The organism is Nocardiopsis sp. iso_186 (assembly GCF_056173365.1).
Map to the genome: position 1 here is coordinate 863,976 of NZ_CM149670.1, position 57,671 is coordinate 921,646.

Annotated in this window: 49 protein-coding genes and 1 tRNA gene (1 of these 50 only partly in view); 27 read left to right on the top strand and 23 right to left on the bottom strand. The window is 68.3% G+C overall.

The window, feature by feature from the left end; genetic code table 11:
- The 5 genes in view from AC0VYP_RS03890 to AC0VYP_RS03910 are tightly spaced (at most 52 nt apart) and all read right to left on the bottom strand, a layout consistent with a single transcriptional unit that may run on beyond the window.
- Positions 1 to 316 carry the start of an oxygenase MpaB family protein gene (locus AC0VYP_RS03890; RefSeq protein WP_285761260.1) on the bottom strand. Its footprint begins 644 nt before the window's first position, so the window shows 316 of its 960 coding nt (coding positions 1-316); the start codon lies at positions 314 to 316; the stop codon falls past the left edge of the window.
- 52 nt (positions 317 to 368) lie between these two features.
- Positions 369 to 956, bottom strand: coding sequence for a GTP-binding protein (locus AC0VYP_RS03895; RefSeq protein WP_285761261.1), 588 nt, complete (start codon positions 954 to 956; stop codon positions 369 to 371).
- On the bottom strand, positions 937 to 1,311 hold the full coding sequence (locus AC0VYP_RS03900; RefSeq protein WP_475472530.1) for a DUF742 domain-containing protein: 375 nt from the start codon (positions 1,309 to 1,311) through the stop codon (positions 937 to 939). The genes AC0VYP_RS03895 and AC0VYP_RS03900 overlap by 20 nt, the downstream gene beginning before the upstream one ends.
- An 11-nt stretch (positions 1,312 to 1,322) precedes the next feature.
- Positions 1,323 to 1,769, bottom strand: a complete 447-nt coding sequence (locus AC0VYP_RS03905; RefSeq protein WP_475472532.1) for a roadblock/LC7 domain-containing protein — start codon at positions 1,767 to 1,769, stop codon at positions 1,323 to 1,325.
- On the bottom strand, positions 1,766 to 4,288 hold the full coding sequence (locus AC0VYP_RS03910; protein WP_475472533.1) for a sensor histidine kinase: 2,523 nt from the start codon (positions 4,286 to 4,288) through the stop codon (positions 1,766 to 1,768). Before AC0VYP_RS03910 ends, AC0VYP_RS03905 begins: the two co-directional genes overlap by 4 nt.
- Positions 4,289 to 4,916: 628 nt before the next feature.
- Between AC0VYP_RS03910 and AC0VYP_RS03915 the strand changes: the two genes are divergently transcribed.
- Entirely contained in the window at positions 4,917 to 5,882 is a 966-nt protein-coding gene (locus AC0VYP_RS03915; protein ID WP_475472535.1) for a VanZ family protein, read from the top strand.
- 24 nt (positions 5,883 to 5,906) lie between these two features.
- Here AC0VYP_RS03915 and AC0VYP_RS03920 read toward each other — a convergent pair whose 3' ends face one another.
- The 4 genes from AC0VYP_RS03920 to AC0VYP_RS03935 all read right to left on the bottom strand — a co-directional run bounded on the left by AC0VYP_RS03920 (position 5,907) and on the right by AC0VYP_RS03935 (position 11,023).
- Positions 5,907 to 6,302, bottom strand: coding sequence for a DUF3592 domain-containing protein (locus tag AC0VYP_RS03920; protein WP_285761892.1), 396 nt, complete (start codon positions 6,300 to 6,302; stop codon positions 5,907 to 5,909).
- A 72-nt stretch (positions 6,303 to 6,374) separates the two neighbouring features.
- Entirely contained in the window at positions 6,375 to 7,049 is a 675-nt protein-coding gene (locus tag AC0VYP_RS03925; protein ID WP_285761893.1) for a hypothetical protein, read from the bottom strand.
- A 31-nt stretch (positions 7,050 to 7,080) separates the two neighbouring features.
- A complete protein-coding gene (locus tag AC0VYP_RS03930) occupies positions 7,081 to 8,907 on the bottom strand; it encodes a substrate-binding and VWA domain-containing protein (RefSeq protein ID WP_475472537.1) in 1,827 nt (608 codons plus the stop codon).
- Positions 8,908 to 9,583: 676 nt separating this feature from the next.
- Entirely contained in the window at positions 9,584 to 11,023 is a 1,440-nt protein-coding gene (locus AC0VYP_RS03935; RefSeq protein ID WP_285761896.1) for a GuaB1 family IMP dehydrogenase-related protein, read from the bottom strand.
- A gap of 211 nt (positions 11,024 to 11,234) precedes the next feature.
- On the opposite strand from AC0VYP_RS03935, the gene AC0VYP_RS03940 reads away from it, so the two are divergent.
- The gene (locus AC0VYP_RS03940; protein ID WP_475472538.1) at positions 11,235 to 12,143 is read left to right on the top strand and encodes a CDP-alcohol phosphatidyltransferase family protein; all 909 of its coding nucleotides are present in this window, start codon (positions 11,235 to 11,237) and stop codon (positions 12,141 to 12,143) included.
- Positions 12,144 to 12,189: 46 nt separating this feature from the next.
- Here the strand turns inward: AC0VYP_RS03940 and AC0VYP_RS03945 are convergent, their stop codons facing one another.
- Entirely contained in the window at positions 12,190 to 13,302 is a 1,113-nt protein-coding gene (locus AC0VYP_RS03945) for an acyltransferase family protein (RefSeq protein ID WP_285761898.1), read from the bottom strand.
- 313 nt (positions 13,303 to 13,615) lie between these two features.
- On the opposite strand from AC0VYP_RS03945, the gene AC0VYP_RS03950 reads away from it, so the two are divergent.
- Entirely contained in the window at positions 13,616 to 15,310 is a 1,695-nt protein-coding gene (locus AC0VYP_RS03950) for an amidohydrolase (RefSeq protein ID WP_475472540.1), read from the top strand.
- Positions 15,311 to 15,384: 74 nt separating this feature from the next.
- Positions 15,385 to 16,182, top strand: a complete 798-nt coding sequence (locus AC0VYP_RS03955) for a M48 family metallopeptidase (protein ID WP_285761900.1) — start codon at positions 15,385 to 15,387, stop codon at positions 16,180 to 16,182.
- 45 nt (positions 16,183 to 16,227) lie between these two features.
- On the opposite strand, the gene AC0VYP_RS03960 is transcribed toward AC0VYP_RS03955, so the two are convergent.
- Positions 16,228 to 17,166, bottom strand: a complete 939-nt coding sequence (locus AC0VYP_RS03960) for a threonine ammonia-lyase (protein ID WP_475472542.1) — start codon at positions 17,164 to 17,166, stop codon at positions 16,228 to 16,230.
- A gap of 50 nt (positions 17,167 to 17,216) precedes the next feature.
- Positions 17,217 to 19,394: an elongation factor G-like protein EF-G2 gene (locus AC0VYP_RS03965; protein ID WP_475472544.1), complete on the bottom strand. Its 2,178-nt coding sequence runs from the start codon at positions 19,392 to 19,394 to the stop codon at positions 17,217 to 17,219.
- A 225-nt stretch (positions 19,395 to 19,619) separates the two neighbouring features.
- On the opposite strand from AC0VYP_RS03965, the gene AC0VYP_RS03970 reads away from it, so the two are divergent.
- Positions 19,620 to 20,444 carry an alpha/beta hydrolase gene (locus AC0VYP_RS03970; protein WP_285761903.1) on the top strand — a complete coding sequence of 275 codons (825 nt, stop codon included), beginning with the start codon at positions 19,620 to 19,622 and terminating at the stop codon, positions 20,442 to 20,444.
- Between the two features lie 62 nt (positions 20,445 to 20,506).
- Here the strand turns inward: AC0VYP_RS03970 and AC0VYP_RS03975 are convergent, their stop codons facing one another.
- The 5 genes from AC0VYP_RS03975 to AC0VYP_RS03995 form a co-directional block, all read right to left on the bottom strand.
- Positions 20,507 to 21,514 (bottom strand): coiled-coil domain-containing protein, encoded by a 1,008-nt coding sequence (locus AC0VYP_RS03975; protein WP_475472546.1) that lies wholly within the window; start codon positions 21,512 to 21,514, stop codon positions 20,507 to 20,509.
- Between the two features lie 148 nt (positions 21,515 to 21,662).
- Positions 21,663 to 22,211 carry a peptide deformylase gene (def, locus tag AC0VYP_RS03980; protein WP_475472547.1) on the bottom strand — a complete coding sequence of 183 codons (549 nt, stop codon included), beginning with the start codon at positions 22,209 to 22,211 and terminating at the stop codon, positions 21,663 to 21,665.
- Positions 22,212 to 22,280: 69 nt separating this feature from the next.
- Positions 22,281 to 23,090, bottom strand: a complete 810-nt coding sequence (locus AC0VYP_RS03985; protein WP_285761989.1) for a nucleotidyltransferase domain-containing protein — start codon at positions 23,088 to 23,090, stop codon at positions 22,281 to 22,283.
- Positions 23,091 to 23,303: 213 nt separating this feature from the next.
- Positions 23,304 to 24,155 carry an MHYT domain-containing protein gene (locus tag AC0VYP_RS03990; RefSeq protein ID WP_475472549.1) on the bottom strand — a complete coding sequence of 284 codons (852 nt, stop codon included), beginning with the start codon at positions 24,153 to 24,155 and terminating at the stop codon, positions 23,304 to 23,306.
- Between the two features lie 190 nt (positions 24,156 to 24,345).
- Complete coding sequence (locus AC0VYP_RS03995) at positions 24,346 to 25,629, bottom strand: phosphotransferase (protein ID WP_475472551.1); 1,284 nt, start codon at positions 25,627 to 25,629, stop codon at positions 24,346 to 24,348.
- A 969-nt stretch (positions 25,630 to 26,598) separates the two neighbouring features.
- On the opposite strand from AC0VYP_RS03995, the gene AC0VYP_RS04000 reads away from it, so the two are divergent.
- Both AC0VYP_RS04000 and AC0VYP_RS04005 read left to right on the top strand, forming a co-directional pair.
- Entirely contained in the window at positions 26,599 to 27,279 is a 681-nt protein-coding gene (locus tag AC0VYP_RS04000; RefSeq protein WP_475472553.1) for a sirohydrochlorin chelatase, read from the top strand.
- A gap of 459 nt (positions 27,280 to 27,738) precedes the next feature.
- Positions 27,739 to 28,659: an aminoglycoside phosphotransferase family protein gene (locus AC0VYP_RS04005; RefSeq protein ID WP_475472555.1), complete on the top strand. Its 921-nt coding sequence runs from the start codon at positions 27,739 to 27,741 to the stop codon at positions 28,657 to 28,659.
- Positions 28,660 to 28,803: 144 nt separating this feature from the next.
- Here the strand turns inward: AC0VYP_RS04005 and AC0VYP_RS04010 are convergent, their stop codons facing one another.
- From AC0VYP_RS04010 to AC0VYP_RS04025, 4 genes are all read right to left on the bottom strand, one after another.
- Complete coding sequence (locus tag AC0VYP_RS04010) at positions 28,804 to 29,490, bottom strand: response regulator (RefSeq protein WP_285761909.1); 687 nt, start codon at positions 29,488 to 29,490, stop codon at positions 28,804 to 28,806.
- Complete coding sequence (locus AC0VYP_RS04015) at positions 29,490 to 32,030, bottom strand: ATP-binding protein (protein WP_285761910.1); 2,541 nt, start codon at positions 32,028 to 32,030, stop codon at positions 29,490 to 29,492. Before AC0VYP_RS04015 ends, AC0VYP_RS04010 begins: the two co-directional genes overlap by 1 nt.
- Positions 32,031 to 32,092: 62 nt before the next feature.
- Positions 32,093 to 32,866 (bottom strand): protein phosphatase 2C domain-containing protein, encoded by a 774-nt coding sequence (locus tag AC0VYP_RS04020; RefSeq protein WP_285761911.1) that lies wholly within the window; start codon positions 32,864 to 32,866, stop codon positions 32,093 to 32,095.
- Between the two features lie 699 nt (positions 32,867 to 33,565).
- Entirely contained in the window at positions 33,566 to 34,444 is an 879-nt protein-coding gene (locus AC0VYP_RS04025; protein ID WP_285761912.1) for an SCO6745 family protein, read from the bottom strand.
- 213 nt (positions 34,445 to 34,657) lie between these two features.
- Between AC0VYP_RS04025 and AC0VYP_RS04030 the strand changes: the two genes are divergently transcribed.
- On the top strand, positions 34,658 to 36,139 hold the full coding sequence (locus tag AC0VYP_RS04030) for a carboxylesterase/lipase family protein (protein WP_475472558.1): 1,482 nt from the start codon (positions 34,658 to 34,660) through the stop codon (positions 36,137 to 36,139).
- Here AC0VYP_RS04030 and AC0VYP_RS04035 read toward each other — a convergent pair.
- Both AC0VYP_RS04035 and AC0VYP_RS04040 read right to left on the bottom strand, forming a co-directional pair.
- The gene (locus tag AC0VYP_RS04035; RefSeq protein WP_285761913.1) at positions 36,136 to 37,272 is read right to left on the bottom strand and encodes a fatty acid desaturase family protein; all 1,137 of its coding nucleotides are present in this window, start codon (positions 37,270 to 37,272) and stop codon (positions 36,136 to 36,138) included. The genes AC0VYP_RS04030 and AC0VYP_RS04035 overlap by 4 nt on opposite strands.
- Positions 37,273 to 38,031: 759 nt before the next feature.
- Positions 38,032 to 38,103, bottom strand: a tRNA-Arg gene (locus tag AC0VYP_RS04040).
- A gap of 132 nt (positions 38,104 to 38,235) precedes the next feature.
- Between AC0VYP_RS04040 and AC0VYP_RS04045 the strand changes: the two genes are divergently transcribed.
- The 19 genes from AC0VYP_RS04045 to AC0VYP_RS04135 all read left to right on the top strand — a co-directional run bounded on the left by AC0VYP_RS04045 (position 38,236) and on the right by AC0VYP_RS04135 (position 57,623).
- Positions 38,236 to 38,604: a response regulator gene (locus AC0VYP_RS04045; RefSeq protein WP_475474155.1), complete on the top strand. Its 369-nt coding sequence runs from the start codon at positions 38,236 to 38,238 to the stop codon at positions 38,602 to 38,604.
- Positions 38,601 to 39,755 (top strand): DALR anticodon-binding domain-containing protein, encoded by a 1,155-nt coding sequence (locus tag AC0VYP_RS04050; protein WP_475472560.1) that lies wholly within the window; start codon positions 38,601 to 38,603, stop codon positions 39,753 to 39,755. Before AC0VYP_RS04045 ends, AC0VYP_RS04050 begins: the two co-directional genes overlap by 4 nt.
- Positions 39,756 to 39,858: 103 nt before the next feature.
- Positions 39,859 to 41,250 (top strand): diaminopimelate decarboxylase, encoded by a 1,392-nt coding sequence (gene lysA / locus AC0VYP_RS04055; RefSeq protein ID WP_475472561.1) that lies wholly within the window; start codon positions 39,859 to 39,861, stop codon positions 41,248 to 41,250.
- Between the two features lie 93 nt (positions 41,251 to 41,343).
- Positions 41,344 to 42,636 carry a homoserine dehydrogenase gene (locus AC0VYP_RS04060; RefSeq protein ID WP_285761916.1) on the top strand — a complete coding sequence of 431 codons (1,293 nt, stop codon included), beginning with the start codon at positions 41,344 to 41,346 and terminating at the stop codon, positions 42,634 to 42,636.
- Between the two features lie 234 nt (positions 42,637 to 42,870).
- Positions 42,871 to 43,929: a threonine synthase gene (gene thrC / locus AC0VYP_RS04065; protein ID WP_475474157.1), complete on the top strand. Its 1,059-nt coding sequence runs from the start codon at positions 42,871 to 42,873 to the stop codon at positions 43,927 to 43,929.
- 133 nt (positions 43,930 to 44,062) lie between these two features.
- Positions 44,063 to 45,052 (top strand): homoserine kinase, encoded by a 990-nt coding sequence (thrB, locus tag AC0VYP_RS04070; protein WP_285761917.1) that lies wholly within the window; start codon positions 44,063 to 44,065, stop codon positions 45,050 to 45,052.
- Between the two features lie 441 nt (positions 45,053 to 45,493).
- Positions 45,494 to 47,560: a transcription termination factor Rho gene (gene rho / locus AC0VYP_RS04075; RefSeq protein WP_475472562.1), complete on the top strand. Its 2,067-nt coding sequence runs from the start codon at positions 45,494 to 45,496 to the stop codon at positions 47,558 to 47,560.
- Between the two features lie 156 nt (positions 47,561 to 47,716).
- Positions 47,717 to 49,000, top strand: coding sequence for a serine hydrolase domain-containing protein (locus tag AC0VYP_RS04080; protein ID WP_475472563.1), 1,284 nt, complete (start codon positions 47,717 to 47,719; stop codon positions 48,998 to 49,000).
- A gap of 161 nt (positions 49,001 to 49,161) precedes the next feature.
- The gene (rpmE, locus tag AC0VYP_RS04085) at positions 49,162 to 49,371 is read left to right on the top strand and encodes a 50S ribosomal protein L31 (RefSeq protein WP_285761920.1); all 210 of its coding nucleotides are present in this window, start codon (positions 49,162 to 49,164) and stop codon (positions 49,369 to 49,371) included.
- Between the two features lie 113 nt (positions 49,372 to 49,484).
- A complete protein-coding gene (gene prfA / locus AC0VYP_RS04090; RefSeq protein ID WP_475472564.1) occupies positions 49,485 to 50,552 on the top strand; it encodes a peptide chain release factor 1 in 1,068 nt (355 codons plus the stop codon).
- Complete coding sequence (gene prmC / locus AC0VYP_RS04095) at positions 50,549 to 51,406, top strand: peptide chain release factor N(5)-glutamine methyltransferase (protein WP_285761922.1); 858 nt, start codon at positions 50,549 to 50,551, stop codon at positions 51,404 to 51,406. The genes prfA and prmC overlap by 4 nt, the downstream gene beginning before the upstream one ends.
- 23 nt (positions 51,407 to 51,429) lie before the next feature.
- Complete coding sequence (locus AC0VYP_RS04100) at positions 51,430 to 52,176, top strand: L-threonylcarbamoyladenylate synthase (RefSeq protein ID WP_475472565.1); 747 nt, start codon at positions 51,430 to 51,432, stop codon at positions 52,174 to 52,176.
- A 617-nt stretch (positions 52,177 to 52,793) separates the two neighbouring features.
- Positions 52,794 to 53,957 carry an MraY family glycosyltransferase gene (locus AC0VYP_RS04105; RefSeq protein ID WP_475472567.1) on the top strand — a complete coding sequence of 388 codons (1,164 nt, stop codon included), beginning with the start codon at positions 52,794 to 52,796 and terminating at the stop codon, positions 53,955 to 53,957.
- 220 nt (positions 53,958 to 54,177) lie between these two features.
- A complete protein-coding gene (locus AC0VYP_RS04110) occupies positions 54,178 to 54,627 on the top strand; it encodes a hypothetical protein (RefSeq protein ID WP_475472569.1) in 450 nt (149 codons plus the stop codon).
- Positions 54,628 to 54,705: 78 nt separating this feature from the next.
- The gene (locus AC0VYP_RS04115; protein WP_475472570.1) at positions 54,706 to 54,915 is read left to right on the top strand and encodes a hypothetical protein; all 210 of its coding nucleotides are present in this window, start codon (positions 54,706 to 54,708) and stop codon (positions 54,913 to 54,915) included.
- Between the two features lie 138 nt (positions 54,916 to 55,053).
- Complete coding sequence (gene atpB / locus AC0VYP_RS04120; RefSeq protein WP_475472572.1) at positions 55,054 to 55,902, top strand: F0F1 ATP synthase subunit A; 849 nt, start codon at positions 55,054 to 55,056, stop codon at positions 55,900 to 55,902.
- Positions 55,903 to 56,018: 116 nt separating this feature from the next.
- Positions 56,019 to 56,222 carry an ATP synthase F0 subunit C gene (gene atpE / locus AC0VYP_RS04125; RefSeq protein WP_133742835.1) on the top strand — a complete coding sequence of 68 codons (204 nt, stop codon included), beginning with the start codon at positions 56,019 to 56,021 and terminating at the stop codon, positions 56,220 to 56,222.
- A gap of 49 nt (positions 56,223 to 56,271) precedes the next feature.
- Positions 56,272 to 56,814 (top strand): F0F1 ATP synthase subunit B, encoded by a 543-nt coding sequence (locus AC0VYP_RS04130; protein ID WP_285761928.1) that lies wholly within the window; start codon positions 56,272 to 56,274, stop codon positions 56,812 to 56,814.
- Complete coding sequence (locus tag AC0VYP_RS04135; protein WP_475472575.1) at positions 56,814 to 57,623, top strand: F0F1 ATP synthase subunit delta; 810 nt, start codon at positions 56,814 to 56,816, stop codon at positions 57,621 to 57,623. The genes AC0VYP_RS04130 and AC0VYP_RS04135 overlap by 1 nt, the downstream gene beginning before the upstream one ends.
- Positions 57,624 to 57,671: the final 48 nt, after the last annotated feature.

Below are 57,671 nucleotides of genomic sequence, written 5' to 3' on the forward strand. Positions count from 1 at the left end.
TGTCGTAGGAGCGGTGCATCTGGTTCATCCGACGCAGCGCGTCACGGCCCCGGCCCGGGCCGAAGCCGTGCCGGATCATCTCGCCCATGATCAGTGCGGTGTCGTCGTAGCGGTGCTGGGTGCGGCCGGTGAACTCCCGGGTCGCGCCCAGGAGTCCGCCGATGCCGGGCACCGCGTACGTCCGAAACAGCGCCATCCCCAACGACTTGGACATGTCCCAGGGGAACTCGTGGGCGACCAGGATGCGTACGATCTCCTGGCAGTCGGTGTCGGCGTCCAAGCGGTGGATCTCGTCATACCAGTCGAAGCGCTTCACACTGATTCCCTTCCGACCTGACCGGTTCCGTCTGCTGGCGCGTACCGCGCCGTCATACTCCTGCGGGTACCGAATCCACCACGTGCTGGATCAGCGTCACCAGTACTTCTTTGCCCGATTCCCGCTCCCTGGCGTCGCACAACAGCACCGGTACCCCCGCACCGATGCCCAGGGCGTCGCGGACCTCCTCCGTCGAATAGGAGTAGGCGTCGTCGAAGCAGTTGACGGCGACGACGAAGGGGATGCCGCGGCGCTCGAAGAAGTCCACCGAGGGGAAGCAGGTGTCCAGGCGGCGGGTGTCGGCCAGGACCACGGCGCCCAGGGAGCCGGTGGCGAGTTCGTCCCACATGAACCAGAAGCGTTGCTGGCCGGGGGTGCCGAAGAGGTAGAGGACGAGTTCGGGGTTGATGGTGATCCGGCCGAAGTCCAGGGCCACCGTCGTGGTCGTCTTGGCCTCCACCCCCTTGAGGTCGTCCACACCGAGGCTGGCCTCGGTCATGATCTCCTCGGTGCTGAGCGGGGTGATCTCGCTGACCGAGCCGACCAGCGTCGTCTTGCCCGCGCCGAAGCCCCCGGCGATCAGGATCTTGAGGGCCTGGGGGATGGGAGCGGTGTCGGGTTCAGAGTCGTTGGATGCCATCGAGTACCGCCTGAAGTATGTCCCGGCCGACCGGGCTCTGGCTGGTGTAGGGGGCGCGGGCGAGGACGTGGCCCCGGCCGATCAGATCACTGATCAGTACCTTGACCACGGCCACGGGAATGTCCATGTGTGCCGAGACCTCTGCGACCGACAAGGGACGCCGGCACAGCGTGAGGATCGCCAACTGCTCGGGTTCCAACGCCATTTCGTTGACATCGGAGCGGGCCGCGATGACCACGCTGATCATGTCCAGCCGGACCACGTCACAGTTCTGTCGTCCCCAAGTCAGGATGTAGGGCCTGACCGGTGAATTGGTCGCGTCGATATCAGGTTCGGGGGCGTGCCCGTCCGGCATGGTCCCTCCTGCTATCGCGTGGTTTTCTCGGTCGCCTGCCCGATCGTGCCTTCTGGGGCGCTCGGAAGATGGCGGGGGGCGGAGTCGAGTGAGCGGCCGACTTGGTTGACGAGGACGTTCATTTCGTAGGCGATGAGGCCGACGTCGGATTGTTCTTCGGCGATGAGGGCGAGGCAGGCGCCTTCGCCTGCTGCGGTGACGAAGAGGTAGGCGTGGTCCATTTCGACGACGGTTTGGCGTACGGCGCCGCCGTTGAATTGGCGGCCGGTGCCGCGGGCGAGGCTTTGGAAGGCGGAGGCGACGGCGGAGAGGTGTTCGGCGTCTTCGGTGGTGAGTTCGGTGGATTTGCCGATGAGGAGGCCGTCCGCGGAGAGTACGATCGCGCATTTGGCACCGACGGCGCGTTCGACGAGTTCGTCGAGGAGCCAGTCCAGGTCCCGGGGGGCGTTGTTCGTCACGGTGTGTTGGAGTCCTTGTCGGTGTGGTGCTCGGTGTCGTTGGTGCGTTGTTGTTGTCCGGCGAGGCGACCGCGTCGGGTGCCCTGCTGGAACGCCGACATCGTGCGACGCAGTCTGGTGGAGCGCTCCGCGTCCTCGTCTGCCGGTGGCTCGGGGGTGCTGGGGGCATTGTCGTCGAGCAGCTGTGGGGCCAGGTTGGCCTGGGGAGTACGCCGAGGAAGCTCCGGCCGGATGTCGTAGCCCACCGGTTCCTGCTCCGGTTCAAGGTCCTGCTCCGGTTCGGCCGCGGGGGCCGGTTTCACCATTGTGATCTCGGGCTGGTGGCCGGGGAAGGCGTTGGCTCCCGGATCGCGGCGGGGCAGCAGGCCCAGGGGGCTCGTGGACCCCGCGGTCGGCCCGGTGGAGAGGGCGTCTTTGTCCTCGTCGGAAACACCCTCGGTCGCCTGGTCCTCGGTGTTTCGCGCACCGGCGGGCACGCGCGCTGCGACCCGCAGCGGTCGTGTGGTGGAGCCGCGGGTGATGGAACGCGACGGAAGAACCGGGTTCTTTGCCGCGGGGGCGGCCTCCAGGGCCGGGGCTTCGTCGGTGATGAGTGTGGTGGGGAGGAGGACGATTGCTTGGACGCCGCCGTAGGGGGAGGCGCGGAGGCGGACTTTGATGTTGTGGCGTTGGGCGAGGTGGGAGACGACGAAGAGGCCGAGGCGCATTTTGTCGTTGAGGCGCATGACGTCGAATTCGGGGGGTGTGGTGAGGAGGTGGTTGGCGGTGGTGAATTCGTCGGGTTTCATGCCCAGGCCGCGGTCTTCGATTTCGATGGTGACGCCGTTGGGGACCTGTTCGCTTTTGAGGTGGACGTGGGTGTGGGGTGGGGAGAAGGTGGTGGCGTTGTCAACGAGTTCGGCGACGAGGTGGATGACGTCGGCGACGGCGGTGCTGGTGAGGTTGACGCGGGCGATTTGTTGGCGTTTGACGCGGGTGTAGTCGCCGGATTCGGAGATGGCGCCGCGCAGGACGTCCATGAGGGGCATGGGGTGGTGCCAGGTGCGTCCGGGGCTTTGGCCGCCGAGGATGAGGAGGTTTTCGGCGTTGCGGCGGGAGCGGGTGGCGAGGTGGTCGAGTTTGAAGAGGTCGGTGAGTTGGTCGGGGTCTTCTTGTTCGCGTTCGAGTTTGTCGAGGAGGCGGAGTTGGCGGTGGACGAGGGTTTGGCTGCGGTGGGCGATGTTGAGGAAGACGCGGTTGACGCCTTCGCGGAGTTGGGCTTGTTGGATGGCGGCTTGGACGGCGGTGCGTTGGGCGGCGTTGAAGGATTGGGCGACTTCGCCGATTTCGTCGTTGGCGACGTCGAGGTCGGGGACTTCGGTGTGGAGGTTGACGGGTTCGTTGCGGCCGAGGCGGTCGATGAGGGCGGGCAGGCGCCGGTCGGCCAACTCCTGCGTGCCGTCGCGCAACCGGTTGAGCCGGTTGACGACCTCGCGTGAGGAGCGCATCGCGAACACCGGGACCAGCACCGACACCAGGGCCACGCCCAGACTGCCCAGCACTGCGGTGAGAATCGCCTCGTCGGCGACCTCGTGCTGGATGATGTTGGACTGCTTGGCCTGGACCGAACCGATCTCGGTGTAGGTCGCCTTGATCGGCGCGTAGAGTTCGCGCCACTCCTGTTCGTCCACCGGCATGGACAGGTCCCGTTCGATCTCCCCGGTGAAGACGTTGTACTCGGCCGCGACCTCGCGCTGGACGATCGTGTCCATCAGTTTCGACAGTTCGATGTACTCGGGCTGTTCCCACAGCTCGGTCATCATCCTCTGCGGTTCGGGCGTGAGGTGCTTGTGGACCGTGGTCATCTGTTCGCGGTAGGACCCCACGAGCCGGATGAACTCCTGCTGGTCGGCGACGCTCAGCTCATCGGTGGCAAAGGCCCGGGACAACTGCGTGTCGGCCTGGGCGAACAGGTCCAGCGCCCGGAAACCGTAGGTCGCGCTCAGCCCCGGACCGATCGAGGCGGACGAGGGGATCCGACGGGCCTGGGTGTCGAAGAGGTCGGCGCCGGCCATGGTCAGACCGTTGTAGTACTCCTGGACCTCGCGCCGCGACGCCTGGCCCGCATCCACCCGGGCGCGGACCTCGGGGATGGTGTCGAAGCGTTCCTGGAGGTCGGTGATCCGCGCCTGCACGGGCTCGGAGGCCAGCGGCATCACCTCGCGCAGCGAGCCCAGGACCTCGCTCATGAGTCCGTCGGCCTCTTCGCGGATCTCCCGGAGGGTTTCCCGGTGCTCGTCAGGGCGTTCCAGGTAGGCGATGGTCTCGGAGCGCTCGTCCATCACCGCCACGAGTGCGATGGCCGAGGGAAGCATCCGCTCCTCGCTGCTGTTGGCGACCACGTACTGCACGAAGGCGTTGTAGGCGAGGTAGCCGCTGACGATCAGCCACAGGACGACGAGGGCTGCCGTGGGCGCGAGGACGATTCTGCGGAGGCGGGACCTGATCGAGGTGTGCCGCCTCTTCTTGGTTTCCTGCACTGCTCTCCTATTGTCCGTTGACCTCTGCGCACGTCGGGACGCGGCGAAGAAGTGATCGACGCCGTGGGGGGATTGCGGCATCGGTGGATCCCATAGGGGTGGCGCGGATCCGTGTTCGCGCCGCGGCACGGGGGGTGAGTGTGCCGGGGCGCGTGCCGGTCGAAAGCCCTACTGATCCATCAGGGGGGCGGGCCCAGGAATCCGGCCATCGGATCGTACCTTGCCCGGAAGAGACGCATTCACCACTTGATGGGGGTATCTGGGTAGTGGGTCCGGTCTGTACACCATGCCAACTGGATTTTTGTCGATGGTCTGCTTGACCGAATCTGCGTTGTTCCGGTGAATCGTGATTGCGAAGAACTACCGAATGGTTACCACCCGTCCGATGATTGGAGAATAAAGAAGGAGAGGGTGCGCCAGTCAGGGCCTATGCCGCCAATCTCCTGCGCTGGGACGGTTTTCCCGTTAGCCTTTTGGACTTATGGGAGGGTTTTTCGGCGGGTCGCCGGAGGTTGCGGGGATCGCGGTGCCCGGTGTCGTGTTCGTGACGCTGGTGGGATCCGCGCTTTTTCTGGCGCGTCAACATGATCGTTACGGTCGGCTCAGAGGATGGCCGGGACAGGTCACCATGGCCGTGCTCGCGGTGGGAGCCGGTTTGGTGGCCTATGCGGTCTGGCCGCTTCCCACGAGCATCGACGGTCTGTGTGCCCTCGACGGCGGCGCTGCCGTCGAGCTGATGCCCGGCGCCACCCTGTCGTTCTCGGACCCCGTGCGCGTCGTCGCCGGGATCGGCCTGTTCGCGTCGGTGGGCCTGCTCGCCCGTTACCGTTTCCGACGCGGTGCGCCGGCTGCCGCCGGCCTGGGGACAGGAATCGCCACAGTTGTGGAACTGGTCCAGTTCAGTGCGGTCGTCGGCCTCTACCCCTGCCCCTACCGGGTGGCCGCCGTCAACGACGTTCTGCTGGGAACGGTCGGAGCGCTGCTGGGGTGGGCGCTGGGACTGCCGGCGGTGCGATTGCTGCCGCGTGGCTGGCCGGCCGCGATCCCCGATTTCCTGCCACCGGGGTTGGCGCGTCGGGCACTGGGACACGCCCTCGACGTCGGCCTCTGGTTGTTCGGATCGCTCACCCTCGTCGCCGTTCTGACCGCGATCGGTCCGGTCGCCGCGGACGGTCCCGTTTCGACTGCCGTCCTCGTCACCCTCGCCGTCCTGGGCGGCCTGGTGCTCCCCCAGTTGCGTGCGGACCGTTGCCCGCCGGGCCGGGCAGCGGTGCGCCTGGCCCTGGTCGGGCCGGGCCCGCCCGCTCCGGCCGGGCGGTGGCGAACGTTTCTGCGCGCGGTACTGCTCTACGGCCCGGTGGTCACCCTGTTCGTGCTGGGCCTCCCGTGGTGGGCACTGGTGGTCGCCGCCATTCAGGGCTCCTGCGCTCTGGTCCGGGGCGACCAGGCCGGGCTCGCCGACCTGCTCGCCGGAACCCGGGTCGCAACCCGCGTCGTGGTGCGCGGTGGCCTGCCGGATGCATCGGTGCGCTATGTCCGGCCTTCCGAGAGCGGCCCCGGTCCCGTCGAGCGATCGCGGGTCGCCTCTTCGTGAACACGCCGCGCAAGGGATTCGTCGTCATGTCCAGGCGAAGAAGCCCAGCGCCGCGCCGATGATCACCAGGCCGCTCGCCAGGCCCATGAACATGCCGCGTGGCCACGCACTCAGCCAGGGCGCGGCCACCACCCTGGCCTTTTCGGGATGATCGGGGTTGTAGCAGACGGTGACGAGGTCACCGTAGCGGGCCGCCGCCCACGAGGTGTTGTCGTGCGTGGTCAGGACCTCTTCGCCCGACTCGGTGTGAAAGCGCACGATCATTCGCGAAGTGCCGCTGGTCTCCTGATAACCCACCACCCGGGCCTCGGTGTGCTCGCCGCGCGAGCGCAGCAGCCGGGCGCCGACGATGTCGCGCAGTAGCCAGGCCATTGCGGCCAGGCCGATCCCGATGGGCAGCAGCGGGTAGAGCAAATCCATGGCAACACCGTTGAGTGGTCGACGACAGTACGGTTTCGGTGGCCGCTCCCGACGGGACCGGCCACCGGACGGTCAGTGCGTGGGTTGGCCCGGTGGGGTCTCACCTGTGCCCAGAACGCCGTCGGCGATCTGTTCGCCGATGTCCACCCCGTAACCGATGCTCTCCAACTCGCCGGCGAGGTGCTCCACGGCTCCGGGGTCGGGGCGGGTGCTCAGGAGCGCCCGGAAGCGCCCGGTCGCCGCTTCGAGATCGTCGGTCGCCGCGTACATCCGGTGGCGGACCTCGCCGTGACGTCCTTGGAGGTACTGGGACTGCTCGTACCCTCCGGGGTGGGCGACCAGCGAGGAGACCCGATGTGCGATCTCCGCGGAACGTTCCACCAGGTGCTCGATCGAGTCGGCGATCTCGTTGACGCGCCAGACCATGCGGTGTGCGGTCTCCGACAACGGCCCCGTGAACAAGGGGGCCGCGAGTTCCTCGAACGCGACCGCGGCCTCGTGCGCACGCGTTGCGCAGGCGGCGTCGGGGTGGGCCGGCGCCGCCTGCGCGAGTCCGTGCGGGGACTGCCCCGCAGCAATGTCCCCGGGCTGGCTGAACAGGTAACCGAACACGACGACCGCGGTCAACCAGACGATGACGCCGATCACGACCGCCGCGTATACCGGTAGTCCGATTGCCCAGGCGAGGCCACCCGCGATGGCCCCGGAAAGGAGCCGCCACGGGTGGGTGAACTTCTGCGACTGCATGCCGTTGTCGTCCTCGTCGAATCGGGCGGGGCTAGAAGTTGGAGATCACGGCTTCGAAGATCTTGTCGATGCTCTCCGGATCGGAGGAGTCGTAGGCGGCGGCGTTGGTCGCCTTGGCGATCGCCTCCATCGTCTCCAGGTCGGCGCCCTCACCGTAGCCGATGGTGAAGATCCGGACCCCCTGCTCACCTGTCTCCACGCTGATCTGACCGATGAGGTCGTCCATGCTGATGCTGTTGGGGTCCTCGTTGCGGCCGTCGGTCAGGAACACCACGGCGTTGATGGCGTCGTCGCGGAAGTTCTCCGTGACCATCTCGTAGGAGGCCAGCGCGGTGTCGTACAGGCCGGTACCGCCGCCCGGGGGCAGACCCGAGATCTGCTCGGTCAGTTCCTCCCGTCGAGGAGAACCGTTGATCTGGGCGTCGAGCGGCCCCATCGGGACCAGTTCGCGCCAGTCCTGGCCGCCGTCCTCCAGATTGGTGCTGAACATCCACAGTCCCAGGTGGTCGGTGTCGGAGAACTGGTCGAGAGAGGAGGTGGCCGCTTCCTGGGCCAGGGACAGCTTGTTCTTGCCGGTGCCGCCGACTGCCTCCTGCATCGACCCGGAGGTGTCGATCACCAACAGGACGTTGGCGGGCTTACGCAGGTCGGCCCAGTTCTCCAGCATCTCGCCGAGCACACCCGACGACGGGGGAGTGAGCAGTTGCGTGGGTTCCTGAGCCAGTACGCCGTTGTCCTGGGTCAGCTCCTCGCCGGTCCCGCCCTCGGCGTCGCGGAAGAAGTTGTCCTTGAACTCCTGCTGGGCCTTCTCCGCCAGCAGGTACTCCAGGAATCCCTCGGCGGCCGGGCGCTTGGCGTCGTCGATCCAGTCCAGGACCACGTAGGGGTGGTCCGACATCAGGGTGCCCTCGTCGGGGTAGACCGCGGCCAGCGGGACGTTCGGCGCGCTTCCCTCACCTGCGGTCTCGGGGTTTCCGGTGGGGTTGCCCTGGTTGTAGTGCACGACCGACATCTCCTCCACCGCGACGGCGGAGATGTAGGAGAGTCCGCGCCCCTCGGCGTCGGCGCGCTGCAGGTTCGACAGGAATGTCAGGGTGATGTCGCCGTAGTGCACGATCGAGCGTTCCACACCGCTGACGAAGGCCCGGGTCTCGCTGTTCTCGATGTCGGCGGAGGTCAGGTCCGAGGTCAGGCCGGTGGCCGCGAAGTAGGAGCCGATCGTGGCGTTCAGACCGGAGGTGGAGTAGTTCGGGTTGGTCTTGCCCATGCGGAACTCCCCCCACTCCGGATGTCCGTAGGAAGCCCAGCCCTCGTCGTTCTCCGACAGCTCCAGAAGGTCCGACCAGCCGAGCTTCTCCTCGGGCCAGCCCAGAGCCTCGGCCATGGGCCGCGGCATGGCGATCACCAGCGGCGAATTGGCGATGGAGGGGGCGTCCTGGGGGAGCAGGCCCGCCATGTCACCGGCGGTGGCGCGGTCCCGGGCGATCTGCACCCACCCTGAACTGGCGGGGGACCACACGTCGGGCTGCGTGCCGTACTCGGCTTCGTCCCAGGTGCCGTTCTGCAGTGCTTCCAGGGTGACGCCGGAGGACTGGTCGATGATGGAGACCTCGGCGCAGCCGCCCTCGACCTTCGTGCCGCTGTAGTCCTCGGCGAACTGCTTCATCAGCCCGGCCTTCTCGGGGGAGGCCGCCACGGTCAGTTCGATCTTGTCGCCCGAGCAGCCCAGCAGGGAGGGGAGTTCCCCTCCGGTGGACACCCACCGAACCGCCGCGATGACCACGATCGCGACGACCGCCACGATGACGTAGGGAACCAACCGCCGGTGCAGTGGTGCTGGTGCTGCTTGGTATGACATCGGGTCCCGTCCCTCGGCTGCTTCTGCTCCCTTTAGAGGCAGGCTAGAGGTTCTGGGTTGCATTACGGACGCGAAATAGTGCAATCGCGGAGAAAGAAGATATCTGGCGGTATATATCGGATATGGGGAACCCTGCGCTCTCCAGCAGGAACAGTGCTCAGACAGGTACGTCGGAGGCGGGGACCCGCGTTCCCAAACCGTTTTTCCACGAGACGGATCAGAGCGGAATGCACCTCCTCCACGGGACGGTCGGGGGGTGAGGGTCCGCCAGTCCGGCGCGACGGTTGACACCACTGTGAACAATGCCGAACCGGTGACCGCGACGTCGAGGTCACCGGGCAGTTCGCCCTCGTCAACCAGGTCCTCCAGCAGCTCCGGGATCACCCGGATGGCCTTGGCGCGGGTCTGGAGGACTGGTCTCGTACCATGCCTGGCCGGTCCGCCACGTCTCGGCCATCAGGAGCCGGGCCAGTGCCTCATGGGCGCCGACGGACTCCAGCTCCGCGCGCAGGACCGCCGCAAGTGCCCGGCCGCGGCGGATAACGCGCGCACGCTGCCCGTGGGTATTGGCCCGAGGCGGACTGGGACACAGCTCACCCCGGGGCGGGGCTGCCCGGCAACCCACCCGGGCAGGGGCGCCGCCGCAGCGGGGTCCCTGCCCGGTGGAAGCGAACGACTACCAGCTCGTCGGAACCGGCTGTCCCTCGCTGTATCCCGCCGCACTCTGCACCCCGACCGTCGCCCGCTCGCGGAACTCCTCCAGGGTCGTCGCGCCCGCATAGGTCATCGAGCTGCGCACCCCCGCCACGATCTCGTCGATCAGGTCCTCCACGCTCGGGCGCTCGGCGTCCAGATACATCCGACCGGTGGAGATGCCCTCCTCGAACAGCGCCTTGCGGGCACGGTCGAAGGGGGAGTCCTCGGCCGTGCGCAGCCGAACCGCGCGGGCCGAGGCCATGCCGAAGCTCTCCTTGTACAGCCGCCCCTGGGCATCGCGCAGGGCGTCGCCCGGAGACTCGTAGGTCCCCGCGAACCAGGAACCGATCATCACGTTGCTGGCGCCGGCGGCCAGCGCCAGGGCCACGTCGCGAGGGTGACGCACGCCGCCGTCGGCCCACACCGATCGGCCCAGCTCACGAGCGGCCTCGGCGCACTCCAGCACCGCAGAGAACTGCGGTCGGCCCACGGCGGTCATCATCCGTGTGGTGCACATGGCCCCGGGACCCACGCCGACCTTGACGATGTCGGCCCCGGCCTCGATCAGGTCCCGGGTTCCCTGCGCGGTCACGATGTTGCCCGCCACGATCGGCACGCCCGGCTCCAGGGCGCGCACCGTGCGCAGTGCGGAGAGCATCTTCTCCTGGTGCCCGTGGGCGGTGTCGATCACCAGCGCGTCGGCGCCGGCCGCCAGCAGCTCGGCCGCCTTGCCCGCGACGTCGCCGTTCACGCCGACCGCCGCGGCCACCCGCAGCCGGCCGGCGGCGTCCACGGCCGGCTGGTACATGGTCGCGCGCAGTGCTCCGGTCCGGGTCAGCACCCCGACCAGGGCCCCTTCGGGGTCCACCACCGGGGCGAGTCGGTGCCGGAAGTCGTGGAGAGTGTTGAACGCCTCCTTGGGGTCGGTGCCCGCGGCCACGGTCAAGAGGTCGCTGGACATGACCTCGCGCAGTTGGGTGAAGCGGTCCACCCCGGTGCAGTCGGCCTCGGTCACCACGCCGAGGGGGCGACGCTTGTCGTCGATGACGATGACAGCGTTGTGGGCCCGCTTGGGCAGCAGGTTCAGCGCGTCGCCGACCGTACCCTCCGGGCCGAGCGTGATCGGGGTGTCGTGCACCAGGCTTCGCTGCTTGGTCCAGGCGATGACGTCGGTGACCACATCGATGGGGATGTCTTGGGGAATAACGGTGATCCCGCCGCGTCGTGCTACGGTCTCGGCCATCCGACGTCCGGCAACCGCGGTCATGTTCGCCACGACGATCGGGATGGTCGTGCCGGTACCGTCATGTGATGCCACATCGACATGCATCCTGGACTCCACGGCGGAGCGCCTGGGAACCATGAACACGTCGCTGTAGGTCAGATCCTGAGTCGGAACCTGGTTGTTCAGAAAGCGCACGCTGCTCCTCGGTCGTCGCGGCCGGGGGCGGGGACTGCGGGCGCCGGCCTGGACACACCCCGAGTACGCCCCTCCATTACTTCTTGATTATGTCCGCGCAGACCGTGACGTGTGGCACCGGCCCGGTCGCGTCCGGAGCCCACCCACGCCTTCCCCCGCGCGCGTCGCACGTGCGGCGGTTTCCGCGCCGGGGCCCTCGCAGGAGAGATTGATGACGCGCTTCACGCTCGATGACGTCCGGGAGCGGACCTACAAGCAACGCGATGCCTGGTGGACGGTCTTCCTGGTCAACCCCTTGGCCGGTCGGCTGGTGGTTGCGACGGCCAACCGCACGTCCCTCACCCCCAACCAGCTCACGGTCGGAGCAGGACTGTTCGGCCTGGGCTCGGCGATCTGCTTCGCCATGGCCACCTGGCCGTGGCTGGTGGCCGGGGCCCTGCTCTTCCACCTCAGTTTCGTACTGGACTGCATGGACGGCAAGATCGCCCGTCTGAAGGGCACCGGCACGGTGTTCGGTGCGTGGGTGGACTTCGTCTTCGACCGGATCCGGTTCTTCGGATGCATGCTCGCGCTCATGATCGGCCAGTGGCTGCACACCGGTGAGATCGTCTACCTGCTGCTGGCCCCGGTCGCGACCTTCGTCAACCTGTTGCGCTACCTCAACGGCCCCCAGATGGGCAAGACCCGGGCAACCATGCGCACCCGCCTCGCCGAGGCCGAGGCGACCGGTACCGTCACGGTGCAGGACACCGACCCCGAGGCCATCGAGGCCGCGCCGATGGCGGGCGACGAGGGCGACGAGGGCGACGAGGGCGACGAGGGCGACGAGGGCGACAGCGCGGCCCAGCCGGCACAGTCCAAGGGCAGGCTCGCGCGCATGAGCGCCGCGCTGAGACGCCACCGGGTCCGTATGCACCTGTTCAGCGGCATCGAGTTCGAGATGTTCGTCTGCGTCGTTGCACCGCTCACAGCGGTCGTCTCCCTGTTCACGCCGCTGGACAGCCTCATCGTCGCGGTCGTGGTGCTCTCCTGTGCGGCACTGCTGGTGTTCGAAGCGGCACTGGTCGCCCGGTTGTGGGCGGAGACCCGCCGGTTCGAGAAGAAGATTCGCACCTACTGAGGGCTGCGCCGCCGAGGTCGGAGGAACGACCTCGGCGGCGCTGTGCTCAACCGCCGGCAGGAGCGGTCGCGCGCTCGTCGGTCCTGCGCCCGTCCGACGCCGCCGTCACAGGGGGGTCGTCGGGTTTGATGAGCCAGTCCGCCCGGGGTTCCACGACGGGGCGCAGGACGGCCCGCAGCGGGCCCCAGCACAGCAGCAGTGTCAGGGCCACCGCCATCACGATGTTCAGGGCCAGCGCGGCGAGCCCGTCGGCCAGGGAGTACCAGCCGAAGTGCTTGATCACCTGGAGGACGAGGCCGTGGCCCAGGTAGACGAAGAGCGTGTAGGCACCCAGCCGGGTGAAGACCGTGCGCCGACGGGGCACCGCCGCCAGGAACGCCGCGGTCATCACCAGCGCAGCGATCATGAGGGCGACGCGTAGCACCAGTGCCGGGCCGAGAGGGTCGATGTCGCGGTCGAGCAGGCTCTCGCGCCAGTACAGCGATTCCACCGACAGCCGCTGGGAGACCGGGACCGCCACCGCCGCTGCCGCCACGAGGACCAGCCACCCCACGATCCGCACCCAGATCGGCTTGAGCAGGTCGAAGTGTTCCCGACGCAACACGAGGCCGATCACGAAGAACGGCAGCATGGACAGGACCCTGCCGATTCCCAGCGCCGAGCCGACGTTCACGAAGGCCGTTGCCAGCGAGATCGCCACGGCCACCGCGACCGGCCAGCGCAACTGGTTCCACACCGGAACGCTCAGTCGCCAGATGAACAGGGCCACCAGGAACCACAGGGTCCAGGTGGGGGTCAAGGGGGAGTCGGGGGAACCGCGGTCCATCAACTCGGCCAGTCCCACGTGGATGACCCAGAAGATCAGATAGGGCACGGCCAGCGCCAGGACCAGCTTCTCCACCCGCCGGGGAGAGGCGTCGAAGGACCTCGACAGGTAGCCGCTGATCAGGATGAAGGCCGGCATGTGGAAGACGTAGATCCACAGGTAGAGCGTGTCCGCGCCGAGAGAGCCCCGCAATGGGCCGATCGAGTGTCCGATCACCACGAGAACGATCAGGAGGAACTTCGCGTTGTCCAGAAGCGAGTCGCGTCCTTGACCGCTGGGCGGTGGTGCGGCGGAAACGGGGTCGGGCTTGGCGGCGATGGGGGTCGGGGCCACGAGATCTCCGGGGCTGTTGTCGCACGGTCACTTAGAGGAACGTGCTGTGATTTGGCCAAGGTGAACCTGGGAATCTGCTGGGATTAGGATCTAGAGGGTACCCCTCGGACACGTCTCAAACGTTGTCCGATGGTAGAAAGTGAGTTTTGCCCGTGTCATGTGCGGTTGTGAGTCACGGGAGACCGCAGGAGTAGGCTCACTTGCCGGTCGCCGTGATTGAGATCTGTGCCCGCAGGCGAGACAATCGCCGGGGTGGCTGGTCCTCGGGCTGTATTCATGGCCGCCGTCGCGGTCCCTGTCGGAAAACGATGTCATGAAGGCGGTGGCGGCAGTGCCCCAGGCGGTCGATCCCCAGCGTGTCGCCGAACACGGCGGCGAGGTCATGCGGCTCGTCAACGAGATCTTCCCCCTCGTTGAGGGGTTCTACGTGGACCTGCACCGCAACCCTGAACTGTCGCACCAGGAGAACCGCACCGCCCGCGCGGTCGCCGAGTGGCTGTCCCGAGCCGGTTTCGAGGTCGAGACCAACATCGGCGGAACCGGCGTGGTGGGGGTGCTGCGCAACGGCGACGGCCCCACGGTGCTGTTGCGCGGGGACATGGACGCCCTGCCCATCGAGGAACAGACCGATCTGCCCTACGCCAGCACCGCACGAGGGGTGGACGCCGACGGTCAGGACGTGCCGATCATGCACGCCTGTGGACACGACGCCCATACCGCCTGCCTGGTCGGTACCGCCGACCTGCTCGCCAGCTCCCGCGACAACTGGCGCGGCACCCTCATGATCGTCGCCCAGCCCGGCGAGGAGACGCTCGACGGGGCCGAGGGAATGCTCCAGGACGGGCTCTACGAGCGCTTCGGCCGACCCGACATCGCGCTGGGGCAGCACGTCGGCCCCCAGCCGGCCGGCATGATCGTGCACCGCGCGGGCGTCATCCTGGCCTCGTCGGCCACCTACCGGGTGCGGATCTTCGGACAGGGCGGTCACGGGTCCCAGCCGCACACCACCATCGATCCGGTCGTCATCGCCGCGACCATCGTCACCCGGCTGCAGGCCATCGTCGCGCGAGAGATCAACCCCAGCGAGATGGCCGTCATCACCGTCGGGGTGCTACGGGCAGGGAGCAAGGCCAACGTCATCCCCGACGAGGCCTACCTGGAGATCGACACCCGCGCTCTCAACAACAAGGTCGCCGAGCAATTGCGCGCCTCCATCGAGCGCGTCATCACGGGGGAGGCCAGGGCGGCCAACGCGCCCCGCGACCCCGAGATCACCCTCACCCACTCCGGCGGCGTCACCCGCAACGACCCCGGGCACACCCGGGCGCTTTCCGCCGCGCACCGCGCCTACTTCGGCGACGCCTACGTGGTGGACATGCCGGAGCCCTTCACCGCGACCGAGGACTTCGGCCGGTTCGGGCTGCCCGACGATCCCAACCCCATCCCCTACGTCTTCTGGTTCGTGGGGGCCACCCCCCACGAGGTCTGGGCGGCGGCGCCGGGCACCACCCCCTTCGACAAGATCACCGGTGTGCCGGGCAGCCACTCCGCGCGCTTCGCCCCTGACCGCGAGCCCACACTGCGCGCCGGCCTTGCCGCGCTGACGCTGGGCGCGCTGTCCTACTTGGCCGCACCCACGACGGAAGACGACTCCGACGACCCGCACGCCTTCGTCCCCACGGCGTGGTCGGAGACGGAGGCTGCTGCGCCCGGGGCCGACGACTGGGACGATGAGAATCCGGTCGAATCCACTCAGAACGCAGACATGGACGCCCTGCTCGGCGACGACGAGGACGAGGGCGAGTCCACCCAGAGCGCGGGACCGGAGGATTTCTTCGACGATCCGCCCCCGCCCATGCGCGGACCGACCCAGGGCACGCAGACCGGACCCTCGGATTCGTTCCGCCCTCCGTCGGGTCCCGCCTACTACGCGCCGCCCCCTTCCGGATCCCCGATTCAGGCACCGCCACCCCTTCCCGGCACCGATCCCGACGACTACCGGATCTGATCCCGGTACGACCGATCCCCTGACCCGACCTGGCGAACCGGCCGCGGGAGCATCCCGCACAACAGAACGGCCTCATGACAGTGTGGCTATGGGGAGATCGCCTGAGACGGCGGGCCCTGCGGCATCCGCAGGAGAATCTGCTGCTCTGGATCTGTGTGGCGGTCACTGCGCTCACCCTGGTCGGCGCGGCCAACCGGGCGATCGAGGGTGACACGGGGCAGCCACTCATCATCCTCGGGATCCCCGCCCTCGTCTTCTTCGTGCGGGGTCAGCTCTATGCCAGACAACGGGTCAACGGGGTGCGCATCACCGAGCGCCAGTTCCCCGAAGCGCACCGGATGGTCGTGGACGCCGCCCGGGCGTTCGACCTGCCGAGAGTGCCCGATGCCTACGTCGTGCTGGGCAACGGCCAGATCAACGCTTTCGCCTCCGGCCACGGGTTCCGGCGCTACGTCGCCCTCAACAGCGATCTGTTCGAGATCGGCGGACGGCTCCGCGACCCCGACGGGCTGCGTTTCATCATCGGCCACGAGGTCGGCCACATCGCTGCCGGGCACAGCTCCTTCTGGCGGCAGTTGGGCATCTCCATCGCCAACATCATCCCGGGCATAGGCAGTTCCCTGGGGCGTGCGCAGGAGTACACCGCCGACAACCACGCCTACCAGTTCTGTCCGGAGGGGATGGAGGGCCTGCGCGTGCTCGCTGCCGGAAAGTACCTGTACCGGGAGGTTGACTTCGACGAGATCGTCGCGCAGGCCGAGGTTGACCAGGGGTTCTTCGTGATGCTGGTGAACTTCCTGTCCACCCATCCGATCAACACCTGGCGGTTCGCCGCGCTCAAGGACCGAACCCAGCCGGGCCGGGTCTTCTGACGTCCGACTTCGGGCGCCGGCCCCCACGGCCCGGCGCCCGGGCCGTTACAGGGACCCAACCAATTCGGGGTCGAAGTTGTTGCCGGTCAGTACGGTCGCCACCCGGCCTCCGGGGATGCTCCGGTCGGCCAGGGCGGCGATTCCCACCGCCGCGGAAGGCTCCACGATCAGCCCCAGGCAGTCGCGCAGCAGCCGCAGCGCGTCGAGGATCGCCTTCTCGTTGACGACCAGCATGTCGTCCACCACCTGGCCCATCCAATTCACCGCCTCGGCCACCGCGACCCGTACGGCAATGCCGTCCGCGCTCGTGCGGACGGTCTCGGTGGACAAAGGCGCCCCTGAACGCCAACTGTGCGCCATTACCGGTGCACCCGCCGGGACCACCCCGATCACCCGGGTCTGGGGCGAGCGCGACTTGAGCCAGCGCCCGATTCCCGAGATGAGCGCCCCGTTGCCGACCGGCACCAGAACCGCGTCCAATCGCAGCGGTGCCAGTTCCAGCCCGATCGTCCCTGCGCCCTCGGCGATCCGGGGTTCCCGGCCGTCTTCGACGAACACGCACTCCTCGCGCCCCTCGGCGTAGGCGCGGGCTGCTTCTTTCGCGCTGTCGAAGTCCGCACCCTCGACCACGACGCGGGCTCCCAACTCGCGCATCCGGGCGATCTTGGTGGGACTGGCGGTCTTCGCGGCGAACACCCGGACCGACAGTCCGCGTTCGCGGGCCACGTAGGCCAGGCCCTGACCGAAGTTCCCAGCGGACGCACAGACGATGGCGCGGGTTTCCTTGGTGTCGCGCAGCAAAAAGTCAGCGCCACGGCCTTTGAAGGAGCGGATCGGATTGAGAGTCTCAAGCTTGAGAATCGTTTCTCTCCCCACCCGCCTGGACAATGTTTCGTCGCAGATCTGTGGAGTATTTCGAAAAATAGGGTTGATGATCCGGGAAGCAGCTTCGATTCGGTCCAAACGGAGGGTATCGATCGACATGTGCGCATGGTAGATCCGCCCGTGTCTTTACGGGGCGAATTCGGTGACGCTTATCGCCGTCCGGCAGCAATCCCCTCACCCTCGGCGGCCTCGGCATACCGGTGCGCAAGCTGCGTAGGCAGCGGCTCGTGCCGCAGGTAGTCACGGCTGAAGGCGCCCGTCCCATGGGACAGGGAGCGCAGGTCCACGGCGTACCGTGCGATTTCCAACTGCGGGACCTCGGCCTTGATCAGGATGCGTCCCCCGGGTGCCGGTTCGCTGCCGACCACTCGCCCGCGGCGTGCGGACAAGTCGCTCATCACCGCTCCCATGCAATCGTCGGCCACCAGTACCGACACCAGATCCACCGGTTCCAGGACGCACACCCGGGTGCTCTCGGCGGCGTCCTTGAGCGCCAGGCGCCCTGCCTTCTGGAACGCCATGTCGGAGGAGTCCACCGAGTGGGCCTTCCCGTCGTAGAGCGTCACCCGCACATCCACCATCGGATACCCCGATAGCACGCCCAGCTCCATCTGCGCACGTACACCCTTCTCCACCGAGGGGACGTACTGACGGGGAACCACTCCGCCGACGATTTCGTCCACGAACTCCACTCCGGCTCCCGACGGCAACGGCTCCACCTTGATCCGGCAGATGCCGTACTCGCCGTGTCCGCCGCTCTGTTTGACGTTGCGTCCCAGTCCGCGGGACTCGACAGAGAAGGTCTCCCTCAAGGGAACGCGGACCGCGTCCGTCTCCACGGCGACCCCGTAACGGTTGCTGAAGCGGTCCAGGGTGAGGTCGAGATGGGCCTCACCCATGCACCACAGCACCATCTGATGGGTCTCGGGATTGACCTCCACGCGCAGCGTCGAGTCCTCGGAGGTCAGCCGGGAAAGCGCCTGGACGAGCCGCTCCTCGTCGGCATCGTGGACGGCATGCACCGCGGTGGGCAGCAGCGGATCGGGAAAAGCCCAGGGCGTCATGCACAGGGGAGCGTCCTTCTCCGAGAGGGTGTCGCCGGTCTCCGCCCGCGTCAGCTTGGCGACCGCACACACGTCCCCCGCGACGACCGCGCCGACCGGATCGGTGCGCCGGCCGGTGGGGACGGTCAGCGGCCCCACCCGCTCGTCCGCCTCGTGGTCCTGGCGCCCCCGGGCGGCCGACCCGTGCCCGCACACGTGCACGACGGTGTCGGGACGAAGGGTGCCGGAGAACACCCGGACCAGACTCACCCGGCCGACATAGGGATCGGTGACCGTCTTGACCACCTCTGCCAGCAAGCGGCCGTCGGGGTCGCAGGACAGGGCAGGGGCAGGCCGACCGTCCGCCCGGGTAAACGGGGGCAGTGGCCGTTCTGCGGGGGACGGGCAGGCCAGCGGCAGTTCTGCGCGCAGTTCTGCGACCCCGACCCCGCTCAGTGCCGACAGCGCCAGGACCGGGTGGAAACCGCCCCGTGCCACCGCCGCCTCCAGGTCGGCGACCAGCATCGCCCGGTCCAGGTCCTCACCGGCCATGTAGCGATCCATGAGCGTCTCGTCCTCGCTCTCCTGGATAACGCCCTCGATCAGTTCTGTGCGCAGCTCTTCGTTCCGGGCCACCAGCTCCTCCGGTGGTTCTCCCTCGACCCGGGGACCGGAGGAGTAGTCGTGGTAGCGCTGGGAGAGCAGACCGAGGAGACCACCGACCGACCGTTCGTCCCCCTCCCCGGTCATCACCGGTACGTAAGCCGGGACCACGCCGGGGCCGAACACCTCCCGACACTGCTCGACCACCCCGGCGAAGTCCGCACGGTGGTGGTCGATCTTCGTAACCGCCACCGCCCGGGGCATGCCCAACACGGCGCATTCCTCCCACAGCAGTCGAGTGCGCCCGTCGATACCGTCGGTCGCCGAGACCACGAACAGGGCTGCATCGGCGGCGCGCAGTCCGGCGCGCAGTTCGCCCACGAAGTCAACGTAGCCGGGGGTGTCCAGGAGGTTGACCTTGACATCACCCACCCAGACGGGCGCGACGTCGAGGTTGACCGAGCGTTGCTGCCGGGCCTCCGCCTCGTCGTGGTCGCTGACGGTCGTGCCCTCCTCGACCCGCCCGGCCCGATTGAGCACCCCCGACTCCACGAGGAGCGCTTCCACCAGGGTGGTCTTTCCGGAACCGGAAGGACCGACCAGTACTACGTTGCGGATGTTCTGTGGTCGGCTTGCCCTGGGGCCCCTCCCGTCGGCCGCCGAACCGGATCTGTCCGCCATGCTCACCACTCCCCACGGGGTGACGTCGCTGCCCCGCCCCGGATGTGACGTGGGCCATTACCACCGTTACTCGCATACCCAAAGATGACAAGAGGGATGCGAGGTCAGAAGTCCGGCAGGCGTCCGCCGGGCGGATGAGGAGCCCGCAACCGCGCGGGCGGGATTGGGGACAGGGGACACGTTCCGCCGGTTCGTTCCCGGGACCGAACGGGCACGATGGAACGTGTGTCCGATCTACTGCATGATCAGCTCCCACGTCCGGAACCACGCAGGCAGCGGCTGACCACGAGCGACGGGGTCCACATCGACTCGGTGTTGCGCAAAGTGGGAACCAGGACGGCCGCGGTCGTCCTGGCCAACGGGTTCACCGGTACCTGGCGCAGCCCCAACACCACCATGATCGCCGACCGGATGCTGGCGGTCGGCGACGTCATGACGTTCGACTTCCGCGGTCACTACGATTCCAGCGGTGAGTGCACGGTGGGGGACCAGGAGGTCCTCGACCTCGAAGCAGTGGTCGCCCACCTGCGCGAAATCGGCTATACCCGGATCGCCACCGTGGGCTTCTCCATGGGAGCGGCCGTGGCGGTGCGGCACGCGGGGATGTTCGGCGGGGTGAGCGCGGTGGTCGCGGTCAGCGGTCCCAGCCGCTGGTTCTACCGGGGGACCGCGCGGATGCGGTTGCTGACCTTCGGTGTCGAACAGCCGGTGGGCCGGCTGTTCCTGCGACTGGCCCGCAAGGTCCGCGTGGTGAGGCGCACCTGGGAGGTCATACCGCCCGACCCCACCGAGCTCGCCGGGGCCATCGCCCCCGCCGGACTGCTCGTGGTGCACGGCGACGCCGACAGCTACTTCCCGGTCGAGCATGCCCGCCGCATCCACGAGGCGGCCGCCGATCCCAAGGAGCTGTGGATCGAACCGGGAATGGGACATGCCGAAAGAGCCATGACCCCGAAGCGGGCCGAACGCGTTGCCGTGTGGCTGGAGCCCTTCCTGTGTTCTGCTTCCGATCCCGCAGGGCCTGCCGGAGATGACCGCAGGGACGAGTGACCCGGTCGTGTGCGCCCCCCGGATCCAGGGAAACGAGCCGGCGGGCGCACACGGCGCCGTCTCTAGTAGGAAGAGACGTGCGGGTGGTCGTAGTGGTTCTGGGTGATGCTGCCCCGGTCCGACATCGGCTTCCAGCCGGCGCCGGGGTTGCGGGAGTCCCAGATCTTCTGTTCCCAGATCACGTACATCACGCCGAGGCGGTCGGCGTTGTTCTTGGCGTACTCGGCGATCTGGGTGCCCAACTGCTGGTTCGCCGCGCTGGGCGCCGCACCACCGGCGCTCATCATGAAGTCGCAGGCGCGTCCGGACCCGTGCTCGCCGGAGTCGCCGGGGCGCAGGCAGCCCACGGGGTAGGGAGCGCCGAACTCGCCGATGATCTCGTCGCGGATGGCCGCCATCCGTGGGGTCACGCCGTCGAAACCGGGGCCCCGCGCACTGTCGGGAACAGACCCGTTGCCGCTCCCGCCACCGCTGCCACCGCCGCCGGCGGCGGGCTCGGGTACCTGCTCGGCCTCGTACTTCGCGATTTTTTCCTTGACCTCGTCGCGCTGGCCCTTCAGCTCGTTGACCAGTTCCTTGGCCTCCTTGAGCTTGCTCTTGGCCTCCTTGTCGGCCTCCTCGGCCTCGACCTGCACCTCTTGAAGGTTGCTGACCCGGGAGCCGTTGCTGTGCGAGATCTGGCCGAGCAGGGCTGCGTCGCCGAGCATGTCGTCGGGCGAGCTGCTCAACGCGATCTCGATGGAGGGGTCGAGTCCGCTGCTCTTGTACTGGGCCGCGGCGAGGCTGGCCACGCTTCCACGCGAGGACTTCAGTCGGCGCTCGATTTTCTCCAGCTTGGCCTCGGCCTTTTCGGCCTCCTGCTTCGCGCTGGTGTACTGGCGAAGCTCGCCGTCGTACTCCTCTTCCAGCGTCTCGGCCTGCTCGTTGAGTTCTTCGAGGGTGATTTCCTCGTCTTCCGGGTCGGCGTGCGCGGTGGCCGGCAGTGCGACCAGCGCCGCGGTGAGCAGCGCGGTGACGACGGCGCCGCGACGGCGGGCACGCGTGAAGACGGGTTCGTGGTTTCTGATCACAGTGAGTTGCTCCGTGGGGCGGACCTGTGGCCTCGCTTCGAAGGGGCGAATAGTTCCGGTGGGCCACGTGATGCTTCAGCAGACCCTACGAGATCTCCCCGTTATCTGCCTAGTCGGTGTCCTAATTTGTGACCTTAAAAGTCCGAAACTACCCCAAACCACCAAAAGCTGACGGGAGAGCACTGGGGGCCGGCGCCTGCGTGCGCAGGAACCACTCGGCCCTGCGGACCTCGCCCATCGCCTCCCTGCGGCTGTCCCGGTCCAGCCGGTCGAGGTAGAGCATGCCGTCGAGGTGATCGGTCTCATGCTGGAGGCAGCGTGCCAGCAGCCCACTGCCCTTTACGGTGACGGGTTCGTTGCGCAGGTTGACTCCGTTGACCACGGCATACTGCGAGCGCTTGGTGGGGTACCAGAGCCCGGGTACGGAGAGGCAGCCTTCGTTGCCGTCCTGGATTTCTTCCGAGCGCTCCACGACCACGGGGTTGATCACGTAACCGATGTCACCCTCGACGCTATAGCTGAACGCGCGCAGCCCGACCCCGATCTGGGTGGCGGCGACCCCTGCCCGGCCAGGGGCGTCAACGGTGTCCAAAAGGTCGCGGACCAGGGCTTCGGTATGACGATCGAACGTGGTGATCGGGGTTGTCGGCGCGGTGAGGACGGGCTCGCCGAAGAGGACGATGGGGCGCTTGGTCATGGCTCACAGGTTAGCCCCGCCGGATCGGCCGGAGACTGCGGCGATCGAGGGCGAGCGGGCGCAACGGCGTCAGGCCGGACTGGTGGCCAACGCGTCGTCCAGCACCATCTCGATGTAGTCCAGTGCCGCACGCCGCCGTGCCAGCGCGTTCTCGTACAGCGAGGGCAGCGCCGAGTTCCGGCGTACGCGTAGGCACTCGTTGACAATGCGTTCCCAGCGGTCGGGGAAGGCGTGCAGCGCGTAGAAGCCGGCCCCCGATTTCGAGGTGATCTCCCCGGTGCGCAGGGTGAAGTGCAGCCGGCTCACACTGAGCACGCTCCAGGACGGGGCCAGCGACCCCAGGGCGGCCAGGCCGCGCGGTGTGACCAGGCGTCCGGCCTTGGCCCGCCAGCGTCGCCAGTGCTGGTCGAGGCTGCCCAGCGACCATGCCTGCAGGCTTGCGCGCTCGTCCCAGACGTCCAGTTCGAGCGGGTGCGGTCCGCGGACGGGGACTCCGCGCTCGGCGAGCACGTGCCAGGTCACCGGGTTGACGTCGGCACCCGCCCTGGTCCGGAAACGCCCGCCCAGCACCGAGGCCACCGGCCCACAGTGCTGAGGGTCGTGGGTGAGGTCGTCCCAGGCCACGTGGATACCGTTGAACTGGGGGTGGGGGAACCGGGACCGCATCCTGGAGTGCACCCGCCGCAGCGCGGCGTTCTGGGCACAGTCCAGGCGCTGACGGGTCACCACCACGAAGTCAACGTCGCTGGTCCGGGGCCGGTAATCGCCAAGGGCCACCGAACCGGTGAGGTAGAGGCCTTCGACCAGGCCGGGCGCCTCCTGGTCGGCATCGAGGAGGAAGGCCTCCGCCACAGTTCGCGCCTGCGGGTGGACAGCCATCGTCAACTCCAGTTCGATCCGGTGGTGGCGGGTGCCATCGGTCGGGGTGGCTGGTGACGGGCACATCGGCCGACTCGTCAGGGCGGCCCCGCGGCCCCGCGTCTTTACCCAACAGTGTGGGAGCCGAGCCTGCCGATGGCAAGTGAACGCGGTCGAACCGCACCCGTTCACCCCATCGATGGTGGTGCACGCACCACCATCGGGACGCGTGGGTCAGCGCCGTTCGTGCCGGCCACCGGAAGCGCCGGGCGAGAAGGAGGCGTCGCCGTCGAGGGCCGCTGAGGTGAGCCGGTTCAACTCGGCGGTCACCCGCTGTTCCTCGGCGACCTCCTCCGCGCTCGGGGACAGGATGACGACGAGTGCCAACAGCACCGAGAACACGGTCAGGGCCACACTGAGCGGAACGAAGACGTCTGACGCTCCAGCGCCGTCCAGCGCCGTCAGCGCCGCGGTCGTCCCGGTGTGGGCTTCAACCCCCATGCCCAGCATTCCCACGTAGTGCATCGAGGAGACGGCGACGCCCATCACCAGCGCCGCGCCGACGGTGGCCAGCTTGCCCCGTACGTTCAGGATCGCCCACAGCGCGGCGGTCGCCGCCACGACAGCGATCACCACCGCAACGGCCACGAACACGTAGTCGTGCGTCAGGTGACCGTTGAGCCGCATCGAGGCCACGCCCGTGTAGTGCATGCCCGCCACCCCCAGGCCGGTGATCGTGCCGGCGAGCAGCAGTGATTTGGCGCTCTGGTCCAGCAGGGTCACCATGGTGAGTCCGACGCCCACGAATGCGGTCGCCAGCAGCGCGCTGAGGACGGTGAGCAGCATGTCGTAGCGGATGGAGACGCCCGGGGCGCCGAAGCCGACCATCGCGATGAAGTGCATCGCCCAGATCCCGGTGAAACCGATGGAGATCGCGCCGACTCCGAGCCAGACCCACCGGATCGCACCCTCTCCAGTTCGCGCCCTTGAGGTTGCTGCCAGCCCGAGCAGTGACCCGACGAACGAGACCAGGTAGGCCAGGCCCGGAGTCACGAAGCCATAAGAGAAATGCTGGATTTCCTGCATTAGCTCATCACGTTTCTTGGGGGAAGGGACTAAAGTCTTTTTTGCTGATTACCGTGAGTAAACGCAGTCGTTGATTAAGAAATGAATTCTTTTTGGACTCAAAACAAAATCAATGACTTGACTTGCGGAAACATTGACTCGCTGCGAGTGGCTGTGAGCGGTGTGCAATGCCGACCGACACGGAGCGGAATCAGTCCGCTGCCAGTAGCTCCTCGGCCAGCCCGACCATGGACTCCGCTCGCGTGTCCCAGTTGGGCGCGCCGGTGCAGAAGGGCTCCCCGGCCCGACGCAGTAATGAGGCTGCGGTGAATACCCCGAGGCCGCGTCGCACCGCCAATGCCAGATCCGGTGTCGATTCGTCCACGTAGCCCGCAAGAAGCGGCCCCAGGGTCGCAGTCGGGTCGGTTCCCATCGCGCGCCCGTGGAGGTAATCGGCCGCCGCGAAGTCGGCGAGATCCGAGGCGGGATGTGCCATGCGCACCCGGTCCAGGTTGACCAGGGCCAGGCCCTGCTCGCCGCGCACCACCTGCTCGGCGCGGAAGTCGCCGTGCGACAGTACCTGCGGGGCCGCCAGGCTCCGCAACGCCTCCCCGCACCGCCGTGCGACCGCCTCCGCCCGGGCTGCCAAGCCGGGGAGGATGCCGGCCAGGACGGTGGCGGCGGCCACCGGCGCCCCGGAAGCGTCGGACCGGGAGAGTTCCCGCGGTGGTGTCACGGCATGGATCCGGGCGAGGAGCCCGCCGGCTTCGCGAAGAGCCTCCTCGCGTTCTCCCGTCACCCGGTCCAGCGGTTCGCCCGGTGTCCAGCTCAGTGCCAGCAGTCCGTACCGGCTCACCCGGACCAGGTCCGGTACCGGTAGCCCGGCTGCCGCCAGCGCCAGGTAGGCGGCGACGTTGACGCTGCCGGCATAGGCGCGGACCACGTGTCGCGGTGTGTGCCAGGCGTCGTTGACGCGCCCCACCCAGCGTCGTCCCGGTTGGTAGGCGAGGGTGTGCACCGAACTTCCCGGCCCTGCCGCGAAACCGTGTGGGCTGGATGCGAAGTGCCGGGCCGCGGGAACGGAGCGGTCGTCCACCGGGGGGCCAATTACCACGCCGGTGGCGGGGTCGTTGAGCGGTCCGCGCAGTCGGGGGTTGACGAGAGCGTTCACGTCCACCGAGTGTGCTCCCGGCTGTGGAGCCCATCTGCGCGCGTAGTCGGCCTCCTCGGCGATCCGAGTACCGCTGTCCCCTGCCGAGAACGCACGCGCGAAGGCCCACTCGGGACCGCTCGGGTAGTCGAGCACCAGCCCCGCGGTCAACCGGACGCCCGGTTGATAGTGCAGGTAGGCCGCGCGTGCGGCGGACGGTCGCTCGACGCCGCGAGGAAGTAGCGCGTGGACCGCGTCCAGAACGGCCGTGGGGTCGAGCAGCACGCCCAGTCCGGGGATCCCGGGGTCGCGGCGGATCAGTTCGTCATGGGCGCTTTGGGCCACCAGCACTCCTCCTGTGTTCGTCCCGGCCCGCCGGCAGGGCGCGCCACTGTGTCCTGACCGGGGTCTTCCTGGCAACGCGGTCGGTCAACCCTCCGGGGATCACCTACTGTTGCTCCGCGTATCACCGCCTGGCCGTCCCAGATCCCCGTCGTCGATCCGTTGTGCCAGTTCAGCGAGGTTGTGTGGTTGTCGCTCGCCATGATCGACGCCGTCGTGCCCCCATTACTCCTGTCGGGCACGGCCGGTTGTGGCCGATCGTTCTCGGCTCCCTACTGACCAGGTGCGTACCGGTCAAGCGCCCGGATGTGCCGCGAAGAAGCCGCTTGCCGGGGCAGCGCGTGAAACGGTTCCCATCGCTAGTCGTTTCCCAAGGTGAATCAGCTCGGTTAAATCCCGAGAAGGCTGATAACTGCCCGCTGACCTGCGATAAGCCGGTTGCCAGAGGGGTGGGGAATTGCTGGTGGGGCTGGGGTGAATTCTTTGAGTTTCCGCTAATTTGCGATCCGACCGTGGGAGAAAATGTTAAATCGTGGTCGCAGATGGGTATTTTCAAGTTCCCCGGCGCCGTTCTTGGCAATGGCGAACGCCTGTCGGCCGGAATCTCTCTAGAGAGGTTGGTAATTAGGAGTGCTCAGGTCCTCCATTGCCCCAGTGGGGCTGGGTTCGGCTTTAGGGAGAACGCGTGTCGAGTGATCGGCGTAACATCCCTGTGATCTGGAAAAGCCAATTGCTCTCGGTTATCCTCAGCGGAGTGCGGTTGTTCGGTGCAGGTAGAGCGGGTGGGATTCCTCTCGTTTCCGCGCCAGAGTGGTCGCGCAAACGGTCTTTCGCGGTCCCTTTGAACAGGGTTGATGTTGTCATTGCACGCTGTTTTCACGTGTGTAACACGGCTTCATTCGTGTGAAACCCCTGCTCATTAGCCTCGGCATTAACGAGCAGGGGTACTCGGTGGTTTTGGAGGAGGCGGATATGGTCCCGACCATGGTTCTCGTAGCAGACGGTTCACGTGACGCGCATCGCAAGGAGGCGCTGCGCGACCTGGCCGACGCTGTAGCCGAACGCGGGGAGGCCCCCGTGCTGACGGCCTTTGGTACTCGTGCTGAACTCCAGGCCACGGTGGAGGCCGTCAACGGTCCCCTGGTGGCGGTCCCCGCCTTCCTCGCCGGCGGGGACATGGCCAGCGCACAACTGTTCGCCGAGCTCAACATCGCCGACCGCTTCGACGCCTGCGCAACCGCGCCGCTGGGAGCGGTCCCCTCGATCGTCGCCAAGCTCGTGGGCCGACTGCGTGCCGCGGGCTGGCGTTCCGGGGACGGTGTCGTCCTCGCGGCCGACGCCGGCCCCGGCAACGACGACCGCCGCCAGGTGACCGATGTCGCCCGCATGCTGAGCCGCCGCGTCCAGGCCCCGGTCCAGATCGGCTATCTCAACGCCTGGGCGCCCTCGGTCTCCGATGCCGTGGACCGGCTGCGCCGCAACGGCCACCAGCGGGTCGCCGTCGCCACCTGGCAGCTGGTGGAGGGGGCGGACCTCGACCGCCTTCGCGACATCGGTGCCACGAGCGTCACCGCCCCGCTTGGGCCCTCCCCGGTCGTCATCGACACCCTGCTGGCACAGCACCGTGCGGCGAAGGCCAGGCTTGCCGCCTGACCCCGTGCTTCGGTCGGTCATGGGAACGCCGACCGGGGATCAGCGCCGCGCCCTCGCCAGAGGAAAGCACGCGGTACCCCGCGTGGTCCGGCTCGAACCGAGCCGGACCCGTCGCGTGCAAACGGCAACGACGACGTGCCCGGTTCCGTGGACAGGAGCCGGCCGTGACCCGGTGCACGGTTTCCGCTGCCCCGATCTTCCGGCAGGCGACGCGGACCGGTGGCACGCCGTTGAGGAACGAGCAGGGGCCGGAGTGGGCCCGCCGAACCACCGTGTACCCACCGGTCGCCCTGTACGGGCCGGTCCGGGCCGGGGGCTCGCGCGTACACGGCTGCATTTCCGCCGCGCTGACCAGGTCACTGATGGTTCGTACGTCAAGCCGAACCCCGGTGACGTGCGTGATTTCCCCAAGACGGGGAAGCAGGGGTACTGGTACGGAGAGGTCACAGGGTGGGTTGTATGAACGACGTCGCAGCGCAATTGATCGACAGTGGGCAGCGGGACCGGATCGTTCGCAGATTCGGTGCAGGGGCGCTCAACTGGCTCGAAGGGCTTCCGGCGCGAGCCCAGGAGTTGGCCGACGACTGGGAGCTGACCCTTCTGGGAGCGGCCCCGCACGGGCAGACCTCGGTGGTGGTGCGCTGCCGACAGTCCGACGGTTCGGCGGCCATCCTCAAGCTGTCCCCGGACCCCGCGTTGATCGCTATGGAGGGTCGCACCCTCGGTCTGTGGGCGCCCACCCGGAGGGTGCCCGACGTCTACCGGGTGGATCCCCGCCGTGGCGGTCTGCTCATGGAGGCCATCGAACCGGGTGACAGCATCGCTCAGGGCGGTGTGCTCCCGCCGCTCACCGATATCGGTGAGCTCATCGCCGAACTGCACTCCGTCCCTGCTCCTGAGTCGGTGCTGCGGGAGATGTATCCGCTGGATATCCGGATCAACTTCGTCTTCGAGCTCTGGGAGCGCAGGCGCGCAGAAGGACCGGCCGCCGAAGTCGTCCCCGCGTCGATGGTCCACCACGGGCACGCGCTCGCCCGTGCACTGGCCTGCGCCAGGGAGAACGTCGTTCCCCTGCACGGTGACCTGCACCCGGGCAACGTCCTGGTGGGCGGGCCGGAGCGTGGTCTCGTCGCCGTCGATCCGCGCGGATGCGTGGGGGACCCGGCCGCCGACGCCGTCAACTGGGCGGTGTGGCGTGCGGCGTCGGTGGGTGAGGTGCGGGAGCGGGTCGAGATCCTCGCCCCGGCGATCGGTGTGCCGCCCAAACGCCTCATGGACTGGTGCCGGGCCCTCGCCCCACTACTCGCCGTCGGCCTTGCCGACAAGGAGCAGACCGCGACCCCGGAATACGCCGCTGTCGTCGAGCTCGCCGAGTCGTAGCGCTGGAGGAACCGGATCCCGCCGAGCCGCCCGGCCCCGGGCGGGCCGGCCTTCCCCCGCGGACAGGAGCGGCCCTCCGAGGACCGGGACGGTTCCCTTGCCGGACAGCGCGCACGGGCCCCCTGAGGCGACCGACGTCAACGGTCACTCCCTCTTCTCGAATCGATACCCCATCCCCGCCTCGGTGATCAGGTAACGCGGTCGGGCAGGGTCGGGTTCGAGCTTGCGGCGCAGCTGGGCCAGATAGACCCGCAGGTAATTGGTCTCGCTCTGGTAAGCGGGGCCCCACACTTCGCGCAGCAGCTGTCGTTGACTGATCAGCAGCCCACTGTTGCGGACGAGGATCTCCAGGATGTGCCACTCGGTGGGAGTCAACCGGATCTCCGTTGCCGGCTGCCCCGCGCGCAGCACCTTTTTCGCGTTCAGGTCCACCGTGAACGCCGCTGTACGCACCATGGGGGCCTCCGCCACCGGGGCCGCGCGCCGTGCCGCCGCACGCATCCGTGCCAACAACTCGTCCATGCCGAAGGGCTTGGTCACGTAGTCGTCGGCTCCGGCGTCCAGCGCCCGGACCTTCTCCGCGGCGGAATGCCGTGCCGAGAGCACGATGATGGGCATCGTGGACCAACCGCGCAGCCTCTCGATCACCGCCATCCCGTCCATATCGGGCAGGCCCAGGTCCAGGAGCACGACATCGGGAGGACACCTGCTCGCGGAGGCCAACGCGCCCGCGCCGTCGGCCGCCGTGTCCACCTCATAGCCGTGTGCCCGAAGGTTGATGCGCATGGCGCGCACGATCTGGGTGTCGTCGTCCACGACCAGAATCCGCATCAGTCGCTCCCGGACACGGGGCGCGCATCGCCCGTAAGCAGTGCGAAGACCATCGTCAGTCCTCCGCCGGGCGTGTCCTCGGCGACCAGCGAGCCGTCCATCGCCTCGGTGAAGCCGCGGGCCACGGCCAGCCCCAATCCGATTCCGGTTCCCCTCGGGGTGTCGCCCAGCCGTTGGAACGCCTCGAAGATCCGTTCCTTGGACTCGTCGGGGACACCGGGGCCGTGGTCGCCCACGCGCAGCTCCACGATCGCCCCGAGGACGCTGGCGGAGACCCGCACCGGTGCCGCCCCCGCCGGATTGTGCCGTACCGCGTTCTCCACCACGTTGGCCACGGCCCGCTCCAGCAGGCCGGAGTCGCAGCGCACCCGGGCCAGCTGCTCGGGGACGTCCACGGACACCAGCTCCTGGGGGACTCCGATGAGTGCCCTGGGGACGACCTCCTCCAGCCCTACCTCCTTGAACTGCGGGCACACGGAGTCGGTCTGTAGGCGGCTCATGTCCAACAGGTTGTCGATGAGCCCGTTCAGCCGATCGGTGGACTCCTCGATTGTTTCCAGCAGCTCTGTTCGGTCGGCCTCGTCCAGTGCGATGTCGGTCGCACGCAAGCTGGACACACTGGCTTTGACCGAGGTCAACGGGGTACGCAGATCATGCGACACGGCGGCCAGCAAAGCCGTCCGGATCCGGTTGCCCGCGGCCTGACGACGCGCCTCCGCCGCGTCCCGGGTCAGGCGCTGGCGCTCCAGCACGATTCCCACGCTTGTGGCGAAGGCGCTCAGGACCCGGCGGTCCGACGCCGGGAGGACGTGTCCGCGCAGTCCCAGCGCCAGGGAGTCGCTCACCGACACCAGCGCGTCGGCCTGCCCGGGATCGGTGCACGGCTCCGGTCCGGTCGAGTCAACCACTCGCCACTGGCCGTTCTCCCCCTGCTCCAGCAGGGCGGCCGAACGCTGCCCGAAGGTTTCGCGGACCCGCCCCAGGAGGGCGGGGACCGGTTCGTCGCCATCGAGGACGCTGCTCGCCAACAGGCTCAGCGCGCCAGCCTCCGCCCGGGCGAGCGCGGCCTGGGCCGAGCGTCGCGCGGCCAGATCCACCACAACCGCCACGGTTGCCCCCACGATCACCGATGCGACCAGTGCGGCGGCGTTGTCCAGCAGCGGAACCGTCAGGGTCCCCGAGGGCGCGCTGAAGAAGAGGGCGAGCAGCACCGTGTTCCACGTCGCGCTGAACAGGGCCGGCCACAGACCGCCGGCCAGTGCCACCGCAACGGTGACCAGCAGGTGCAGCAGGATGTTGGTCGTCGTGTCGAGCAGGTTCAGCGGTGGGACGCGCAGCGCCAGGGTCACCACGACCGGAAGAACCACGGCCAGCAGCCAGCCCCACACGGTGCGATTGCGACCCAACCCGCCTCCGAGAATCGAGAGCGGCCCCCGGCCGCGGCCGGCATGCTCGTGGCCCACCATGTGCACGTCGATGTCTTCGGCGTCACGCGATACCACGGCGCCCACTCCGGGACCGAAGAGGTATTGCCACCCTCTCCTGCGCGACGACCCGAGAACGATCTGCGTGGCGTTGACGCCCCGCGCGAACTCCAACAGCGAAGCGGCGACGTTGTCGCCGATGACCTGGTGATATCCGCCGCCCAGTTCGGAGAGCAGTCGCTGCTGCGCCCTCAGCGTCTCCGGTGGGGTGCGTGCCAGTTCGTCGCTGGACACCACGTGCACCGCCATGAGCTGGCTGGGCTGGGGGCGGCCTCCGGGAGACCGGGCGGCGATCCGGGCGGCCCGTCGGATCAACGTCTCCCCTTCGGGGCCGCCGGTGAGCGCCACCACCACCCGCTCTCGGGCCTCCCAGGTCAGCCGGATGTTGTGCGCACCCCGGTAACGGGCCAATCCCTCGTCCACACGGTCGGCCACCCACAACAGCGCCAGTTCGCGCAGTGCGGTCAGGTTGCCTTCGCGGAAGTAGTTGGACAGTGCCGCGTCCACCTTGTCGGCGGAGTAGACGTTGCCGTGCGACATTCGCCTGCGCAGTGCAGTGGGGGACATGTCGCACAGCTCGATCTGGTCGGCGCGGCGCACCACGTCGTCGGGCACGGTCTCCTGCTGGTACACGCCGGTGATCTGCTGCGCCACGTCGGTGAGCGACTCCAGGTGGTGCACGTTCACCGTGGAGATCACGTCGATTCCGGCGTCCAGCAACTCCTCCACGTCCTGCCAGCGCTTGGCGTTGCGCGAGCCGGAGGAGTTGGTGCGGGCGATCTCGTCCACGACCGCGACCGCGGGACGGCGTGCGATCAGCGCGTCCAGGTCCAGTTCACCGACGGCCCCCTTGCGTTCCACGCGGCGCGCCAGTACTTCGAGCCCATCGAGCAGCTCGGCCGTCTGGACGCGCCCGTGTGTCTCGGCGAGGCCGACCACGACGTCGGCGCCCCGCTCGCGGCGCCGGCGGGCCTCGCCCAGCGCCGCGTAGGTCTTGCCGACACCGGGGGCAGCGCCCAGGTAGATGCGTAGTCGTCCGCGTGCCACGGTACTCATTCCACACGGTTTCCCTGGGCAGCGCCACATCGGATGCCGACGGGTGCGTCGAAGGGCAGTACTCAGCCGCCGAGCGGCGCCAGACTGCGGACGGGCTGCGCGGCCAGGCGGGCGTGCAGCGCGGTGGCATCGTCGTGCACTTTGCCAAGAGGGACGCCTTTGCTGCGTTCCTCTGCGCGGACCCAGTCCACGAGTGCCTTCGGCCCACGCACCCGGAGATGGTTCCACACCGCCTCCCAGCTGTGGCCGTAGTACTCCACCAGCCGGGTGCAGCCGTCCGACAACAGCGCGAACTCGTTGGTCCGGACCGTTCCCGTCACCGCCTCGTAGGCTGCTTCCGGTGCGGTGCTGGCCACCCAGAAGCCCCCCGGGGTGTTACGGGAGGCGCGCACCAGTTGCCGCGGGTAGGGGCGGCCTCCCGGCAGCCGGTCCACCCGGGTGTCGCTGACCGCGCGGACGCCACCGTCCTCCAGCGCGAACAGCACGGCGGAATCGGCCAGCACCAGATAGTCCAATCCCTGGTCGCTGTGCCGTGCCAACGCCGCCGTCGCCGAGGGACTGTCAGGGTTGGCCAGGTCGCAGTGGCCGCCATGTGCGTACCGCACACGCGAGATCGCGCACGCCAGCACGTCGGCCAGGGACATATCGGTGTCCATGAGGGCCTGCAGTGATTCGGAGAGCCGGTCCACCAGCCAGGTGACGCCGTGAATGCAGCCGCTCTCCACGCCGGACGGCGCGGTCGCTCCGTCCAGAACGAACGCCCACTCCCCGGCCGCGGCGACGCGGTCTTCGTTGTATGCGCCGACTCCGCGTTTGCTGGTCTGTCGCACTCGCATGGGCCCCTCGTTTCACATCTGTGACAGGAGCACCACGATTGGGCGCCCTCTTACGCCGTTGAGTTGGGATGAGCTTCCCCGGGCGGGGGACAGCCGCCGTGGCCAGGACGGCGACGACCGTTCGTGGGACGTTTTCGTCCAGGTCACTGCCCTGTACGCCGGTGGCGGGCAGCAGTTGACGCCGACCGGCGGTGCTGGTGCGAGCCGGTCGGCTCGGTGCGCCGTACTCGCGGCAGCGGCTGTGCGGCCCGTTCCCGGCCGCCGCTGGGATACAGCGGGGCTCTGGCCGGGGGACGTTGACATTGCGCGGGTGTTTCGCACCGCGCGCTTTCTCGCGCAGGATGGCGGATTTGCCGACTTCTGGCGCAAAGGGGGCACGTTTGACCAGGTGACCGCGGTTCCCAGTGTCTCAGGCCGGGATTCGCGAGACTAGGAGAATGCTCTGTTACCCCAGGTTTTGATGAGAACGAAGTGGCGAGAGGGGAGAGTTGCCCGCTATCGCCGAACAGGGGAGTGAGCGGCGCCATACGGAGAGTTCGGGATACCGGCAGCGCGCAAGGGGCCACCTGTGGGAAGGGACGAAAACCCCGGCGGCCCCGCCGCGGGACGGACACCCTGAGACGTTGCCTCAGGACCTGCGGCGGGGAGCGGGAGAGGGCGACGATTCCCGGGTGATCGAGGGACGCGGGCCCGCTGCGCTCAGCGGCGCCGGGTGCCCGGCAGGATCTTGGCGGCGACGATGGCCGAGACCAGCGGCGCGGCCAGGGTGATCAACCGTTCGCACCCCGCGCTGCCCAGCGCGGCATAGGGCGCCAGGGCCAGTGAGTCGGTGTGTGCCTCGATCTCCTCGCGCTGCCCCAGCCCGGCCTCGGTGAGCACGGTGGAGCCGTCATAGGCCGATGCGACCATGCCCCGAGCCGCCAACCGGTCGGTGGCGGCGGCCCACTCGTCGGTGCTCCAGGCCCTGGTCACACGCAGCGCCCGGGCATTCGCCCGGCCCGTCGCTGCGTGGGTCACCAGTGATTCCACCGGGTCGAGGCCGGCCAGTAGGAGCGCCGCCAAGTGCCCGTCCCCGCGGAACTCGCGCAACAGGGTCTGGGCGTGCCACAGCACCAGGTGCGGTTCCTCGGGCCACTCCAGTTCCGCGTACGCCCCGAACAGGGTGCGGCCCTGGGAGTGACGGCCGGCCTCCAGGGCCGCCGTGCGGGCCAGCTCCGCGGCCTCTGCGAGGCCCTCGGAGAAGAGGACCTTCTCCTCGGCCATCGAACGCAGGGCGGTGTCTGCCGCCTTCACCCTGGTCCTGATCACGGTTCGGGGAGAGGCCAGCGTCCACGCCCGCGGCACGGCCTCGGCGACAAGGACGGGGTTGAAGTTGTAGAAGGCCGATGTCACCGGTCCGGCGCCCACCGCACCGAGGGGCGCCGAGCGTGACGCGAAGTACCCCATGACCGTCGGCTCCAGGCCGATCGCCTCGTACGCCGCGCTTGCCTCCGGCGCGAAGTAGATCATCGTGTGAACAGGTTCGAGCGCTGCCCATGCCTTGCGCGCCTGGGCTGCTGTCGGTGCCGACGTGCTCATTGTCGCCTCCATCGGTTCCTGCCGCGGTGTCCGTGATGACCAGTGGCCACCAAACGTCATCATGCCGAACGGCGTTCTGGTCGAGGAGACGGCCCTGGCGCATCCGTGGATCGGGAGTGCCACCAAACGGTTTCCCGACTATTGACAGCCGTCACTTCGGCTACGTAGGAAGAAACGAGTACTTCGGTTAAACAGGGGGTGACCGTGGAGGTCGTGGCCACGACGCGCGGCAATGTCCGAGGGACCCGGGCCGACGGCGTGTCGGTGTTCCGGGGAATCCCCTACGCGACCGCGCCTGTCGGGCCCGACCGATTCCGGCCCCCACGACCCCCCGAACGCTGGCAGGGAGTCCGCGCCACGGACGCCTTCGGCCCGACCGCGCCGCGCGCCCCCTACCCGGGCGGTATCGCCGAGATCTTCCCGGAACGGACCGTCCCCGGTACGGGCTACCTCAACCTGAACGTGTGGACCCCCGCCCCTGATGCCGCAGGGCTCCCCGTCATGGTGTGGATCCACGGAGGGGCGTTCACCAACGGCTCCGGTGCGGAAGCCGCCTACGACGGTTCGGCCTTCGCCCGGGACGGCGTGGTCGCGGTCAGTTTCAACTACCGGCTGGGCGTCGAGGGTTTCGGCCTGTTCCCCGACGCCCCGGCGAACCTGGGGCTGCTCGACCAGATCGCGGCACTGGAGTGGGTGCGCGACAACATCGCGCATTTCGGCGGCGACCCCGCCAACGTCACCGTTTTCGGGGAGTCGGCGGGCGCGATGAGCGTGTGCACGCTGTTGTCCATGCCCAGGGCACGCGGCCTGTTCCACCGGGCCGCCGCCCAGTCCGGTGCCGGGTCCACCGTCGTCGACCCGGTTGACGCCGCCACGGTCACCGGGGTGCTCGCCCAGCGGTTGGGGACCGAGCCCACAGCCGCCGCATTGGGCCGCGTGCCCGTAGCGGCGCTACTGGAGGCCCAGGCGGCGGTGGCCAAGGAAGCCATGGCCGAGCCCGATCCCGCCGTGTGGGGGGAGCGGATCGCGGGAGGCTCCCTGCCGCTGCCCTTCGCCCCCGTCGTTGACGGGAACCTTGTGCCCGCCCGTCCGGTTGACGCCATCGCCGCGGGGGCGGGGGGCGACGTTGACCTGCTCATCGGTACCAACAGCGACGAGTACCGGCTGCTCCTGGTCGCCAACGGGCTCCTCGCACACGTCACCGAGGAGCGCCTCGACGGACACCTCTCCAGGGCCGGCCTCGATCCCGGAGCAGTCCGTGTCTACGCCACCTCCTGCCGCAGCGACCACCCCGGTGACATCCTCGCCGCTGTCATCACCGACCAGGCGTACCGCATTCCCGCCTATCGGGTGGCCGAGGCGCGGGCGAACGCTCCCGCGCGCACGTTCGGCTACGAGTTCGCCTGGCGTACCCCCGTTCTCGGCGGTGGGCTCGGCGCCTGCCACGCGCTGGAGATCGGCTTCGTCTTCGACACCCTGAACGCCCTTGAGGGGTTGGTCGGCGCGGACGCCCCCCGTGAGCTGGCCACTGCCATGCACGACGCCTGGATTCGCTTCGCCACGACCGGCGATCCCGGCTGGACCCAGTGGAACCCGCGGACCCGCCACATCATGCGTTTCGACCAACCGACCCCGGCCGTCATCGAGGACCCGGGCTCGGCGACCCGGTTGCTCTGGGAGAAGGCACCGGTCTAGGCGGTCTTCGTCCCCGTGTCTTTGGAACCTGGCGAATCGGGCCGTCCGGTGCCGGAGGGGGCCGGGGAGCGCAGGCCGTTCCGGATCGGGGCGCCGACCCGGTGAAGGTGCCGCAGGGCCTGGGCGTAGGAGTCGATCATCCCGGTCTGCTGGTAGGGCACGCCCAGTTCGGCGCAGTAGTCGCGCACGATCGGTTGCGCCCGGCGCAGGTTCGGGGTGGCCATGCTGGGGAACAAGTGATGCTCGATCTGGTAGTTGAGCCCGCCCAGCACCGCGTCCACGAATCGGCCGCCTCGCACGTTGCGCGAGGTCAGAACCTGCTTGCGCAAGAAGTCCAGTTCGTCTTCGCGGGTCAGGGTCGGCATCCCCTTGTGGTTGGGTGCGAACACGCACCCCAGGTAGATGCCGAACAGCCCCTGGTTCACGGCGAGGAACACCAGGGCCTTGAGCGGGGAGAGCACCAGCAGCAGCACACCGATGTAGAGCGCGAAGTGGGCGAACAGCAGCGCGGCCTCAATCCATCGTTGTTTCAGCGAGGGACGGAAGAGCGCGCGGACACTGGCGACATGGAGGTTCATTCCCTCCAGAGTGAGCAGCGGGAAGAAGAGGTAGGCCTGCCACCGTCCCAACAGCCGGGGCACCCCCCGGCTCCGCTGTGCCTGCCCGTCGGACCACACCAGCGCGTCCGGGGCCACGTCGGGATCGAGGTCCTCGTGGTTGGGGTTGGCGTGGTGGCGCGTGTGCTTGTCCATCCACCAGCCGTAACCCATACCGATGCCGAGGTTGCCCACCACCCGGCCGAGGATGGCGCTGGGGCGTCGGGTGCGAAAGATCTGGCGGTGCGCGAGGTCATGGGCGAGCAGGCCCATCTGGGTGAAGACCACTGCCAGGAAGGCCGCGACCAGGATCTGCCACCAGGAATCCCCGATCAGCACGAATGCCGTCCAGCCACCGACGAAGAGGGCGCCCACCAGGATGAACCGGGCGGTGTAGTACCACGGGCGTCGTTTCAGGAGCCCCGCGCCGTTCACCCGTCTGGACAATTCGGCGAAATCGCTGCCGCTCCTGCCCGACCGGTCCCGCGTGCCGGCCGCTGATGCCGCTCGTCTCAGTCCGGATAACCGCTCGTCCATGATTCTTCCTCTCGTTCGCGGACCTATGACGCCTCCAACAGGGGGAGACCGTCACCGCGGCGCTGGAAGGCGCGGATGTCCGGCTCGCGGGGGGAACGGACGCCCCGCGCGGTAAGAGGTAATTTCGAGCCTACCCGGCCGTCCGGCAGCCGTCAGGGGGTGAGGAAACCGGGATGCATCCCATTGCCGTACCGAGACGACGGGCCAAAGGGCGGCTCCGGTCGAGCCCGTCGCGCCGAGGCTGCTCGTGACGCACACTCCGCCGCTGCCCAGGGAGCGTCCGCCAGGGCGAAGCCGCTGTCCGGGACGTATTTCCGAGTACGGCACGGTAAAGACGCCGGCGGCCGAGGCGCCCCTGCGGGTCGCGGACACCACCGCAGCCGACAGCGTCTCCGGAAAAATTGGGAAAAGCATGTCTTCGCAGCAGGAGAAGCACGCTCACCGCGACTACCGGCAGGAACGCGGGCAGTCCCGGGTGGACGCCCTCTTCCGGTGTCGAACCGATCGCCGGCGGGTGCGGTGCGCGGCAGCCACCTTGCCGGCGCCCACAACGACTGCTCCCGGTGACGGGGATCACTTTCGCGCGTGCTGAAGGGGTGGGCTCCTGCCGGTCCGGGACCATTGTGGTCGTCGCGGTCGCTCCCGGCCGTCGGTGCAACGGTCGCAAGAATGCGCGGACCGGGTGTGCGCAAGAAGAGAGCGGGCAAGAAAAAACCAGCGGACGCTATGGGCATCCGCTGGCCGGTATGGGTTTTCGAGTGCCCCCTGCAGGATTCGAACCTGCGCACACGCCTCCGGAGGGCGTTGCTCTATCCCCTGAGCTAAGGGGGCTCAGTTCGGTTACGACTCTAGCAGGGTGTCGAGGCGGGTTGTGCGATCTGGCTCCTACCGGGTTGGGCATCCGCCAGCGCCACCGGTCGTTTGAGCGCTAGTGTCACGCCCGTGGTTGAAGCCAGTGGACGCGTGCTCGTGGTTGACGACGATGAAGTGATACGACAGCTCATCGCGTTGAACCTGAGGTTGGAGGGGTTCGACGTGCACACTGCTGTGGACGGGCAGGACTGCCTGGAACAGGTACGGGAGGTGCTGCCCGAGGTGGTCACGCTGGATGTGATGATGCCCCGGCTCGACGGGTGGGAGGCCGCCGCGCGCCTCAAGCGCGACGCCGAGACCCGTCACGTGAAAGTCGTGCTCATCACGGCGCGCGCCCAGGAGACCGACCTGCGCCGCGGCTCCGACATCGGGGTCAACGCCTTCTTGACCAAACCGTTCGATCCTGCGGAGCTCATCAGGATCGTGCGCGACCTCGCAGCCGCATCCCGAGCGGCGTGAGCCGGCTCGCACCGCCGCTCGGCACACCCGCCGGGGTCAACGCCCTCCTGCGCGCGAGCTGTGCCGCCGCGCTCGGTGTCCCCACCGAGCGACTGCCTCCTGCGCAGCCGCGCCGGGCCCGCCCCGGTTCCGGTGCCGATTACGCCAGCAGTCTGCCGCTGCGCCTCGCCGGGCCGTTTCGCCGGTCGGCCGCCGATCTCGCCGTCCGTGCCGCGGCGATTCTGCGCGAGAACCCTGCGGTGGCCGGCTCCGGGGTGGAGGGCGCAGCCTTCCTCACCCTTACCCTCACCCCCACGTCCCGGCTCGGGCCGGTCGTCGCCGCTGCCGCGGACCCCTGGAGCTATCTCGCGGGCGGCGGTCCCCAACCGGCGATCGAACGGTCGGCCCAGCCGCCGCTGCGCGACCTCGCGCAGGCCGGTGACCTAGCCGCGGCGCGCGACCTCGCCCGCGCCGACGCGCGGCTGCGCATCGCCGCGGCGGTCGGACACGGAGTCGAGGCGCCCTCCTCCGGCGCCGGAGAAGGGACCGGTTGGCGCGACCGCTACATCGACGCCCCCGACCCACAGGGCGCCTCTGCGAAGCTGCTCGCCGTCATCGGAGAGGCCGCTGCCCGGTTCTCCTTCTGTCGAAGCCCCTCCGACCGGGTCCGCCCGGACGAGGCCACCGGTCCGGGGCTCCCCGCACTTCCCAGTGCCTGGGCGCCGGGGACGTGGGCGCGCGCAGTCGGAGCGAACCCTGCTTTCGCCGTTCGCTACGCCCATGCCCACGCCCGAGCCACCCGCGACCTCTGGGCGCCGGCGTCGGGACGCCCCCCGGGCGGCTGGGACTTCGGCGATCCCGTGGCTGCGGCGGCCCTCGCCGAACCGGCCGCCGCGGACCTCGTCTCGACCCTGTTCGACGGTCCCGCCGCACTGGCCGCCGCCGCGCGACGTAGCGAACCCCATATCCTGGTGCGATACCTGGAGGAGCTCAGCGCTGCCTACCATGAGTGGTGGGAGTCGTGCGACGCCATCACGGGGGACACCCTTCACCGTGACGCCGACGCGTGCGCCCAGACCGCCGCGGCCCGCCTCGACGTTTGCGAGGCCACCGCCGGTGTGCTGCGCGTCGGACTGTTCCTCATCGGAGTGCCCGCGCCCACAAGGCCGTGAGTACTCCGTGGTCGCCCACGCGCGTCCGGTACGGAGAACGAACCACGCATCCGTCCGAGAGCGCACGCATCACCCTGTCGTTTCGATTCCGAGAGTCGTGCCAATGAGCCGCAACGCCCACCCCGCCGGACAACGCCACGCGGATGTGCTCCCCGAGGAGCACCCGCCCAGTCCGCCCCGCAACCTCACCGAACTCGACCCCAACGTGTGGCCGCGCACGGCCAAGCGGGTTGACGGCGAGATCACCATCGGCGGCGTCGGAGTCGGCGAGCTCGCCCGCGAATACGGGACCCCGTTGTTCGTGCTGGACGAGGACGACTTCCGTGCCCGTGCCCGCGACTACCGCCTGGCCTTCAGCGACGCGGACGCCGACGTCTACTACGCCGGCAAGGCGCTGCTGACCAAGGCCGTGGCGCGCTGGGTCCTGGAGGAGGGCCTCAAGCTCGACGTGTGCAGCGGCGGCGAACTCGCCGTTGCGCTTGCCGCGGGCTTCCCGCCGGCCAAGATCGGAATGCACGGCAACAACAAGTCCGAGGCCGAACTGGCCAGGGCCGTCGAGGTCGGGGTGGGGCGCATCATCGTCAACTCCTTCGACGAGATCGAGCGCCTGGAGCGAATCGCCGCTGAGCAGGGCCGTGTGCCCGACGTCCTCATCCGCGTCACCACCGGTGTCGAGGCGCACACCCACGAGTTCGTCGCCACCGCCCACGACGACCAGAAGTTCGGCCTCGCGCTGAGCAGCGGCGCCGCAGCAGAGGGGGTGCGCCGTCTTCTGGCCTCCGGCCACCTCAACCTGGTCGGCCTGCACTCCCACATCGGCTCGCAGATCTTCGACACCGCCGGATTCGAGGTCGCGGCCCGTCGGCTCAGCACCTTCATCACCCGGATCCACGCCGAACACGGCGTCTTCCTGCCCGAACTCGACCTCGGCGGAGGCCTGGGAATCGCCTATCTTCCCGGCGACCGGCCGCTGGAGCCCAAGACGATCGCCGAGAGCCTGCTCGGCATCGTCGCCAGGGAGTGCGCTGCCAACGACCTGCCGATGCCGCGTATCGCGGTGGAGCCCGGCCGCGCCATCGCCGGACCTCCGGGGGTCACCCTCTACGAGGTCGGCACGATCAAGGACGTCGAAGGCATCCGCACCTACGTCAGCGTCAACGGCGGGATGAGCGACAACATCCGTACCTCGCTGTACGGCTCCGAGTACACCTGCGTGCTCGCCTCGCGCGACAGCGACGCCGACCCCATGTTGTCGCGGCTGGTCGGCAAGCACTGCGAGAGCGGTGACATCGTGGTGCGCGACCTCCACCTTCCCGCGGACCTGCGCACCGGCGAGCTCGTCGCCGTGGCCGCGACCGGCGCCTACTGCCACTCCATGGCCAGCAACTACAACCACCTGCCCCGTCCGGCCGTGGTCGCGGTCCGTGAAGGCGTCGCGCGAACCCTGATCCGGCGGGAGACCGAGGATGACCTCCTGCGGCTGGACGTAGGCTGACCCTGCCCGGGAAACAGGCCCGGGAGCCCCGCTTCCGACCGGGGCGAGGAGAACGAACGCGGACATGAGTGAAGAAGTGGGAGTCACCCCCTTATGGCACTGAAGGTGGCGCTGCTCGGTTGCGGCGTTGTGGGCTCGGAAGTAGTCCGACTGGTGAACGAGCAGTCCGGCGAACTCCAGGCGCGCATCGGCGCGTCTTTGGAGATCGGAGGCATCGCTGTGCGCCGTCTGGGGCGCGCACGCGGGACGGGCCTGGATCCCGAGCTGTTCACCACCGACGCCATGGGTCTGGTGACCCGGGAGGACATCGACCTGGTGGTCGAGGTCATCGGTGGAATCGAGCCTGCCCGTTCGCTCATCCTGGCCGCCATCAAGGCGGGCAAGTCAGTGGTCACGGCCAACAAGGCACTGCTGGCCGAGGACGGCGCCACCATCCACGCCGCGGCACGCGCCGCGGGGGTGGACGTCTACTACGAGGCCAGCGTCGCCGGGGCGATCCCGCTGCTGCGGCCCCTGCGCGACTCCCTGGCCGGCGACCGTGTCCACCGCGTCCTCGGCATCGTCAACGGCACCACCAACTACATCCTGGACCGGATGGACCGGCTCGGCGCCGGCTTCGCCGAGTCGTTGGAGGAGGCCCAGTCCCTCGGTTACGCCGAGGCCGACCCCACGGCCGATGTCGAGGGCTTCGACGCCGCGGCCAAGGCCGCCATTCTCGCCCGGCTCGCCTTCCACACCCCCGTCACGGCCGCCGACGTGCACCGGGAGGGGATCACCGAGGTCTCGGCCGCCGATATCGCCAGTGCCAAGGCGATGGGCTGCGTCGTCAAGCTCTTGGCGATCTGCCAGCGCGCCGAGGACAAAACCTCCATCGGCGTCCGCGTCCACCCGGTGATGCTGCCGCGCGAGCACCCGCTGGCCAACGTCGCAGAGGCGTACAACGCGGTATTCGTGGAGGCCGAGTCCGCGGGGCGCCTCATGTTCTACGGTGCGGGGGCGGGCGGAGCCCCCACCGCGAGCGCGGTGCTGGGCGACCTCGTGGCGGTCGCCCGCAACCGGCTCGCCAACACTTCGGTGGCCGAAGGGGAGGAGGACACCGGTCTGGCCGTGCACCCGATGGGGCAGACCATCACCAGCTACCACGTCTCCCTCGACGTTGCCGACCGCCCGGGCGTCCTGGCCAGCGTCGCCGATGTCTTCGCCGACCACGGGGTCTCCATCAAGAACGTCCGTCAGGAAGGCTCCGGTGAGGACGCCCAACTGGTCCTCGTCAGCCACACCGCGCCCGACGCGGCGCTGTCGGCGACCGTCGCCGAGTTGCGCTCGCACGACATGGTGCGCGCAGTCGCCAGCGTGATGCGGGTCGAGACGTTCAGCGACCACTAGCCACGGTCGATCCGGTGCAACCCGGGCGTCAGCCGTTCCACCTGCTGAGACGCGAAAGGTCGGATGCGGTGCCGGACCCGGGTGGGCCTAGACTTGTGGGGATCACGAGGCCGCGCCCCACCCGGCCAGCCCGGGCGCACCGCGCCGCCGACCCGGCGGCGCCCCAGCGCCGGACCGCCTCCTGACCGCCGCACCCACTTACGCTTCACCACTCGAAAGGGCCCCGTCGTGAGCATGGCACGGGCGTGGCGAGGAATCGTCGAGGAATACCGCGACCGTCTTCCCGTCACGGCGAACACCCCGGTCGTCACCCTCTTTGAGGGGGGCACCCCGCTGGTACCCGCCACGCGGGTCTCGGAGCTGACCGGCTGCGAGGTCTTCCTCAAGGTCGAGGGACTCAACCCCACCGGTTCCTTCAAGGACCGTGGGATGACCATGGCCATCACGAAGGCGGCCGAAGAGGGCGCCAAGGCCGTGATCTGCGCATCCACCGGCAATACCAGCGCCTCCGCTGCCGCTTACGCCGTGCGGGCGGGCATGACCTGCGCGGTCTTGATCCCTCAGGGCAAGATCGCCATGGGCAAGCTCGCCCAGGCGCTGGTGCACGGAGCCAAGCTGCTGCAGGTCAACGGCAATTTCGACGACTGCCTGGAACTGGCCCGCAAGCTCTCGGTCAACTATCCCGTGGCATTGGTCAACTCGGTCAACCCGTTCCGCCTCCAGGGACAGAAGACCGCGGCTTTCGAGATCGTGGACACGCTGGGTGACGCCCCCGACATCCACTGTCTGCCCGTCGGAAACGCCGGAAACATCACCGCCTACTGGATGGGCTACAAGGAGTACGCGGCCGACGGCCACTCGACACGGCTGCCGCGGATGCTCGGTTTCCAGGCCAGTGGATCGGCGCCGATCGTCAACGGGGCCCCGGTCGTCCAGCCGCGTACCATCGCCACCGCGATCCGGATCGGAAACCCGGCCTCCTGGCAGTTCGCGGAGAAGGCCCGCGACGAGTCCGACGGTCGGATCGACGCCGTCACCGACCGGCAGATCCTCTCCGCCTACCGATTGCTCGCAGGGGAGGAAGGCGTCTTCGTCGAGCTCGCCTCCGCTGCCAGTGTGGCCGGCCTTCTCCAGGCCGTCGAGGCGGGCCAGGTGGCCCGGGGCAGCCGGGTGGTCTGCACGGTCACCGGCAACGGGCTCAAGGACCCCGACTGGGCACTGGCGGGGGCTTCCTCCGCGGTCACCGTTCCGGTGGATGCCGCCTCCGCCGCTGCCGCGCTCGGCCTCGCCTGACCGGCGATCCTTCGTAAGCAACCGGTCGCGTCCCGCCTCTCGGGTCGGGACGCGACCGTCCCGACCCTCGCCGCACCGACTGTCGCGCGGGTTCGACACCGTTCGCGCCGCCCCCTTTTCCCGGAGCAGCCCAATGTCCAAGCCGTACCGCACGACGGTGACCGTGCAGACTCCCGCTACCAGCGCGAACCTCGGGCCGGGGTTCGACGCTCTTGGCCTGGCCCTGGAGTTCCACGACGAGATCGAGGCGACCGTCCGCGCTGACGACCGCGTCGTGGTGACGGTGGAAGGGGAGGGAGCGGACACCGTCCCCCTGGACGAATCCCACCTCGTCGTACGCGCACTGCGCACCGCCTTCGAAGCGGCGGGGGAGCGGATGCCCGGCATCGACCTGCACTGCCGCAACCGTATTCCGCACGCCCGCGGCCTGGGCTCGTCCTCCTCGGCGATCACCGCGGGGATCACGGCCGGGGCCGCCCTGCTCGGACGCCGCGACGAGAAACAGCCCGACGGGGTTGACCGGGATTGGATCTTCTCCTTGGCGGCCGACCTCGAAGGCCACCCCGACAACGTCGCGCCGTGTGTCTACGGCGGGTTCACGGTCGCCTGGCGTGGAGACGGTGGGTGGCACGCGCTGTCCACCGCTCCTTCGCCCAGAATCCGGCCGATCGTGTGCGTCCCCGACGGCGGTCTGTCCACCGAGCGCGCCCGCGGACTGCTCCCGGAATCGGTTCCGCACGCCGACGCTGCTTTCTCGGCGGGCCGCGCCGCGCTATTGACCGCGGCCGTTTTCGGCCACCCCGAACTTCTCTTTCCCGCGACCGAGGACCGGCTGCACCAGGAATACCGCGCCGAGGCCATGCCCGAGAGCGTCCAACTCATCCGATCCTTGCGCGCCAGTGGATTCGCCGCGGTTGTCTCCGGAGCCGGGCCCACGGTCCTGGTGCTCGCTGACCTCGCTGAACACGGAGTTGCGGGTGCACAGTCGGGAGCGTACGGCGATCGTGATCAAATCAGTCTCGATCTGGTTGATTCAATCCAGGGTCGAACGGGTACTGGTTGGCACATACGCCCCTTAAGAATCGATCAGGCAGGGGTGCGTGTCACTTCTCCCCGTTCATAGACTTGTGTCGAGGAATAGCTGTGGGCTCCGGTGATGTTAGGCTAGGTGAAGCACCAGATGCCCCATTGCGGGGCGTGTGCTCATCCGCCACAGTGTTTTCCGCGTATCACGCGCAAGTGGTCTCTTTCCCGCAAGCGCTTCGCACGGCAGTCACTGTGTCGAGTTCACGGCGCGCCCGTGGCTCTGCCCACTCCACTGAAGTCTCGTTTTCCTCGTGCAGGAATGACCAAGATGGCATGCGGGCAGCATCATCGAGCCCATAGCCCCAACGTCTGGCTGTCCCCAGAGCCCGCCGCGATCGGGTAAAAGGGCCCGTTGAGCATCAACGGTCCCGGCATCCACGTTGGGCACGCCTGACCCGGCCCTGCCGGTTCGCACCATCGGGCTGGCCGATCTAGTCACGACGACGGCCTTAAGCCCGCTCCTTGGGAAGGACCCTTAGTGAGCGACACCACCGAACTCCACCCGGACGCGGCGGTCAGTACGCACAGCACGACCCCGTCCAGCGTGGACGTCGGCGACACCGAGCCTCGGGCCGGTAAGAGCACGTCAACGCGGTCTCGCGGCCGTTCCGGTGGTACCGGGCTGTCCGCGCTGAAGCTCACCGAGCTCCAGCGCCTTGCGTCGGACCTCGGGATCACGGGCACCGGGCGGATGCGCAAGAACGACGTCATCAGCGCCATCGAAAGCAAGCAGGGCGGACCCGTCCAGGCTGCCAAGTCCCAGAAATCGGCGAAGACCGCCGAAACCAAGGGCTCGGCCGCTAAGGTCGAGTCCACCGACGGCGCTGCGCGCCGCGGTGCCGAGAAGTCCGCCAGTACCGATGCCGCATCGGCGCCGGAGGCCGCCAAGAGCGGGGCTCCCGCCGCAGAGGCCGAGGCACAGGCGGGCGGCGCCGTTCCCGAGCAGGCCGAGCGTTCCGAGCGCTCCCGCAGCCGTCGGTCGTCCCGCCGGCGCGGTGACGACTCCGGCGAGCAGCAGACGCCCGCCGATGGCACTGATCCCTCTACCCCCGCGAGCGGCGTGACCAAGACATCGAATACCCAGACCACCGGTTCCGACCAGGGCCAGTCCGGCCAGAGCGGCCAGGGCGGCGGCAGGGAGCGTCAGCGCAACCGCCGCAACCGTGACGGCCGCGACCGTGACGGCCGTGACGGCCGTGACGAGCGCCGTACCAACCGCGACAGCGGCGGTAGCGGCAACGACCAGGCCCAGAACGCTGGACGCCCCGATCGGGGCAACAGCGGCGGTAACAACAACGATGATGACGACGAGTTCGGCGGACGCAGAGGGCGCGGACGTCGCCGGGACCGTCGGGACCGTCGCGGTCGCGGAGACCGCCAGGAACCGGAGCCGGTGATCTCCGACGACGACGTCCTGTTGCCGGTCGCCGGAATCCTGGACATCCTGGACAACTACGCGTTCGTGCGGACCACCGGCTACCTGCCCGGGTCCAACGACGTCTACGTCTCGCTGGCCCAGGTCCGCAAGAACGGTCTGCGCAAGGGCGACGCCATCACCGGTGCGGTGCGCCAGCCCCGCGACGGCGAGCGCCGCGAGAAGTTCAACGCGCTGGTGCGCCTGGACAGCGTCAACGGGATGTCGCCCGACCAGTCGCGCGGTCGCGCGGAGTTCTCCAAGCTCATTCCGCTCTACCCGCAGGAGCGCCTGCGGTTGGAGACCGAGGGCAACATCCTCACGACCCGCATCATCGACCTGATCTCACCCATCGGCAAGGGGCAGCGCGGACTCATCGTCTCCCCGCCCAAGGCGGGTAAGACGATGGTGCTGCAGTCGATCGCCAACGCGATCACCGAGAACAACCCCGAGTGTCACCTCATGGTCGTCCTGGTCAACGAACGCCCCGAAGAGGTCACCGACATGCGGCGCACGGTCAAGGGCGAGGTCATCGACTCGACCTTCGACCGTCCCGCCGAGGACCACACGACCGTCGCCGAGCTCGCCATCGAGCGTGCCAAGCGCCTGGTCGAGATGGGCCTTGACGTGGTAGTCCTGCTGGACTCCATCACACGGCTGGGACGTGCCTACAACCTCTCCGCACCGGCGAGCGGGCGCATCCTGTCCGGTGGTGTCGATTCCACGGCGCTGTACCCGCCCAAGCGGTTCTTCGGAGCGGCCCGCAACATCGAGAACGGCGGCTCGCTGACCATCCTGGCCACCGCGCTGGTCGAGACCGGCTCGCGGATGGACGAGGTGATCTTCGAAGAGTTCAAGGGCACCGGCAACATGGAGCTCAAGCTCAACCGGAGCCTCGCCGACAAGCGGATCTTCCCCGCCGTCAACGTCAACGCCTCCAGCACCCGTAAGGAGGAGATCCTGATGTCGGGCGAAGAGCTCACCATCATCTGGAAGCTCCGTCGAGTGCTGCACGCCCTGGACACCCAGCAGGCACTGGAACTCGTTCTGGACAAGCTCAAGGGCACACAGAGCAACGCGGAGTTCCTTCTCGAGGTGCAAAAGACCACAGCGGGCCCCAACAAGCACTAGCTTCCTCAGGCACCGGCAGCAAAGGAGTGCCCCTCCCATCTCGGGAGGGGCACTCCTTTGTCGTGTGCGCGCCTGTTCCGGGCGTCGTGCGGCCACCGGTGCGGGGACGCCCCGGTGGTCAATAGAGTGCGCGACCCATGATCGAATTGTCAGGCAATGGAGACTAATCGCCGGATACCGGTTGCAGGCGCCGCGCTGACGGCTGCCGTATTGCTGACGCTGAGTCAGGGATGCCAGCTGACGGACATCGGATGGGCACCGGTCGGTCGAGCCGCGGCGGCCCCCCTCGCGCCCGACCCGCCGCAGATTCCGGCCGACGAGCGCGCTTCTCTCCAGGAACGACTCGACGAGGTGGTCACCGAAGGCTCCAGCGGTGTCGTGGCCGAGCTCGTGGTCACGGGGCCGGGCGGCTCCGATGTCTGGACCGGGACCTCGGGGACGGCCGACCGCGCCACCGGGGCGCCCATCGATCAAGGCGCGCATTTTCGCATCGCGAGCATCTCCAAGCCCTTCCTCGCCACGGTTCTGCTCGAACTCGTCGGAGAGGGGCGGGTCGAGCTCGACGGCACCGTCGAGGAATATCTCCCCGGGCTGCTCAACCGTGGTGACGAGGTCACTCTTCGGATGCTCCTGAGCCACACCAGCGGCATCTACAGCTTCAGCAGGTCCATGCCGCCCGTGCTCGGTACTCCGGATCGGCAGTGGCGGCCCGAGGAGCTCGTGGCCATCGCCAACGAGCACGAGTTCGTGTTCGAACCCGGCCAGGGCGGGGGCTACTCCAACACCAACTACGTACTCGTCGCCATGGTCATCGAGAAGGTCACCGGGGTTCCCTACGACCAGGAGGTGAGCCGCCGACTCCTGGAGCCGCTGGGACTGGACCAGACGTTCATCCCCTCGACCGTTGACATGCCCGCCCCGGTTCTGCACGCCTACCTCCCCGTGCGGGCCTTTCCCGGCGCCGAGCCCGAACCCGCCGAGATCACCGAGTTCAACCCGACGCGCTGGTACGGGACCGCGCAGATCGTCTCCACCGTCGCCGATGTCAACCACTTCTACACCGAACTGTTGGGCGGGAAGGTTCTCGATCCCCCCGAACTCGCCCAGATGCTCACCGTGCAAGGCCTCAGCCCGCAGCAGGGCTACGGTTACGGGCTCGGCCCCCATCAGCGAAGGCTCTCCTGCGGAGTCCAGGTATGGATGCACTCGGGACACATCCCCGGGTACCGGACATGGACCGTGCACAGCGAGGACCGGCATTTCACCATGTTCCAGGCCCGTTTCGACGCCGACCCCGACGCGCCCGCCTGGAGCGTCATCGAAACAGCCCTGTGCCCACCGGAGACGGGAGGCCCGCGTCCCGAGGTCCCGTCGGCTCCGCCCAGCGAGGCCCCCTCGGCGCCGCCCGGCGAGGCCGGAAGGGGCTCCTCCTCGGGGTAGGACCAGGGGTGCGGAATACACGCTGGACGATTGCGGTTTGAAGGTCTGGCAAACTGGTGTATTGACCGCCGCGGTACCGGTTCGCGCATGCCCCCGTCCATTCGGGATGTTCATCGCTGCGCGCGTGCGTCCGGCGACCGCACCTAGCGAGGAGATCCACGATGCAAGCTGGCATTCACCCCGATTACAACGTGACCACGGTTACCTGCACCTGCGGAAGCACCTTCGTGACCCGCAGCACCGCCACCGGTGGCAGCATCCGTACCGACATCTGCTCGGCCTGCCACCCGTTCTACACCGGCAAGCAGAAGATCCTGGACACCGGCGGCCGCCTGGCCCGCTTCGAGAAGCGCTTCGGCAAGCGCAAGTAGCGTTCGAGCCGGCGACGGCGCCGACCGCTCCTGCGGTCCGGCGCCGTCGATACGGGCCGCGCGGGAAAGACCGCGCGGTTTTTCGAACCGACGCTTTCGATGGGGACTACCAAGTGAAGCTGGACGATCTTCTCGGCGAGTACTACGAGCTGGAACAGCAGCTCGCCGATCCCGCCGTGCACGCCGATCCGTCCCAGGCGCGCAGACTGGCCAAGCGCTATTCCCAGCTCACCCCCATCATCAGCACCTACCGTGAGCTCCAGCAGGTCGAGAACGACATCCAGGCCGCCAACGAACTGGCCGCCGAGGACCCCGACTTCGCAGCCGAGGCCAAGGAGCTCACCGGCCAGCGCGAGCAGTTGATCGACCGCCTGCGCCAGCTCCTCATCCCGCGCGACCCCAATGACGACAAGGACGTCATCCTGGAGGTCAAGGCGGGCGAGGGCGGTGAGGAGTCCGCCCTGTTCGCCGGGGACCTGGTCCGGATGTACCTGCGCTACTCCGAGCGGCAGGGCTGGAAGACCGAGGTCATCGACGCCACCCACTCCGACCTGGGCGGTTACAAGGACATCACGATCGCGGTCAAGGCCAAGGCCAGTGCCGACGCAGGACACGGCGTGTGGAACCAGCTCAAGTTCGAGGGCGGCGTGCATCGCGTGCAGCGCGTTCCCGTCACCGAGTCCCAGGGGCGGATCCACACCTCCGCCGCCGGTGTGCTGGTCGTACCCGAGGCCGAAGAGGTCGAGGTCGAGATCCACGAGAACGACCTGCGCATCGACGTCTACCGTTCCTCCGGCCCCGGTGGGCAGAGCGTCAACACCACCGACTCCGCGGTGCGGATCACGCACAAGCCGACCGGCATCGTGGTCTCCTGCCAGAACGAGAAGAGCCAGCTGCAGAACAAGGAGTCGGCGATGCGGGTGCTGCGCGCCCGACTGCTCGCCGAGGCGCAGGCCAGCGCCGACGCAGAGGCCCAGGCCGAACGCAAGAGCCAGGTCCGCACCGTCAACCGCTCCGAGCGGGTGCGCACCTACAACTTCCCCGAGAACCGCATCTCCGACCATCGGGTGGGTTACAAGGCCTACAACCTCGACCAGGTGCTCAACGGCGACCTCACCGGGGTCCTGACCGCGCTCATCGACGCGGACACCAAGGAGAGGCTGGAGGCCGCACAGCAGTGAACCTCCTGCTCGACGAGGTGGCGCGGGCGACCCTGCGGCTTGCTGAAGCCGGCGTCGCCTCGCCCCGCACGGACGCCGAAGAACTTGCCGCCTTCGTGCACGGCGTCCGTCGAGGAGGGCTGCACGGTGTCGCCGACGGTGACTTCGACGCCCGGTACTGGGAGTGCGTGGCCAGGCGTGCGGCCCGGGAACCGCTGCAGCACATCACCGGCCGGGCGTTCTTCCGCTACCTGGAGCTCCGGGTCGGCCCCGGCGTCTTCGTGCCCCGGCCCGAGACCGAGATCATGGTCTCCTGGGCCATCGACGTACTGCGCGCCATGGATGTAGCCGACCCGCTCGTGGTGGACCTGGGAACCGGTTCGGGGGCGATCGCCATCTCCATCGCCCAAGAGGTGCCGCGTTCCAGGGTGCACGCGGTCGAACTCGACGACGTCGCGCTCGCCTGGGCCAGGCGCAACATCGAGGACAGTGGGCACGCCGACCGCATCACCGCCCACCGGGCCGACATGCGCGACTGTCTTGCAGAGTTCGCCGGCCGGGTCGATCTGCTGATCACCAATCCGCCTTACGTTCCCACCGATGGTGCCGAGCAGATCCCGCCCGAGGTCCGTGACTACGACCCCGCACCGGCGCTGTGGTCCGGCGCGGACGGACTCGACATGATCCGCACCTTGGAGGGTGTCGGTCGTCGGCTGCTGCGCCCCGGGGGATACCTGGGGATCGAGCACGGCGACGGCCAGGGCATCGACATCCCCCGGCTGTTCCCCGAGGAACAGGGGTGGCGGGACGTGCTCAACCACAAGGACCTGGCCCGCCGCGACCGTTTCGTGGTCGCCCGCCGCGCCGATGACTGACCTGGACGAACCGAGGTGACGTTGTGAGCCGCAGCTACGACTGTGGGGACGAGGAACAGCGCAAGACGGGGATCGCCGACGCGGCCTCCACCGTCCGTCGGGGGGAGTTGGTGGTATTGCCCACCGACACCGTTTACGGTGTCGGTGCCGACGCCTTCAGCCCCAGCGCGGTGGCCGGGCTGCTCGCGGCCAAGGGCCGGGGCCGGGACATGCCGCCCCCCGTGCTGGTGGGGTCGGTGCGTGCCGCGCAGGCGCTCATCGAGGACCTCGGCAACCACGGCCAGGACCTGATCGAGGAATTCTGGCCGGGACCGCTCACCATCGTGTGTGCGGCCACCCCCAGTCTGTCCTGGGACCTCGGTGACACCAAGGGCACGGTCGCGGTTCGGATGCCCATGCATCCGGTCGCGCTGGAACTGCTCAAGGACGTCGGTCCGATGGCTGTCAGCAGTGCCAATGCCTCCGGGAACCCCGCCGCGACCACAGCGGCTCACGCCGCCGAACAGTTGGGAGACAGCGTTGCGGTCTACCTGGACGGCGGTCCGTGCGCGGATGAACTGCCCTCCACCATCATCGATCTGACGTACGCGGTACCGCGGGTGCTGCGCTCGGGTGCCATCCCCATCGAGCGGCTGCGCGCCGTGTGCGGAACGGTCATCGCAGAGCTGAAGACCACCCGTCCGGCGCCCGGCGAGGCCAAGGAACCCTCCGAGCCCGACGCTCCGGCAGATCGCGGCCAAGGCCCCGCCGCCCCCGAACCGGACGCCTAGCAGCTTCTCGATGCGCGACTGTCGGGAGACAGCGGTGGCCGACTCCGCCGCCCTGGACACCCCCTTGTACGACCGGGGCCGCGTGCCGGCCGGACAGCAGCCACGGCCGAGGAGCACCGCCCAACCGAGGGATGCGGGGCCGGGCGTCGTAGGGCCCGTTGTTTACGGGCCGTGGCCGGGCGTGGAGTACGACGATCGGAACAACGTCTTCGGTCGTTCCGGTCGTCCTGACGGTCGGGTGACGGACCGGCCCTCCTTGCTGGGCATCGTGCCGCGAGTGGCGGACGTGTCGCGTCCCGGGTTTCCTGTCCGGGGCGTGGCTTGTTTCGGGCGGAGGGGCCTCAGGGAGCGGGCAGGCCGTCTCTCTGCTCAGGAACAGGCAGCCGCGCCCCCTGGGGTCTGCTCGGGGGCCGGACGGCGGCGCAGGGGCGGTTCCATCGGAGGGCGGATCCCGAGAAAACGGGAATCCGTTGACACCGGCGGAACGCAACCGGAGTATCGGACATGCCGTCAGCGTCTCCGGGATGCTCCAGAAGTGCTACCGTCGTGGCCATCCACCACCCGTCGCATGCCGCGCCATAGGCGCGGCCGCGCAACCGGAAGGTCTCTGCAAAGCCGTGCGTGAGTACGCGTTGACGTTCGTCATCGCCGTGGCGGTCACCTACCTGCTGACCCCCTTCGTGCGTCGTGCCGCGATCGCCTTCGGGGCGGTCCCGCCGGTCCGCGACCGCGACGTGCACACCGAACCGATCCCACGACTGGGCGGGATCGCGATGTACGGGGGATTCGCCGCAGCGCTCCTCATCTCGGCACAGCTGCCCCACCTCCAGGAGATCTTCTTCGACCAGACGTGGTGGCGCGGTCTCCTGCTGGCCGGCGGGATGATCACCCTGCTGGGCATCGTCAACGACCGGTGGGGGATCTCGGCCGTCCCCAAGCTCGCCGGACAGGTGGCGGCGGCCGGCATCCTGGTGTGGCAGGGCGTGCAACTGTTGTGGCTGCCGTTACCCGGTACCACCCTGGTCCTCGGCCCGGAACTCGGTTCGGTGATGTCGGTACTGCTGATCGTGGTCACCATCAACGCCGTGAACTTCGCGGACGGCCTGGACGGTCTGGCAGCGGGGATCGTGGCGATCTCGGCCTTCGCCTTCTTCGCCTACTACTACGTGGTCGCCGTCAACCAGGGGTTCGACCGCCAGTCCTACCCGGCGATGATCGCGATCATCCTGGCCGGGGTGTGCATCGGTTTCCTCATCCACAACTTCAACCCCGCCCAGGTCTTCATGGGCGATACGGGGTCGATGCTGATCGGCCTGCTGCTGGCCTCCATCACGATCACGGTGACCGGCGAGTTCCAGGCGAACTCGGTGACGCGCTTCGACGCCAGCGGGCTCGTCGCGATGCTGCCGATCATGCTTCCGTTGCTGGTCCTGGCGTTGCCGCTGGCCGACCTCGTTCTGGCGGTGGTGCGTCGGACACTGGCCGGAAAATCGCCGTTCGCCCCGGACAAGAAGCACCTGCACCACCGGTTGCTGGAACTGGGACACTCCCACGCGCGTGCCGTCCTGCTCATGTACCTCTGGGCGGCGATCATCTCGTTCGCCGCGGTTTCGCTGTCGATCTTCGACGCGCCGCTGATGGTGCTGACCGTTACCACATTGGTAGCCATCTGTGCGCTTGGCCTGATCACGCTGCCGCGGCTGCGCCGACGGCGTGCTGTGCTCCGGGCGCGACAGGCCCGCGCACGAAAGGGCGGCCCCGGCGCCGTGGACCAGCGGTGACCCCGGTGGTGAAGGCAGTCGGCCCTCCAGGCAGCTCAGCGAGTGGGAGCCATGGGGGACACCCGCGTGAGGCATCCGACATCGGTACCGAATCCGGCGGTGTTTCGGCACACCATGCGTTTTGTAGGCAAGAGGTAAAGGTGCCCCCGGATCTGGTGCTAAAAACCTTGTGATAGCTTTCACGAGCAAGCACCCCACTGAACAGCACCGGAGCTTCTTCATGCAGGAACACGACGCCCGGATTCTCCGAGGCGCCGCGATTCCCACACTGATCATCGGAGTCGGCGCCACAGCGCTCTTCGCCCTGCTCTCGGGTACGGCCGGAGCGGCCGGAGCCTTCTCCGCGCTTCTCCTTCTCCTCCTCTTCTTCGGCAGCAGCGCGGTTGCCGTCTCCCGGATCAGCAAGCGCAACCCCGAGCTCTTCATGCCCGCCATGATGGGGGCGTTCCTGGTCAAGGCGGTGCTGCTTGCCGTCGCGCTGGTCCTGCTGCGCGGCGTCAACTCCCTGGCCTGGATGGACATGACGGCGTTCGCCGTCACCGCGCTGCTCGGAGTGGTCGCCTGGCTGGGGGGACACACCTACGTCCTGGCCACCTCCACGACCCTTCACGTCGAGCCGGAGTCCGTGTCCACCTCCCCCGGCGGGGAGCCAAAGCATGAGAACGCGTGACCCCCGCGGTCGGCGCGGCCAGGTTCATGGACCCCGCCAAGCATCCCCCCGTTGCATCCTGCTATCTTCCGGAGCGAGATGAGCGAGTCGCGCAAACCGGAAGAAACCCCGATCGACGGGGTCGGCACGCTGTCGTTGCTGATATCCGGCATGATGGTGTGGGGCGGCGCCGGCTGGCTGGTCAACCGATTAACGGATCACCAGGCGCTCTTCCTCCCCATCGGCATCCTGTTCGGACTCGGACTGGCGATGTACATGCTCTTCGCCAGGCTGCACCCCCGACACTAGGTGTCACCCCTCCTTCGCCCGCGACCGAGACCCGCCACGGGTCCGGTGTGACGCGGGCGAAGAAGCCGCCGCAGACCGCCCTTGCCGGTCCGCTCGGAACTGACCAGTCTCTCTTGATTCACGACGGAAGGGTTCGCCGTGAGTGCTGACACGCTCAACCTCGCTGCCGAGGGCGGTGGTGGTCTGTTCACGCCAGGAGGTCCCGGTTTCGAAGCCCCCTCCGTCGGGATCTTCTTCCCGTCCCCCTGGGTCAACTACGACATCCCGATGACCAGCGGCATCACCAAGTACGCGGTGCTGCTCGCGGTGGCCTCCGGCCTGGCGCTGCTGTTCCTGTGGTGGACCTCGCGCAAGCAGTCGCTGGTCCCCAACCGCAGCCAGAGCATCGGTGAGATCTTCTTCCTGTTCATCCGGGAACAGATCTCGCGGCCCATGATGGGGGTGAAGGGGGACAAGTACCTCCCGCTCCTGATCTCGCTGTTCATTTTCGTGTTCGCCATGAACATCATGGGAATCATCCCGTTCCTGCAGCTCCCGGTCACCAGCAACCTGTCCTACCCGGTAGGTATCGCGCTGGTCGTCTACGTCACGTTCATCGTGGTGGGGATCCGCTCGCAGGGCGGGGTCGGCAAGTACCTCAAGGGCGCGGTCGTGCCCTCCGGTGCCCCCGGTTGGATCCTGCCGCTCCTGGTCCCCATCGAGATCATCTCGAACTTCCTGATCCGCCCGGCGACGCACGCCATTCGTGTGTTCGCCACCATGTTCGCGGGGCACCTGCTGCTCGCGACCTTCGCCGCCGCCGGCTGGTACATGTTCAACCCCGCCGCGGGCCCGCTGTTCGGGACCATCTCGGTCCTGTTCTCCGGTGCCTCGTTGCTGGCGTTCGTCGTGTTCACAGCCTTCGAGCTGGTGATCATGTTCTTGCAAGCCTTCGTGTTCACGCTGCTCGCGGCGCTGTACATCGGTCAGGCGCAGGAGGCGCACTAGGCCGTAAGGCCGGTGTGCCACGTTTTTCCCGACACCGACCATCCAGCGCGTCCAGTCCAGGGTGCGCTTGACCCCCAAACTGGCCCAGTGTGGCCATGATCTTCAAGGAGAAGTCCATGGAAGGCAGCCTGAACGTCATCGGTTATGGCATCAGCGTCATCGGTGCCGGCATCGGTGTGGGAATCGTGTTCGGTATGGGCATGCAGGCCATCGCCCGCCAGCCCGAGGCCCGCGGCCCCCTCCAGACCAACATCTACATCGGCTTCGCGCTGATCGAGGCCCTTGCGCTGCTCGGCTTCGTTCTCGCGTTCGCCATCTAAGGCGAACCGGCGAAGGAAGTAGGCAATCGAACGTGAAGGGGCGCTGACCATGTTGGGCTTGGCCGCCGAAGAGAACGTTCTGCGGATTCACATCGATGAACTCGTCTTCGGCCTCATCGCCTTCGTTCTGATCTTCGTGCTGGTGTACAAGTACGCCGTCCCGCGGATCACGAAGATGCTCGACGAACGCGCCGACTCCATCGAGGGCGGCATCGAGCGGGCGAAGCAGGCGGAGGCGGGAGCCGAAGAGCTGCGCCAGCAGTACAGGGAGAAGTTGGAGGAAGCCCACCGGTCCTACGCGGCAGAGCTGCAGAAGGCCGGTGAGCAGCGCGCCGCCATCCTGGCGGAGGCGCGTGAGGAGGCCCAGGTCGAGGCCCGCCGCATCATCGAAGCGGCGCACGCCCAGATCGAGGCCGACCGCCAGCACGCCCTGCACCAGCTGCGCACCGAGATCGGGACGCTGTCCACCGATCTCGCCACCCGCATCGTCGGCGAGACTCTCGCCGACAACGCCGCGCAGGGCCGGGTCATCGACCGGTTCCTCGCCGAGTTGGAGCAGGACCAGAGCACCCAGCAAGCCGAGGTGCGCTGATGCGCGGACTCAGTCGAGCTTCGCTGGAAGAGGTGACGCGGCGTCTCGACGCCGTCCTGACCTCGACCGAAACCGCCACGCTGGGACACGAGCTCTTCGAGGTTGTGGCTCTCCTGCACGGGGAGCGCTCCCTGCGTCGATGGCTGGTCAACCAGTCAAGGACCCCTGAGAGCAAGTCCGGGCTGATCGGCTCCCTCCTTGAGTCGAAGGTGTCGCCGGCCACGATTCTCGTGGCCAGCGACATCGTCCAGGCAAAGTGGTCCACGGGCCGCGACATGGTCAACGCCGCCGAGCAGGTGGCCGTGTTCGCCACGGTCGCCGGCTTGGCGGCCGACCAGCGCCTGGGTGAGCTCGAGGACGAGCTGTTCCGGTTCGGCCGGATCGTCGCAGCCCAGCCAGAACTGCGCGCCGCACTCACCAACGACGCCGTCGGGGTGGGGCACAAGCGGGCCCTGGTGGAGAACTTGCTCTCGGGCAAGGTCAGTGCCGCAGCGCTCGCGCTCGTCACCGAAGCCGTGAGCCGGCCGCGGGGACGTACCCTTGAGCAGGGTTTGGACCACTTCGGCCAGTTGGTCGCCGAGCGGGCCAAGCGCTACATCGCCGTGGTGCGCACCGCAGTTCCCCTGAGCGCTCCCCAGCAGTCCAAACTGCAGGAGGTACTCACCCGGGTGTACGGGCGGGCTATCCACCTCAACATCGAAATCGCCCCGGAAATTGTGGGTGGGCTCTCCATCCGCGTGGGCGACGAGGTTATCGACGGCACCGTCGCCGGGCGCATCGCCGAGGTCCGGCGGCGCCTGGCCGGCTGACCTGACGAATCACCGAAGACGCACGGCGTCGGTTCCGAACCGGCGCGA

What these genes read in the sequence shown, in the direction of transcription:
- AC0VYP_RS04015 (WP_285761910.1), bottom strand. Translation starts at nt 32,030, where the DNA reads ATGAGTACCGTGGCACGCGGACGACTACGCATCTACCTGGGCGCTGCC.
- AC0VYP_RS03900 (WP_475472530.1), bottom strand. Translation starts at nt 1,311, where the DNA reads ATGCCGGACGGGCACGCCCCCGAACCTGATATCGACGCGACCAATTCA.
- atpE (WP_133742835.1), top strand. Translation starts at nt 56,019, where the DNA reads ATGGAAGGCAGCCTGAACGTCATCGGTTATGGCATCAGCGTCATCGGT.
- thrB (WP_285761917.1), top strand. Translation starts at nt 44,063, where the DNA reads ATGTCCAAGCCGTACCGCACGACGGTGACCGTGCAGACTCCCGCTACC.
- AC0VYP_RS03930 (WP_475472537.1), bottom strand. Translation starts at nt 8,907, where the DNA reads ATGTCATACCAAGCAGCACCAGCACCACTGCACCGGCGGTTGGTTCCC.
- AC0VYP_RS04130 (WP_285761928.1), top strand. Translation starts at nt 56,272, where the DNA reads ATGTTGGGCTTGGCCGCCGAAGAGAACGTTCTGCGGATTCACATCGAT.
- AC0VYP_RS04025 (WP_285761912.1), bottom strand. Translation starts at nt 34,444, where the DNA reads ATGAGCACGTCGGCACCGACAGCAGCCCAGGCGCGCAAGGCATGGGCA.
- AC0VYP_RS04020 (WP_285761911.1), bottom strand. Translation starts at nt 32,866, where the DNA reads ATGCGAGTGCGACAGACCAGCAAACGCGGAGTCGGCGCATACAACGAA.
- AC0VYP_RS03965 (WP_475472544.1), bottom strand. Translation starts at nt 19,394, where the DNA reads ATGGCGGACAGATCCGGTTCGGCGGCCGACGGGAGGGGCCCCAGGGCA.
- AC0VYP_RS04135 (WP_475472575.1), top strand. Translation starts at nt 56,814, where the DNA reads ATGCGCGGACTCAGTCGAGCTTCGCTGGAAGAGGTGACGCGGCGTCTC.
- rpmE (WP_285761920.1), top strand. Translation starts at nt 49,162, where the DNA reads ATGCAAGCTGGCATTCACCCCGATTACAACGTGACCACGGTTACCTGC.
- AC0VYP_RS03940 (WP_475472538.1), top strand. Translation starts at nt 11,235, where the DNA reads ATGACGCGCTTCACGCTCGATGACGTCCGGGAGCGGACCTACAAGCAA.
- AC0VYP_RS04005 (WP_475472555.1), top strand. Translation starts at nt 27,739, where the DNA reads ATGAACGACGTCGCAGCGCAATTGATCGACAGTGGGCAGCGGGACCGG.
- AC0VYP_RS03955 (WP_285761900.1), top strand. Translation starts at nt 15,385, where the DNA reads ATGACAGTGTGGCTATGGGGAGATCGCCTGAGACGGCGGGCCCTGCGG.
- AC0VYP_RS03990 (WP_475472549.1), bottom strand. Translation starts at nt 24,155, where the DNA reads ATGCAGGAAATCCAGCATTTCTCTTATGGCTTCGTGACTCCGGGCCTG.
- AC0VYP_RS03985 (WP_285761989.1), bottom strand. Translation starts at nt 23,090, where the DNA reads ATGGCTGTCCACCCGCAGGCGCGAACTGTGGCGGAGGCCTTCCTCCTC.
- AC0VYP_RS03950 (WP_475472540.1), top strand. Translation starts at nt 13,616, where the DNA reads ATGAAGGCGGTGGCGGCAGTGCCCCAGGCGGTCGATCCCCAGCGTGTC.
- thrC (WP_475474157.1), top strand. Translation starts at nt 42,871, where the DNA reads ATGGCACGGGCGTGGCGAGGAATCGTCGAGGAATACCGCGACCGTCTT.
- AC0VYP_RS04115 (WP_475472570.1), top strand. Translation starts at nt 54,706, where the DNA reads ATGAGCGAGTCGCGCAAACCGGAAGAAACCCCGATCGACGGGGTCGGC.
- AC0VYP_RS04000 (WP_475472553.1), top strand. Translation starts at nt 26,599, where the DNA reads ATGGTCCCGACCATGGTTCTCGTAGCAGACGGTTCACGTGACGCGCAT.
- AC0VYP_RS03960 (WP_475472542.1), bottom strand. Translation starts at nt 17,166, where the DNA reads ATGTCGATCGATACCCTCCGTTTGGACCGAATCGAAGCTGCTTCCCGG.
- AC0VYP_RS03925 (WP_285761893.1), bottom strand. Translation starts at nt 7,049, where the DNA reads ATGCAGTCGCAGAAGTTCACCCACCCGTGGCGGCTCCTTTCCGGGGCC.
- AC0VYP_RS03915 (WP_475472535.1), top strand. Translation starts at nt 4,917, where the DNA reads ATGGCCGTGCTCGCGGTGGGAGCCGGTTTGGTGGCCTATGCGGTCTGG.
- def (WP_475472547.1), bottom strand. Translation starts at nt 22,211, where the DNA reads ATGACCAAGCGCCCCATCGTCCTCTTCGGCGAGCCCGTCCTCACCGCG.
- lysA (WP_475472561.1), top strand. Translation starts at nt 39,859, where the DNA reads ATGAGCCGCAACGCCCACCCCGCCGGACAACGCCACGCGGATGTGCTC.
- AC0VYP_RS03920 (WP_285761892.1), bottom strand. Translation starts at nt 6,302, where the DNA reads ATGGATTTGCTCTACCCGCTGCTGCCCATCGGGATCGGCCTGGCCGCA.
- AC0VYP_RS03895 (WP_285761261.1), bottom strand. Translation starts at nt 956, where the DNA reads ATGGCATCCAACGACTCTGAACCCGACACCGCTCCCATCCCCCAGGCC.
- AC0VYP_RS04110 (WP_475472569.1), top strand. Translation starts at nt 54,178, where the DNA reads ATGCAGGAACACGACGCCCGGATTCTCCGAGGCGCCGCGATTCCCACA.
- AC0VYP_RS04060 (WP_285761916.1), top strand. Translation starts at nt 41,344, where the DNA reads ATGGCACTGAAGGTGGCGCTGCTCGGTTGCGGCGTTGTGGGCTCGGAA.
- AC0VYP_RS04010 (WP_285761909.1), bottom strand. Translation starts at nt 29,490, where the DNA reads ATGCGGATTCTGGTCGTGGACGACGACACCCAGATCGTGCGCGCCATG.
- AC0VYP_RS04035 (WP_285761913.1), bottom strand. Translation starts at nt 37,272, where the DNA reads ATGGACGAGCGGTTATCCGGACTGAGACGAGCGGCATCAGCGGCCGGC.
- AC0VYP_RS04080 (WP_475472563.1), top strand. Translation starts at nt 47,717, where the DNA reads ATGGAGACTAATCGCCGGATACCGGTTGCAGGCGCCGCGCTGACGGCT.